General features: G+C 65.9%; 56 protein-coding genes (1 of these 56 only partly in view). 29 read left to right on the top strand and 27 right to left on the bottom strand.

What is annotated here, in order from left to right; genetic code table 11:
* The 8 genes from porA to ACYQ2W_RS02115 form a co-directional block, all read right to left on the bottom strand.
* Nucleotides 1-744 carry the 5' portion of a pyruvate ferredoxin oxidoreductase gene (gene porA, locus ACYQ2W_RS02150; RefSeq protein WP_459862941.1) on the bottom strand. Its footprint begins 432 nt before the window's first position, so only the first 744 of its 1,176 coding nucleotides appear in the window; it begins with the start codon at nt 742-744; its stop codon lies beyond the left edge, outside the window.
* Nucleotides 745-876: 132 nt separating this feature from the next.
* Nucleotides 877-1,437, bottom strand: coding sequence for a 2-oxoacid:acceptor oxidoreductase family protein (locus ACYQ2W_RS02145; RefSeq protein ID WP_459862940.1), 561 nt, complete (start codon nt 1,435-1,437; stop codon nt 877-879).
* A gap of 162 nt (nt 1,438-1,599) precedes the next feature.
* Nucleotides 1,600-2,085 carry a hypothetical protein gene (locus ACYQ2W_RS02140; protein ID WP_459862939.1) on the bottom strand — a complete coding sequence of 162 codons (486 nt, stop codon included), beginning with the start codon at nt 2,083-2,085 and terminating at the stop codon, nt 1,600-1,602.
* A gap of 236 nt (nt 2,086-2,321) precedes the next feature.
* A complete protein-coding gene (locus ACYQ2W_RS02135; protein WP_459862938.1) occupies nt 2,322-4,013 on the bottom strand; it encodes a VWA domain-containing protein in 1,692 nt (563 codons plus the stop codon).
* Between the two features lie 72 nt (nt 4,014-4,085).
* Nucleotides 4,086-4,724, bottom strand: a complete 639-nt coding sequence (locus ACYQ2W_RS02130; protein WP_459862936.1) for a hypothetical protein — start codon at nt 4,722-4,724, stop codon at nt 4,086-4,088.
* A gap of 65 nt (nt 4,725-4,789) precedes the next feature.
* Nucleotides 4,790-7,948 (bottom strand): PKD domain-containing protein, encoded by a 3,159-nt coding sequence (locus ACYQ2W_RS02125; RefSeq protein WP_459862934.1) that lies wholly within the window; start codon nt 7,946-7,948, stop codon nt 4,790-4,792.
* Between the two features lie 243 nt (nt 7,949-8,191).
* The gene (locus ACYQ2W_RS02120; RefSeq protein ID WP_459862933.1) at nt 8,192-9,247 is read right to left on the bottom strand and encodes a class I fructose-bisphosphate aldolase; all 1,056 of its coding nucleotides are present in this window, start codon (nt 9,245-9,247) and stop codon (nt 8,192-8,194) included.
* Between the two features lie 260 nt (nt 9,248-9,507).
* Nucleotides 9,508-9,684 (bottom strand): hypothetical protein, encoded by a 177-nt coding sequence (locus ACYQ2W_RS02115; protein ID WP_459862931.1) that lies wholly within the window; start codon nt 9,682-9,684, stop codon nt 9,508-9,510.
* Between the two features lie 212 nt (nt 9,685-9,896).
* Here ACYQ2W_RS02115 and rplU point away from each other — a divergent pair, with 212 nt between their 5' ends.
* The 4 genes from rplU (at nt 9,897) to hemH (ending at nt 12,934) form a co-directional block, all read left to right on the top strand.
* Nucleotides 9,897-10,208 (top strand): 50S ribosomal protein L21, encoded by a 312-nt coding sequence (gene rplU, locus ACYQ2W_RS02110; protein ID WP_459862930.1) that lies wholly within the window; start codon nt 9,897-9,899, stop codon nt 10,206-10,208.
* 19 nt (nt 10,209-10,227) lie between these two features.
* Nucleotides 10,228-10,485, top strand: coding sequence for a 50S ribosomal protein L27 (rpmA, locus tag ACYQ2W_RS02105; RefSeq protein WP_459862928.1), 258 nt, complete (start codon nt 10,228-10,230; stop codon nt 10,483-10,485).
* Nucleotides 10,486-10,678: 193 nt separating this feature from the next.
* A complete protein-coding gene (cgtA, locus tag ACYQ2W_RS02100; RefSeq protein ID WP_459862927.1) occupies nt 10,679-11,743 on the top strand; it encodes an Obg family GTPase CgtA in 1,065 nt (354 codons plus the stop codon).
* A 120-nt stretch (nt 11,744-11,863) separates the two neighbouring features.
* Nucleotides 11,864-12,934, top strand: coding sequence for a ferrochelatase (gene hemH / locus ACYQ2W_RS02095; protein WP_459862925.1), 1,071 nt, complete (start codon nt 11,864-11,866; stop codon nt 12,932-12,934).
* 99 nt (nt 12,935-13,033) lie between these two features.
* On the opposite strand, the gene dapC is transcribed toward hemH, so the two are convergent.
* From dapC to ACYQ2W_RS02070, 5 genes are all read right to left on the bottom strand, one after another.
* The gene (gene dapC / locus ACYQ2W_RS02090) at nt 13,034-14,296 is read right to left on the bottom strand and encodes a succinyldiaminopimelate transaminase (protein ID WP_459862924.1); all 1,263 of its coding nucleotides are present in this window, start codon (nt 14,294-14,296) and stop codon (nt 13,034-13,036) included.
* A complete protein-coding gene (locus ACYQ2W_RS02085; protein WP_459862922.1) occupies nt 14,265-15,365 on the bottom strand; it encodes a 3-deoxy-7-phosphoheptulonate synthase in 1,101 nt (366 codons plus the stop codon). The genes dapC and ACYQ2W_RS02085 overlap by 32 nt, the downstream gene beginning before the upstream one ends.
* Complete coding sequence (locus ACYQ2W_RS02080) at nt 15,365-17,014, bottom strand: GMC family oxidoreductase N-terminal domain-containing protein (protein WP_459862920.1); 1,650 nt, start codon at nt 17,012-17,014, stop codon at nt 15,365-15,367. Before ACYQ2W_RS02080 ends, ACYQ2W_RS02085 begins: the two co-directional genes overlap by 1 nt.
* 27 nt (nt 17,015-17,041) lie before the next feature.
* The gene (locus tag ACYQ2W_RS02075; RefSeq protein ID WP_459862918.1) at nt 17,042-18,268 is read right to left on the bottom strand and encodes a hypothetical protein; all 1,227 of its coding nucleotides are present in this window, start codon (nt 18,266-18,268) and stop codon (nt 17,042-17,044) included.
* A gap of 265 nt (nt 18,269-18,533) precedes the next feature.
* Nucleotides 18,534-19,403 (bottom strand): nuclear transport factor 2 family protein, encoded by an 870-nt coding sequence (locus ACYQ2W_RS02070; protein WP_459862916.1) that lies wholly within the window; start codon nt 19,401-19,403, stop codon nt 18,534-18,536.
* A 125-nt stretch (nt 19,404-19,528) separates the two neighbouring features.
* Here ACYQ2W_RS02070 and ACYQ2W_RS02065 point away from each other — a divergent pair, with 125 nt between their 5' ends.
* From ACYQ2W_RS02065 to accC, 4 genes are all read left to right on the top strand, one after another.
* Nucleotides 19,529-20,419: an AraC family transcriptional regulator gene (locus ACYQ2W_RS02065; protein WP_459862914.1), complete on the top strand. Its 891-nt coding sequence runs from the start codon at nt 19,529-19,531 to the stop codon at nt 20,417-20,419.
* Between the two features lie 240 nt (nt 20,420-20,659).
* Entirely contained in the window at nt 20,660-21,100 is a 441-nt protein-coding gene (gene aroQ / locus ACYQ2W_RS02060) for a type II 3-dehydroquinate dehydratase (RefSeq protein ID WP_459862912.1), read from the top strand.
* 13 nt (nt 21,101-21,113) lie between these two features.
* A complete protein-coding gene (accB, locus tag ACYQ2W_RS02055; protein WP_459862911.1) occupies nt 21,114-21,566 on the top strand; it encodes an acetyl-CoA carboxylase biotin carboxyl carrier protein in 453 nt (150 codons plus the stop codon).
* Nucleotides 21,567-21,580: 14 nt separating this feature from the next.
* The gene (gene accC / locus ACYQ2W_RS02050) at nt 21,581-22,921 is read left to right on the top strand and encodes an acetyl-CoA carboxylase biotin carboxylase subunit (protein ID WP_459862909.1); all 1,341 of its coding nucleotides are present in this window, start codon (nt 21,581-21,583) and stop codon (nt 22,919-22,921) included.
* Between the two features lie 185 nt (nt 22,922-23,106).
* Here the strand turns inward: accC and ACYQ2W_RS02045 are convergent, their stop codons facing one another.
* The 4 genes from ACYQ2W_RS02045 to ACYQ2W_RS02030 form a co-directional block, all read right to left on the bottom strand.
* The gene (locus ACYQ2W_RS02045; RefSeq protein ID WP_459862907.1) at nt 23,107-23,754 is read right to left on the bottom strand and encodes a carbonic anhydrase; all 648 of its coding nucleotides are present in this window, start codon (nt 23,752-23,754) and stop codon (nt 23,107-23,109) included.
* Nucleotides 23,755-23,838: 84 nt separating this feature from the next.
* Complete coding sequence (locus ACYQ2W_RS02040; protein WP_459862905.1) at nt 23,839-24,570, bottom strand: carbonic anhydrase; 732 nt, start codon at nt 24,568-24,570, stop codon at nt 23,839-23,841.
* A 63-nt stretch (nt 24,571-24,633) separates the two neighbouring features.
* Nucleotides 24,634-25,527: a lysophospholipid acyltransferase family protein gene (locus ACYQ2W_RS02035; protein WP_459862903.1), complete on the bottom strand. Its 894-nt coding sequence runs from the start codon at nt 25,525-25,527 to the stop codon at nt 24,634-24,636.
* The gene (locus ACYQ2W_RS02030) at nt 25,524-26,282 is read right to left on the bottom strand and encodes a tRNA 2-thiocytidine biosynthesis TtcA family protein (protein ID WP_459862902.1); all 759 of its coding nucleotides are present in this window, start codon (nt 26,280-26,282) and stop codon (nt 25,524-25,526) included. The genes ACYQ2W_RS02035 and ACYQ2W_RS02030 overlap by 4 nt, the downstream gene beginning before the upstream one ends.
* Before the next feature lie 292 nt (nt 26,283-26,574).
* Between ACYQ2W_RS02030 and ACYQ2W_RS02025 the strand changes: the two genes are divergently transcribed.
* From ACYQ2W_RS02025 to ACYQ2W_RS02010, 4 genes are all read left to right on the top strand, one after another.
* Nucleotides 26,575-26,997: a rhodanese-like domain-containing protein gene (locus ACYQ2W_RS02025; RefSeq protein WP_459862900.1), complete on the top strand. Its 423-nt coding sequence runs from the start codon at nt 26,575-26,577 to the stop codon at nt 26,995-26,997.
* 201 nt (nt 26,998-27,198) lie between these two features.
* Complete coding sequence (metH, locus tag ACYQ2W_RS02020; RefSeq protein ID WP_459862898.1) at nt 27,199-29,748, top strand: methionine synthase; 2,550 nt, start codon at nt 27,199-27,201, stop codon at nt 29,746-29,748.
* A 339-nt stretch (nt 29,749-30,087) separates the two neighbouring features.
* Nucleotides 30,088-30,549 carry a D-aminoacyl-tRNA deacylase gene (dtd, locus tag ACYQ2W_RS02015; RefSeq protein WP_459862896.1) on the top strand — a complete coding sequence of 154 codons (462 nt, stop codon included), beginning with the start codon at nt 30,088-30,090 and terminating at the stop codon, nt 30,547-30,549.
* A gap of 188 nt (nt 30,550-30,737) precedes the next feature.
* Nucleotides 30,738-31,430, top strand: coding sequence for a hypothetical protein (locus tag ACYQ2W_RS02010; RefSeq protein ID WP_459862894.1), 693 nt, complete (start codon nt 30,738-30,740; stop codon nt 31,428-31,430).
* Between the two features lie 183 nt (nt 31,431-31,613).
* Here the strand turns inward: ACYQ2W_RS02010 and ccoS are convergent, their stop codons facing one another.
* The 8 genes from ccoS to ccoN form a co-directional block, all read right to left on the bottom strand.
* On the bottom strand, nt 31,614-31,856 hold the full coding sequence (gene ccoS, locus ACYQ2W_RS02005; protein ID WP_459862893.1) for a cbb3-type cytochrome oxidase assembly protein CcoS: 243 nt from the start codon (nt 31,854-31,856) through the stop codon (nt 31,614-31,616).
* A gap of 169 nt (nt 31,857-32,025) precedes the next feature.
* Complete coding sequence (locus tag ACYQ2W_RS02000) at nt 32,026-34,458, bottom strand: heavy metal translocating P-type ATPase (RefSeq protein WP_459862891.1); 2,433 nt, start codon at nt 34,456-34,458, stop codon at nt 32,026-32,028.
* A 115-nt stretch (nt 34,459-34,573) separates the two neighbouring features.
* Complete coding sequence (locus ACYQ2W_RS01995; RefSeq protein ID WP_459862889.1) at nt 34,574-35,104, bottom strand: FixH family protein; 531 nt, start codon at nt 35,102-35,104, stop codon at nt 34,574-34,576.
* 284 nt (nt 35,105-35,388) lie between these two features.
* Nucleotides 35,389-36,810, bottom strand: a complete 1,422-nt coding sequence (gene ccoG / locus ACYQ2W_RS01990) for a cytochrome c oxidase accessory protein CcoG (RefSeq protein ID WP_459862887.1) — start codon at nt 36,808-36,810, stop codon at nt 35,389-35,391.
* 559 nt (nt 36,811-37,369) lie between these two features.
* Entirely contained in the window at nt 37,370-38,218 is an 849-nt protein-coding gene (gene ccoP, locus ACYQ2W_RS01985; protein WP_459862885.1) for a cytochrome-c oxidase, cbb3-type subunit III, read from the bottom strand.
* Nucleotides 38,208-38,420, bottom strand: coding sequence for a cbb3-type cytochrome c oxidase subunit 3 (locus ACYQ2W_RS01980; protein ID WP_459862883.1), 213 nt, complete (start codon nt 38,418-38,420; stop codon nt 38,208-38,210). Before ACYQ2W_RS01980 ends, ccoP begins: the two co-directional genes overlap by 11 nt.
* Nucleotides 38,413-39,123: a cytochrome-c oxidase, cbb3-type subunit II gene (gene ccoO, locus ACYQ2W_RS01975; RefSeq protein WP_459862881.1), complete on the bottom strand. Its 711-nt coding sequence runs from the start codon at nt 39,121-39,123 to the stop codon at nt 38,413-38,415. The genes ACYQ2W_RS01980 and ccoO overlap by 8 nt, the downstream gene beginning before the upstream one ends.
* Nucleotides 39,124-39,141: 18 nt before the next feature.
* Nucleotides 39,142-40,572 carry a cytochrome-c oxidase, cbb3-type subunit I gene (gene ccoN, locus ACYQ2W_RS01970; RefSeq protein WP_459862879.1) on the bottom strand — a complete coding sequence of 477 codons (1,431 nt, stop codon included), beginning with the start codon at nt 40,570-40,572 and terminating at the stop codon, nt 39,142-39,144.
* Nucleotides 40,573-41,032: 460 nt separating this feature from the next.
* Between ccoN and hisB the strand changes: the two genes are divergently transcribed.
* From hisB to ACYQ2W_RS01915, 11 genes are all read left to right on the top strand, one after another.
* Nucleotides 41,033-41,626, top strand: a complete 594-nt coding sequence (gene hisB / locus ACYQ2W_RS01965) for an imidazoleglycerol-phosphate dehydratase HisB (RefSeq protein WP_459862878.1) — start codon at nt 41,033-41,035, stop codon at nt 41,624-41,626.
* 33 nt (nt 41,627-41,659) lie between these two features.
* A complete protein-coding gene (hisH, locus tag ACYQ2W_RS01960; protein ID WP_459862876.1) occupies nt 41,660-42,307 on the top strand; it encodes an imidazole glycerol phosphate synthase subunit HisH in 648 nt (215 codons plus the stop codon).
* Nucleotides 42,308-42,367: 60 nt separating this feature from the next.
* Nucleotides 42,368-43,111, top strand: coding sequence for a 1-(5-phosphoribosyl)-5-[(5-phosphoribosylamino)methylideneamino]imidazole-4-carboxamide isomerase (gene hisA / locus ACYQ2W_RS01955; RefSeq protein ID WP_459862874.1), 744 nt, complete (start codon nt 42,368-42,370; stop codon nt 43,109-43,111).
* 168 nt (nt 43,112-43,279) lie between these two features.
* The gene (gene hisF, locus ACYQ2W_RS01950; RefSeq protein ID WP_459862872.1) at nt 43,280-44,053 is read left to right on the top strand and encodes an imidazole glycerol phosphate synthase subunit HisF; all 774 of its coding nucleotides are present in this window, start codon (nt 43,280-43,282) and stop codon (nt 44,051-44,053) included.
* Between the two features lie 105 nt (nt 44,054-44,158).
* Nucleotides 44,159-44,554 carry a phosphoribosyl-AMP cyclohydrolase gene (hisI, locus tag ACYQ2W_RS01945; RefSeq protein ID WP_459862870.1) on the top strand — a complete coding sequence of 132 codons (396 nt, stop codon included), beginning with the start codon at nt 44,159-44,161 and terminating at the stop codon, nt 44,552-44,554.
* A gap of 125 nt (nt 44,555-44,679) precedes the next feature.
* On the top strand, nt 44,680-45,003 hold the full coding sequence (locus ACYQ2W_RS01940) for a phosphoribosyl-ATP diphosphatase (RefSeq protein ID WP_459862868.1): 324 nt from the start codon (nt 44,680-44,682) through the stop codon (nt 45,001-45,003).
* Between the two features lie 52 nt (nt 45,004-45,055).
* The gene (gene tatA, locus ACYQ2W_RS01935) at nt 45,056-45,292 is read left to right on the top strand and encodes a Sec-independent protein translocase subunit TatA (RefSeq protein ID WP_459862866.1); all 237 of its coding nucleotides are present in this window, start codon (nt 45,056-45,058) and stop codon (nt 45,290-45,292) included.
* Nucleotides 45,293-45,323: 31 nt separating this feature from the next.
* A complete protein-coding gene (gene tatB, locus ACYQ2W_RS01930; RefSeq protein WP_459862864.1) occupies nt 45,324-45,707 on the top strand; it encodes a Sec-independent protein translocase protein TatB in 384 nt (127 codons plus the stop codon).
* Nucleotides 45,685-46,662: a twin-arginine translocase subunit TatC gene (gene tatC / locus ACYQ2W_RS01925; RefSeq protein WP_459862862.1), complete on the top strand. Its 978-nt coding sequence runs from the start codon at nt 45,685-45,687 to the stop codon at nt 46,660-46,662. The genes tatB and tatC overlap by 23 nt, the downstream gene beginning before the upstream one ends.
* Nucleotides 46,663-46,776: 114 nt before the next feature.
* Complete coding sequence (locus tag ACYQ2W_RS01920) at nt 46,777-47,139, top strand: nucleotide pyrophosphohydrolase (protein ID WP_459862860.1); 363 nt, start codon at nt 46,777-46,779, stop codon at nt 47,137-47,139.
* 2 nt (nt 47,140-47,141) lie between these two features.
* Complete coding sequence (locus ACYQ2W_RS01915) at nt 47,142-50,006, top strand: class I adenylate cyclase domain-containing protein (RefSeq protein WP_459862858.1); 2,865 nt, start codon at nt 47,142-47,144, stop codon at nt 50,004-50,006.
* A gap of 63 nt (nt 50,007-50,069) precedes the next feature.
* Here the strand turns inward: ACYQ2W_RS01915 and ACYQ2W_RS01910 are convergent, their stop codons facing one another.
* A complete protein-coding gene (locus ACYQ2W_RS01910; protein ID WP_459862856.1) occupies nt 50,070-50,390 on the bottom strand; it encodes a hypothetical protein in 321 nt (106 codons plus the stop codon).
* Between ACYQ2W_RS01910 and ACYQ2W_RS01905 the strand changes: the two genes are divergently transcribed.
* The 5 genes from ACYQ2W_RS01905 (at nt 50,389) to bioD (ending at nt 54,140) form a co-directional block, all read left to right on the top strand.
* Nucleotides 50,389-51,087, top strand: a complete 699-nt coding sequence (locus ACYQ2W_RS01905; protein ID WP_459862854.1) for an AraC family transcriptional regulator — start codon at nt 50,389-50,391, stop codon at nt 51,085-51,087. The genes ACYQ2W_RS01910 and ACYQ2W_RS01905 overlap by 2 nt on opposite strands.
* 200 nt (nt 51,088-51,287) lie before the next feature.
* Nucleotides 51,288-52,157 (top strand): malonyl-ACP O-methyltransferase BioC, encoded by an 870-nt coding sequence (gene bioC / locus ACYQ2W_RS01900; RefSeq protein ID WP_459862852.1) that lies wholly within the window; start codon nt 51,288-51,290, stop codon nt 52,155-52,157.
* A 116-nt stretch (nt 52,158-52,273) separates the two neighbouring features.
* Nucleotides 52,274-52,825 carry a hypothetical protein gene (locus ACYQ2W_RS01895; RefSeq protein WP_459862851.1) on the top strand — a complete coding sequence of 184 codons (552 nt, stop codon included), beginning with the start codon at nt 52,274-52,276 and terminating at the stop codon, nt 52,823-52,825.
* 86 nt (nt 52,826-52,911) lie between these two features.
* Nucleotides 52,912-53,460 (top strand): hypothetical protein, encoded by a 549-nt coding sequence (locus ACYQ2W_RS01890; RefSeq protein ID WP_459862849.1) that lies wholly within the window; start codon nt 52,912-52,914, stop codon nt 53,458-53,460.
* Between the two features lie 20 nt (nt 53,461-53,480).
* Nucleotides 53,481-54,140: a dethiobiotin synthase gene (gene bioD, locus ACYQ2W_RS01885; RefSeq protein WP_459862847.1), complete on the top strand. Its 660-nt coding sequence runs from the start codon at nt 53,481-53,483 to the stop codon at nt 54,138-54,140.
* On the opposite strand, the gene ACYQ2W_RS01880 is transcribed toward bioD, so the two are convergent.
* Nucleotides 54,125-55,438: a chloride channel protein gene (locus ACYQ2W_RS01880; protein WP_459862845.1), complete on the bottom strand. Its 1,314-nt coding sequence runs from the start codon at nt 55,436-55,438 to the stop codon at nt 54,125-54,127. The genes bioD and ACYQ2W_RS01880 overlap by 16 nt on opposite strands.
* 192 nt (nt 55,439-55,630) lie before the next feature.
* On the opposite strand from ACYQ2W_RS01880, the gene ACYQ2W_RS01875 reads away from it, so the two are divergent.
* Complete coding sequence (locus ACYQ2W_RS01875; RefSeq protein ID WP_459862843.1) at nt 55,631-56,560, top strand: exopolyphosphatase; 930 nt, start codon at nt 55,631-55,633, stop codon at nt 56,558-56,560.
* Nucleotides 56,561-56,694: the final 134 nt, after the last annotated feature.

Genomic DNA, 56,694 nt, shown 5'->3' with positions numbered 1-56,694 from the left:
GCCGCCGCAGGCCCGCCCGCTCTGCTCTGCCCACTCGCGGTCCACCGCTTCGATCACCGCCTGGGCACCCTCCAGGGCGGCGTGGTGGGAGTGGCGCGCCTCGGGGTAGAAGTCGGGGGAGACCAGGGTGCCGACGCTGATCGGCTTGGCCGGGTCGAGGGCGCGGGAGAAGACGTAGGGGGGGAGGAAGCCGTCGACCAGCTCCTGGTCGGGGATGTCGATGGGCTCCAGGGTGTGGGTGAGGGTGAAGCCGTCGACGCAGACCATCACCGGCAGCTCGGTCTGCTCGGCGATCCGGTAGGCCTGGATGGTGGTGTCCACCGCCTCCTGGTTGTCGGCGCAGTAGAGCTGGATCCAGCCGGCGTCGCGCACCGCCATGGAGTCCTGCTGGTCGTTCCAGATGGAGAGCGGGGCGCCCACTGCACGGTTGGCGCAGGTGAGTACCAGCGGTACCCGCAGACCGGCGATGTTGTAGAGCACCTCGGCCATCAGCAGGATTCCCTGGGAGGCGCTGGCGGTGTAGGAGCGAGCCCCGGCCATGGCGGCCCCGAGCACCACCGAAGCGGCGGAGAATTCGCTCTCCACGCTGACGAACTCGCACCGGAAGCGGCCGTCGGCCACCAGTTTGGAGATGTTCTCCACGATGTGGGTCTGCGGGGTGATCGGATAGGCGGCAACGACCGCGGGACGGCAGAGGGCGACGGCCTGGGCCAGCGCCTGGGAACCTTCGAGAGCTTTTTGCATCGGTAACCTCAGATTCGCGGTCAGTGTTGAGTGCTTAACGTTATGGTATTTAGTGGAGGAGTCGCGCTTCGCGCTCCTGCCAAAACACCGCGCCGCAGGCGCCATATTCACTCAACATCAAAACACTCAACACTAAACACTGGCGGTCCAGGCGCCGGCCTCGACCTTCTCCGCCGCCGCCTCCACCAACCGGGTGTTCTTCTCCAGCACCCCGCCCTTGAAGCGATGGGCCAGGGTCTTCACCAGCGCCTCCTGGGGCAGCAGGCCGGTGAGGTTGAGGAAGGCGGAGAGCAGCGCGGTGTTGGGCACCGGTCGACCGAGGATCTCCTTGGCCATGGCGCCGGCGGGCAGGGCGGTCATCTCGATGCCGAACTCCGCGGAGAGCTCCGCGGAGTCGCGGGTGGAGTTGACCAGGATGCGCCCACCCGCCTGGAGACCGTCGAGCACGCCGGGGACGTGGAGCAGCGCCTCATCCTGGATGATCAGGAAGCCGGGTTCCAACACCTGACAGCGACGGCGTACCGGCTGGTCGTCGATACGCACGAAGGCGACCACCGGGGCGCCGCGCCGCTCGGCGCCGAAGGCGGGAAAGGCCTGGCCATGACGGCCCACCTCGAAGGCGGCCATGGCGAGGAAATAGGCGGCCACCACGTTGCCCTGGCCGCCGCGGCCGTGGATACGAATCTCTATCATGGGAATTCCTACGCTCGTAATCCAGTTAAGGATGAATCATCCATCGTGAAGTGCAACCCTATACGGAGAATATTTCACTGGGAAGAAAGGGGTGAATGGTCGATTCACCGCCGGCTCCATATGCCCGGACCGCTTAGGGAAGATGTACTCCTTCCGCGTCCCTCATCTCTTTTCTTCGATCAACATGTCCCCGAAGGGGGTGCGTTGACGCCGATAGCCGGGGGGGATCTGATCGTCCGGGATGAAGTGGGGGTCGATCCGGTAGACCCCCTCGCTTACCTTTTCGGGAGGCGGCGGTGCGATCACTTTCGGCCTCTCCGCTCCCCCCTCCTCTTCTGCCCGGGGCTCGGCCGCTCGGGCAGCCGCGTCGCTCGGCAGGGAGAGGTGGGCATGGAGCTCCAACCGGTACTCCGTTCCGTCGCCGGAAACCAGCACCAGGGTCCGCCCCTCGATGGACCTCACCACCATGCCGCCTACCTGTCCCCCTTCGCCCACAACCAGTTGGCTGCCGCCGGTGGTGACGTAGGCGCTCTTTTTTCCGCCGAGCTGGGTAATCGCATCCAGACGTAAGTCTGCAGCGCCGGCGGGCGGCAGATGGCAGGCAAGCAGTGCGACGAGCGCTGCGCCGCATCCGCGAAACCGGGGCATGGTGACACTCCTGACAAAAAACATCTTTTCCGCCTCCCTGAGACCAAAAGAGGCGCGCCGGAGTTCACCGGCAACGCCTCCGATCAGGCTCTCCATCAACCGCCGGGCTCAGCAGGACCGGGCGGTGGGATCTCGCTCCCATCCTCTTCGCAACCGATCCATCCCGTCCGTCCCCGACCCGTCCAGCGTGTCGGGGACGGAGCACTCAGCCCGGCCATTGCGCGGCGAGTTGCCCCTCACAACTCAGGGTAGTTCCCCACCTCCAGGGCCGGGAAGCGGTGGGTCTGCTGGCCCTGATCAGTCACCTCGACCACGAACTCCGACTCCTGCGCCGTGCCGAAGAGGTCGCGGAAACTACCGGCGGGGAAGGAACCACGGGGGAAGGTGAAAGTGGTCTTGTACATCTGGTCACCGTTGCCGATATCCCCCTCGGCCGTCATCCCCATGGCGAAACTGCCACCGTTCTTCAGGGTAACGTTCTGCAATGCAGTGGCGCCCGCCCGCACGATCGCCTTCACGTCGAACTGCGAGTCGTCGTAGTCGAGCAGGGCGGGATCGAAACCGACCAGCAGCACCTGCGGCTTGAGTCGACTCGGGCCCCGGGTGGTGTAGGCGGAACCGCTGGAGGCACTGCTCGAGGCGGTCACATCGGGGTTGTTGCCGTACTCCAGGCTGGGGAAGCTGTGGGTCAGCTGGCCCTGGTCGGTGACGGTGATGTTGTACTCGCCGCTACCGCTGCCGAAGAGATTGGCCAGCTCGGTACCCGAGGCGAAGGAGCCGCGCGCGAAGGTGTAGGTCGCGCCGTACACGCCATCCCCGTTGGTGAGGCTGCCGCGCAGGGTCATGCCGTTGGCCAAACCGCCGGTGTTCTCGGAGAGGCTCACGGAACTGATCGGGGTGGCGCCCTGACGCACCACGGCGAGGATATCGAACGAGGTGTCGGTGATGTCCACCAGCATCGGATCAAAACCGGCCATCAGCACCTGCGGACGCAGCTTCACCCGGCGATCGGCCACCGGCGTGGTGGTGATTGCCGCCGGGCGGGTGACGGTGACGCTGGTGGTGCCGGTGACACCCTCGGTATCGGTCGCGGTCACCGCCAGGGTGTTGCTCCCTTCGGCCAGATCGAGCGAGGCACTGAAGGTACCGGAGACCACGTTGACCAGGGCGGCGCTCTCGCCGGTGGTCTCGTTGCGCACGGTCACCTCCTCGATTCCCACCACCCGGGCATCGCGGAACAGCGCAATCAGATCGGCCGGCGCAGAGGCGTTGAGGTAGACGCCGCCGCCGGCGGTGGCGATCTCCTGCATGTCGCTCTGGTAGGAGGAGCCGCTGCCCAGCCCCACCACGTTGACCACCGCATGGGCGGCGGCGCTGGTCGCGGCATCGACCGGCGAGGTGCCGGTGTCGTTCGCGCCATCGGTGAAGACGACGATGACGTGGGAGGCGTTGGCGCGGCCGTTGGCCGACAGCTCATCCGCCGCCTTGGCGATCCCCTCGCCGATGGCGGTATGTCCCCCCGGCGAGGCGTGGCTCAGGAGTGCCTGCTCGACGCTGCCGGAGACCGTGGCGACCTCGCCGAGGGAGACGTCGAGGCTCGCGGAGCTATGGAAGAAGACCATGCCGACGTGGACGTTGACCTGGGGGCCGAAGGAGTTCATCAACTGGCGAACCGCCTCGAAACGCTCCCGGGTCGGGTCGCTCACGAAGAGGCTGCCGGAATCGTCCAGCACCAGCATCAGGTCGATGCCCTGCCCACCGCCGACGGCGCTGGCGGTGCCCTGAACCAGGACGTGGTCGGCGTCCACCGTGGCACTGTCCAGCGGATCGTCGATCACCACGCTGGGCGCGGCCCAGGCACCAAGCGGAAGCGCCAGCGCGGCGACGGCCAGCAGACGCTTCGATAAGGAACGGATTTGATCAAACATGAACGTGACCCCCTTGTCTGTTATTCAATATCCGGCCTGAGGACTCTCCATCAATCCGGCCGCCATGGCAACTCATTCCGCACGGGCATCCGTCGATCCATCGATCGGTTGGGGCCGCGGCGACTCTCCCGGCGCGCCCGGCGAGGGGCTGGTTGCGACAGGAGGTGCCACGAAAGCACCGCTCCCCGCCACCATCTCCCTCGCCGAACTCATCCATTCTCCTCCCCCGCCGGGCAACTGCCCGCGGGCGACGACGATCACCTGCAACGGCACGCCGGACTGGCGGGTCTTCGCGGGAAGCCCGACTTCGACCGCCAAGTGGCGCTCGCCACCCGCTGCCACATCGAAGTCGGGAATCACCAGGAAACCGCGTTTCGGTTGACCCGCTTCGGCGGGGAGCGCCTCACGCGCACTGTCACGGAGCAGCCGAACGGCCACCGCGTCGAAATCGATTCGCCCGTTGACCCCCACCAGAACCACTCGCAGCTCGCCCGAACGCGACCCACTCGCATCACCACGAACCGCGACCCGGACCTCCACCCGAGCCCCACCGTCGTCCCGCCAGCGGGTTTCGGTGGTCAACCCCACCCCGACGCCGCCATCCGGCAACGGCTGCGCGCCGAACCCGCCGAAAGCGTGCGCCGCGGAGGCGAGGGAGAGCGCGGCGGCGGCCAGCGCGAGGAGGCGCAGAACACGGGGAATACACGTCATCGGGTTCGGGTCATCCGTTTGATCTGGAAGGGAGCGCCGGGCGGTCGCCAAAACAACCTGCTCCGCTACGGCAAGGCCGGGTAGTTGCCGAACTGGATGTCGGGGAAGCGATGGCTGGTCTGCTGGCTCTCATCCACCGCCTGGATCCCGTACTGTCCCGGCTGGTCTCCCCACACCGTGGACAATACCAGACCCTCGGGGAAGGCACCGCGCGGGTAGGTGAATATCAACCGATACAAGCGGTCGCCGTTGGACAATTCGCCCGCTTCGGTCATCGCCATGCGGAAGCTGCTCTCGTTCTGGGTGGCCGTCACCTGTTGAATCGGGACCGCACCGTCACGCACCACCGCCAGGACGTCGAACTGGGTATCGGCGATATCGAGGATGGAGGGGCTGAAACCGGCCATCACGACCTGCGGCACCAGACGCTTGGTGACGTTGTAGACCACCGGCTCCTCCGCCTGCGCGGCGTTGCTCGCCATCGCCGGGGCGTTGTGCACCTCCAGGTTGGGGAAGGCGTGGCTGCGCTGCTGCCCCTGGTCGGTGACCACCACGTTGAACTGGTCGGCCTCCGCGCCCCATGCAGTACCCATGACCTGGGTGCCGAATGCGTTGCGCGGGAAGGTGAGGGTTGCACGGTAGACCTCATCGCCGTTGGCCAACACCCCCGAGCGGAGCATCGCCATTTCGAACGTGCCGCCGGGGTGGCGCAAGCTGACCGTCTCGATCGGCAGGGCGCCGGGACGCACGATGGCCACGATGTCGAACTCGGTGTCGTCGAAGTCCACCTGGGAGGGACTCACGCCGGCGGCGATCACCTGGGGCCGCAGGCGGGCGGTGGTGTCGTAGCTCAGGGGGACCGGCGCCTCCACCACCACCGTCTGCTCGGCGCTGCCCTGGTATCCCGCATCGTCGGTCACGGTCAGGGTGATGGTGTATTCACCGGCCGTATCGAAGATCATGTCGGCGCTCTCGCCGCTGGCGCGCTGGCCATCGGAACTCGACCACTGGTAGTCGACGATCCTGCCGTCGGCAGCGCTGGAGCCGGAGGCGTCCAAGGCGACACTCAGCGGCACGGTACCGCTGTCGGGGGTCACCGTGAAGTGCGCTGCGGGCCCCGCCACCACCTCGATCTCACCGCTGGTGATGCGGGAATCGAACGCCAGCTCCACCTCATGCAGGTTCTCGGAGCAGGCGTTACCATTGACGTAGGCCGAGTTGCGCACCTCGACCTCCACCAGACCATCGGCGGCGTAGGCCGCCATGTCGGCCTGGGGAATGGTGAAGGTGGCGCTGCCGGAGCTCACGCAATCGCGGGTACCGTGGGTACCGACGCGCTCGCCGTCGACGAAGATTTCCGCATATTCGTAGCTCGCCCCGAACTCCCCCGACACCGCGACGGTAAGAGTCGCGTCTCCCTGCACCTCACCACTGGGGACGGTGAAGAGATGGCGGGTGACCCCACCGTTGGCCGTGGTGGAGAAATCCTCCGAGCTGGTCTGATCGAAGGTCGTGGTCTCGCCCGTCACGGCACTCGCGCTCAACCCCTGATCGTCGAGAACGGTCAGGTTGACCCGATAGGAGCCGGGCCGGTCGAAGGTCATCTCGGCCACCTGCCCGGTAGCGCTCTGCCCGTCGGAGGCGAGCCACCGATACTCGACGATCCGACCATCGGGGTCGCTGGAGGCGGAGGCATCCAACGTCACCGTCAACGGCGCGGCGCCGCTGGAGGGGGTCGCGGTGAAAGAGGGCTCCGGCGGCTGGGGCTGATCGGTAACCGTAATGGTGGAGCTGGAGGTGGCGGTAAGGCCATCGTCATCGGTCACCGTCAAGGTCACCAGGTACTCGCCGACGCTGTCGAAGGTGAAACGGGACGACTGGCCGGAGCCGCTCCTGCCGTCGCTCAGCGACCACTGGTAATCGACGATACTGCCGTCCGGGTCGCTGGAGGCGGCGGCGCTCAGCACCACCGTCAGGGGTACCGCCCCACCGTTCGGGGTGGCGGTGAACTCCGCGGTGGGCGGCCCTTGCACCGTCACCTGGCCGGTCGCGCCCTGGTTGTAACTCAACTCCACATCGTGGGTGTTGTCGTTGCAGAAGGCATACACGCTACTGCTGTTGCGCAGCTCCACCACCACCTCGCCGTCGGCGGCGTAACGCTGGAGATCGGCCATCGGGATGTCGATGGTGGCGTACTCCGGTTCGCTGCAACGCAGGGAGACGCTCTGCCGACCATAACTCTCCCCGTCGACGTAGATACTGGTGTAGGCGTAGCTGCTGTAGTAGTAGCCCGCCAGCCCGACCCGCAGGGAGCCATCGGAGAGCACCCCGTCACCGGGGACCTCGAACACATGGCGGGTGATCGCCCCGGTGGTGGAGAAGGTCTCGTGGCTGCTGGCGCTGACCGGAGTGACCGCGTTGACGGGGTCGCTGGTCGCGCTCAGGCCCTGGTCATCGACCACCGTCAGGGTGACGGTGTAGATGCCTGCGCTGGAGAAGGTGAGAGAGGCGTTCCGGCCGAAGGTAATCTGGCCGTCGGAACTGACCCAGCGGTAGTCGACGATGTTGCCGTCCTCATCGCTGGAGGCGCTGGCATCCAGGGAAACGGTCAGCGGTGCAAGCCCCTCGCCGGGCGACATCGTGAAGCGGGGAACCGGGTAGAAATCCTGGCTGACGTTGATGGTCTGCTCGGCGGTGGAGGTATTGCCGCTGTCGTCGGTCACCGTCAGCGTGACCACCTGGGCCCCCCCACCGGTGAACGTCATCGTGGCGGTCTGGCCGGCGGTGCTCTGGCCGTCGGAACTGGACCACTCGTAGCTGACGATACGGCCATCCGAGTCGCTGGAGGCGGTCGCATCGAGGGTCACCGTGAGCGGGGCGGCCCCGCTATCGGGGGTGGCGGTAAAACTCGCCACCGGGCGCGCCTGGACGCTGATTTGCGCGGATTCGGAGGTCGTGCTCTCACCCTGATCATCGGTGACGGTGAGCGTCACCGTGTAATCGCCGGCGGAAGAGAAGGTAAGCGACGCCTGCTGACCGGAGGCGCTCTGGCCGTCGGAGCTGCTCCACTGGTAGTCGACGATGCCGCCGTCCGCATCGCTGGCTGCACGCCCGTCGAGCGCCACCGTCAGCGGTGCGCTGCCGCTGGCCGGGGTTACGAGGAAGTCGGCGACCGGTGGCGCACCGAAGGCCGCCTTCGCGAGCAATGCCCCTGTGAGAATCACACACGCCCGAAGCACTCCTGCCAACCGACCGACCATGGGTGGACTCCTCATAGATCTTCACAATGAAGCGCGGCGACCGGCCGCGAACGCTCCCCGACCACGCACTTCGCCGCGCGGCGGGAGGTTGATTCTATCCCAGAACACCACCGCCACAAGCCCACCTCCGGCCAATCCGCCACAGCCTCCCCCGGATCGATGACCGGCGGCCGCCCTCGACCGACGGGTGGCCGCCATCGACCTGGATCAGGCGATGGTCACCTGATCGGATAGATAGACGTCCTGAATCGCGTTGAGCAGCGCCACCCCCTCGGCCATCGGCCGCTGGAACGCCTTGCGCCCGGAGATCAGCCCCATGCCGCCGGCCCGTTTGTTGATCACCGCGGTGCGCACTGCCTGCGCCAGGTCATCGGCCCCGCCGGAGGCGCCGCCGGAGTTGATCAGTCCGGCACGGCCCATGTAGCAGTTGGCCACCTGGTAGCGCACCAGATCGATCGGGTGCTCGGAGGTGAGTTCGCTGTAGACCTTGGGATGGGTCTTGCCGAACTTCACCACGTTGTAGCCGCCGTTGCCCTCGGCCTGCTTCTGCTTGACGATGTCCGCGCCGAGGGTCGCCGCCAGATGGTTGGCCTGACCGGTGAGGTCCGCGCTGGTGTGGTAGTCGACCCCGTCGACTTTGAAGGCGGAGTTGCGCAGGTAGGCCCACAGCACCGTGGCCATGCCCAGTTCGTGGGCGTGCTGGAACGCCTCGCTCACCTCCTGGATCTGGCGGCGCGACTCGGGCGAACCGAAGTAGATGGTCGCCCCCACCGCCACCGCGCCCATGTCGAAGGCCTGATCCACCGAGGCGAACAGGGTCTGGTCGTAGAAGTTGGGGTAGCTGAGGATCTCGTTGTGGTTGATCTTGACGATGAACGGGATCTTGTGGGCGTAACGCCGCGCCACCGACTGGAGCACGCCGAAGGTGGAGGCGACCGCGTTGCACCCCCCCTCGATGGCCAGCTCGCAGATCTTCGCCGGATCGAAATAGTCGGGATTGGGGGCGAAGGAGGCGCCGCCCGAGTGCTCCACCCCCTGGTCCACCGGCAGGATCGAGAGGTAGCCGCGACCTGCCATACGGCCGGTATTGAACAGCGTCTGCAGCGCGCGCAGCACCCCCGGCTTGAGGTCCTTATCCGCCACCACCCGGTCCACGTAATCGGGCCCCGGCAGGTGGAGGCGGGAACGGTCGATGGTCTTCGAGGTGTGGCCGAGCAGCCCTTCGGCCTCCTCGCCCAACAGGGCGGCGATGTCGGTGGTCATGGTCTCGCTCCTTTTAACGGTCGTGTTGCTGTTCGAATGTTCAAGCAGTATAGGCACTCGCCGGTGAACCGCCGGTGACAGCGGAGCCTCGGCGCCCGCGCCACGTAGGTTGGCGCTACCACGCCGACGTGAACGGAAGCACCGCGCTTTCGTCATCCGCCACGTTCACCGAGTGGGACCTCCCGACCCGAACGAATGTCGTGGCCGTACGCCCGCTGCATTCGTTCACGTCGGCGCGGTAGCGCCGACCGTTGCACCGCTCACTCGTAGGGCTCATAGCGCAACCAGCGGTAGCGCGCCTCGGCGGACTCCCCTCCGTAGACACCGCACCAGTCATCGAGTTCTTCACAGGCCCAGCCGTGCCCCCACCCCACCGTCAACGCGACACCGAGCCACCCCATACCGGTCCAAGTCGCCCGCTCTCTTCGCCCACTCATCTACGCCCCCTTCGGAAAAACCGGTTCAAAAATGGCGGTTGAAGGTGGAGTATGCCGCGCAGCCCCCCACGACACATTCATTTGCCCTGCGGGATCGAAACGCGCTATAGTGCGCGGCTCTTCGCCCGGCCAAGAGAAACGTTGACCGGGGGCGGCGGAGCCGTTAGAATCTCCGCCCTTTTCGAGGCAGGACTTTTTTGGAGTAGTCTCCCATGTATGCGGTAATTCGAACCGGCGGCAAGCAGTACCGAGTGAGCGAAGGCGACGTCATTCGCGTGGAAACCCTGGCCGCCGAGGCCGGCTCCAGCGTGGAGCTCGGCGACGTGCTGATGATCGCCGACGGCGACGAGATCAAGATCGGCACCCCGGTGCTCGAAGGCGCCAAGGTGACCGCGGACGTCACCGCCCACGGCCGCCACAAGAAGATCGAGGTCGTCAAGTTCCGTCGCCGCAAGCACTTCGATCGCCGCACCGGCCATCGTCAGAACTACACCGAACTGAAGATCACCGGCATCGCCGGCTGAAACCGAGAGGGCTTACACCATGGCACATAAAAAGGCAGGCGGCTCCACGCGCAACGGCCGCGATTCAGAGAGCAAGCGCCTCGGCGTGAAGATCTTCGGCGGCCAGAGCATCAACGCCGGCAGCATCATCGTCCGCCAGCGCGGCACCCGCTTCCACCCCGGCGTCAACGTCGGCTGCGGTCGCGACCACACCCTGTTCGCCAAGGCCGACGGCAAGGTGGTGTTCGAGATCAAGGGCCCGAACAACCGCAAGACCGTCAGCGTCGTCCCTGCCTAAGCGGGACGTCGCCTCGGCGCCGAAAAGCCCCGCCCTTGGCGGGGCTTTTTCGTTTTCTAAAGAAATGGACAGGATTAACAGGATTTTTCAGGATTAACAGGTTGTATTCGAGCCGTCTCCCTTCTGGCCTGTAAATCCTGAAAAATCCTGTTAATCCTGTCCATTCTTCTTACACCCCAACGGGCCCACCGCCATGAAATTCGTCGACGAAGCATCCATCCATGTGAAGGCCGGGGACGGCGGCAACGGCTGCGTCAGTTTCCGCCGTGAGAAGTACATCCCCAAGGGCGGACCCGACGGCGGCGACGGTGGCGACGGCGGCAGCGTCTACCTGATCGCCGACTCCCACCTCAACACCCTGGTGGACTTTCGGCACGTGCGCCGCTATCAGGCGCAGCGCGGCGAGAACGGCATGGGCAAGGAGCGCACCGGCAAGGGCGGCAGCGACCTGGAGATCCCGGTGCCGGTGGGCACCGTGGCGATCGACATCGACACCGAGGAGACCCTCGGCGACCTGGTGGCGGCGGGCCAGCGGCTGCTGGTGGCGCAGGGCGGTTTCCACGGCCTCGGCAACACCCGCTTCAAGAGTTCGGTCAACCGCACCCCGCGCCAGTCCACCTCCGGCACCCCCGGCGAGGCGCGCGACCTGCGCCTCGAACTGAAGTTGCTCGCCGACGTCGGCCTGCTCGGGCTGCCCAACGCCGGCAAGTCGACCCTCATCCGCGCGGTCTCCGCGGCGCGGCCGAAGGTGGCCGACTACCCCTTCACCACGCTGATCCCCAATCTCGGCGTGGTGAGCATCGAGGAGCACCGCAGCTTCGTCATGGCCGACATCCCCGGCCTGATCGAGGGCGCCTCCGAGGGGGCCGGGCTCGGCGTGCGCTTCCTCAAGCACCTCTCACGCACCGGACTGCTGCTGCACGTCATCGACATCGCCCCCATCGACGGCTCCGACCCAGTGACGGAAGCGCACAAGATCGTCAATGAGCTGGCCGCCCACAGCGAAGAGCTGGCCGACAAGGAGCGCTGGCTGGTGCTCAACAAGACCGACCTGCTACCCGACGAGGAGGCCGCCGCGCGCTGCACCGAGATCGTCGAGCGGCTGGCGTGGGAGGGCCCCGCCTTCCGCATCTCCGCCGCCCTCGACCAGGGGACCCGCGAACTCTCCTACAAGATCATGGAGCACCTGGAGGCGCTGCGCGGTTTCGAGGAGGAGGCCGAGCAGGCCGACCAGCCCTACGATCCAACGCAGGGCTGACGGCACCTGTAGGGCGTGCCGCGCGCGCCTTGCCGAACGAAGCCACCGTTCAACAACGCCGACACGCCGCGGGACAGACGGCAGATCCTTTTGACATGGCGCGCACGGCGCGCCCTATAGGTGCCCCTCGCGCTCATCAATGGAGCCACCTACAATCCGCTGATGGACCGCTTCAAGAACCCCTACGCCCACGGGAGCAACGACACCCTCGGGGTGCTCGCGATCAACCTGGGCACCCCCGACGCCCCCACCCCCTCCGCACTGCGCCGCTACCTCGGCGAGTTCCTGTGGGACCCGCGGGTGGTGGAGATGGCGCGCCTGCCGTGGTGGCTGATCCTCCACGGAATCATCCTGCGCACGCGCCCCAAACGCTCCGCCCGGCTCTATGAAAAGGTGTGGCAGGCGGACGGCTCACCGCTGCTGGCAATCGCCCGCGGCCAAACCCGCAAACTGGAATCCGAACTGGCCCGGCGCCTGGAGCGCCCGACCAAGATTGCCCTCGGCATGCGCTACGGCAACCCCTCCATCGCAGCCGCCCTGACCGAATTGGCCGCGGCCGGCTGCACCCGCATCGTCGCGCTGCCCCTCTACCCCCAGTACTCCGCCACCACCACCGCCAGCAGTTTCGACGCCCTGTTCGACGAGCTGAAGGGGTGGCGCCGCCAGCCGGAGCTGCGCCTGATCGCCGGCTACCACGACCACCCCGGCCACCTCGACGCCCTCGCCGCCTCGGTGCGCGACCATTGGACGGCCCACGGACGCGGCGACCGGCTGCTCTTCTCCTTCCACGGCATCCCGTTGCGCTACGCCCGGGCCGGCGACCCCTACCCCGAGCAGTGCCGACGCACCGCCGCGGAGGTCGCCACGCGGCTGGAGCTGAGCGACGAGGAGTGGGCGATCGCCTTCCAGTCCCGCCTCGGCAAGGAGGAGTGGCTGCGCCCCTACACCGACGAGACCCTGGCGACGTGGCCGTCCCAGGGGATCCGACGGGTTCAGGTACTCTGCCCCGGCTTCTCCGCCGACTGCCTGGAGACCCTGGAGGAGATCGCCGGGGAGAACCGCGAGACCTTCCTGGCGGCGGGCGGTGACGACTACCACTACATCCCCGCCCTCAACGACCGCGACGACCATATCGCCGCGCTGGCGGGGTTGGTGATGCGGCATGCCGCGGGGTGGGGTGAGCAGGTGTGAACGGTGTGGAGCAGCGCGCCGAGTCCGCAGCCGACCGGAACGAAATGTGGGCAGGTCGCCCGTCAATGAAGTATTAACGGATGACCAGACAGGGAGCGGCTAATGGGTGACCTCGGCGCTGTGCATATTCCCTGAAGGTAGACCTCCGACATAGGCCACGAAACGCTGCGCCGCTTCACGCACCTCGGACTCGCTGCCGACCAATGCCACCCGAATGCGGTTCCGGCCGGGGTTGATGCCGTGAACCTCGCGCGCCAGAAAACTACCCGGCAGCACCACGACACCCTGCTCGCGGTATAGGCCACGGGCAAAATCACGGTCGTCGACCGGCGTCTGCAACCAACAATAGAAACCGGCGTCAGGTAGGCAAACGGGTAGCAGCGGGTTCAGCTGCTCTGAAAATGCGCTGAATTTGGCAGCGTAGCGTGCGCGGTTATCGGCGACATGCGTGCGGTCCCCCCACAGACTCTGCGAAATTCGCTGTACCAGACCGCTCATGGCCGACCCGTGATAGGTGCGATAGCGCAGGAACTGCGCAATCAGCCCGGCGTCACCGGCCGCGAAGCCCGAGCGCAGCCCCGGTACATTGGAGCGCTTGGACAATGAGCCGAATACCACCAGGCGGCTGAAGTCCGCACGTCCCGACAGTTGCGCCGCCTGCAGAGCGCCGAGTGGCGGCGTACGCTCGTCGATATAGATATCGCTGTAGCACTCGTCCGCGGCAATGATGAAATCGTAGCGATCGGCCAATGCGAACAGTGTTTGCCACTCAGCCAGCGTGGTAACCGCCCCGGTCGGATTCGCCGGCGAACAGACAAATACCAGTTGAGTGCGTTGCCAGACCGCAGGAGGTACCGATTGCCAATCGGAACGGAATTGACCATCCTCGAGCGCATTGACGAAATAGGGCTGCACGCCGGCCAGCAAGGCAGCGCCTTCATAGATCTGGTAAAAAGGATTCTGGCAGACCACCAGGTCGGAACTGCGCGAGCCATCGATTACCGCCTGGGCAAAGGCGAACAGCGCTTCCCGGCTACCCAAGGTGGGAAGTACTTGGCTGAGCGGGTCGACCGGTGCCAGTTCGAAGCGCCACTGTAGCCAATCGGCGATGGCCTGGCGCAACGTGAGCGTACCGGCGGTCGTCGGATACGTGGCCACTTCCGCCCCTCCTTCGGCCAGCAGGTCGGCGACGGATGCCGGCGGCGCATGTCGGGGTTCACCGACGGACAGGTCGATCAAGGCACGGCCTGGCGGCGTTTGCAGGTCGGCAAACAACGCTTTCAGTTTTTCGAATGGATACGGTTGCAGCACCTGCAGGCGTGGATTGCGTTCAGGCGCTGGCGCGTTGTTGTAGCTGGGCATCTTTGAGTTTCTCGGCAATCGAATGCAGACAACGGTGCGTCTCTTCCCAACCGAGGCAGGCATCGGTGATCGATACGCCGTAGCGTAGTTTCGTTGGCGGCTCTACCAGGGGTTGACTGCCTTCCCGGATGTTGCTTTCAAGCATGATCCCCTTGATCGAGGTGTTGCCGGCAAGAATCTGGGCAACCACGGCATCCGCCACCATCGGCTGATGTTTGGGGTCGCGCCGGGAATTCACATGGCTACAGTCGATCATGATGCGCGGCTGCATCCCAAGGTTGCGCAAGGCCTTTTCTGCCCGCGCCACATACTCCGCCGTATAGTTGGGACGTCCGCCCCCGCCACGCAGCACCAGGTGCGCATCGCGATTTCCCCGGGTCTGCACCAGAGACACCCGCCCCTCCTGATCGATACCGAGAAAGCTATGCGGTTGGGCCGCGGATAGCATGGCATGCACCGCGACATCGATGCCGCCATCGGTGCCATTCTTGAAGCCTACCGGCGAGGAGAGGCCGCTGGCCATCTCGCGATGCGTCTGCGATTCGGTGGTCCGCGCCCCGATGGCCGTCCAGGACACCAGATCGTGCAGATATTGCGGGGCGATCGGATCCAGCGACTCGGTTGCCGCCGGCATCTTCAGCTCGGCAAGGCCCAACAGCAGATGGCGGGCCAGCGCCAACCCCTCCGCCATGCGAAAGCTGCCGTCGAGACGAGGGTCGTTGATCAGCCCCTTCCACCCGATAGAGGTACGCGGCTTTTCGAAGTACACACGCATGACGATGAACAGCTGATCCGCCAGTTCCTCGGCCACGCGTTTCAACCGTTTGGCATAATCGAGAGCCGCGAGCGGGTCATGAACCGAACAGGGCCCCACCACCACCAGGAGACGTGGATCGTTACCGAACAGGATGTCACGGATGACCGCTCGCGCTTTGGCGACAAACCGCTCACCGGCGGGCGAGATGCCCACCCGCTGCTTGAGGTCGGTCGGCGGTTCCAGGGTATCCATGGACACCACGTGGCGTGTCAGCCCGGCGGCGCCGGGCGACATTTCGAATATCTCTGCCATCAGCTGAAATCCCGTGCCAGAATCTGCTCGATATTGCGTTCGGCCATGGCCGCAATCGTCAGGGCCGGATTGGTACAGCCGGTGTGCCCGGGCATCAGCGCGCCGTCCATCACGTACAAGCCCGGATAGTTGCACACGGTACCGATATTGTCCGTCGCCCGATCCAGAACCACTCCACCCAGCGGGTGTGCCGTTACCCCGCCCTCGACCGGTGCGGAACCGGCCGCACCGCGGCCGCGCCGTTGGCTGGACCCTTCCCGCATTTCAACATGGCCGTGGCGCACGGCGCGCACATCTCTGCGGCTCATGCCCCAGGCCAAGGCCAGCCGCTCGTAGGTGTCCTGGCCGGCGGCGATGACATTCTCCGTAGCCGGCGCTCCAGCGGGCCAGTAGAGCAGCACATCGTCGGCTGCCGGGTCATAGGTGAAACGGCCCAAAGCCGGCGGCGTGGACATGCCGATCGAGGCGACCAGCCCCTGCTCACCCTCGGTTGACCAGTCGGCATACGACTCGACGCTAACCGGGGCCAGCGCATTGGCGTGATCCTCGATGGCCACCGTTACCGGCCCACCGCGGTTGGGTTTGATCCGGCTACGCAGTCCGCTGATCTGGCTGAACATATCGCCGTTGTTGCCCCAGTTCTGCCCCACCTCGGCATTCAACTCCGGCAGATCGCCGCGCCCTCTGGCGCGCACCAGTAAGCGGCTGGTCGCCACCGACCCCGCCGCGAGGAACAGTCTGCGCACCACATAGGTGCGCCGGCGCAAGACACCACCATTGCTGTCGAGTTCATCCGCACTCACCACATAGCGGCCGTCCGGCCCTGTCGCGATGCTCGTTACATTTTGCTGAGTTTGCAGATCCAGATGGCCGGTACGTTCCGCACGGTGCAGATAGTTGGTATCCAGCGAGCGCTTGGCGCCACTGTTGTTGCCGTACCAGAACTCACCCGCGATCACCGACTCGACCCGTTGCCCGCGCAATTCCTTATGCACGATATCCCAGGACAGGCCGAGATCCAGCAGACGGCTGGTCAAGCCGGCGCGCTGCCCCAGTTGCAGCCAGGTGCGCGCAGCCGCGTAGTCTCGTCGCGCCAGTATCGATCGTGGCATGGGACTCGGACGGATCAGCGAGCGCACCCGTGGATAGTAGACCTCATCCATCGGCCCATAATCGAGACTATCGCCGAAGGTCTGTGCAAACATCTGTGGTGTTGGCTGGTACAGGGCGCCGGCATACACCAGGGAGCCACCGCCGACACCCGCGCCGGCCAGGGATGCGATGCCGTCGCCGATAGTCAGATCCAATATGCCGATATAGCGATCGATCGGCTTGGGCTCCCCGAGAATGGCCGAATCGCTTAACCAAGCCGAGCGACCGTCCGGATTCTGTAGCGATGAGAAGGTGTTCTGCTCGGCCGTCACCGGCCAACGGCGACCGCGCTCCAACATGACGGTCGTGACCCCCTGCTCAGCCAACCGCAATGCGGTCACCGCCCCACCGAACCCCGAGCCGATCACCATCACGTCGACCGGTTCACTGTCGGCAGCCAATGCACTGAGCACCGCCGGGCTGCGACAAAGCGCCAGCCCCCCGACTCCCAGCCCCAGGGCCTTGATGAAGTTTCTGCGTGAGATTTCCTTTTTCATGGCTGTCACTCCTGCCTCCCGGGCTTGCTACAAAACGACCGTGCGGTGGCTATCGACCAGGCGTCTGATCTTGGTGTCGATCGCATGCGAGTAATCGACCTCGCCGGTCATCAGACTCGCCATGCACTCACCGAGCACGCGACATTCGGCCTCACGGAAACCCAGGCGGGTGATCTCACTGACACCGACACGTACGAAACCGTCCACGTTGATGTGATGACGCTGCAGACGATCGCGCAAGCGGATACTTTGCTTTACCGGGTAGTCGGTTATCACCTGATGGCAATAGGTGAGTTCCGGGAAGTTCTGCGCATTCAGACCGTGCGCCGGCACCCCCCTTTCCAGGAAGACCCGGGCGATGACCCGCGCATTGCGCACGACCTGCTCGGCATACTCGTACCAGCGGGTCTCTTCGAGAACGATGCCGGTGGAGGCGATGCGCGCCAAGTGGGGATTGCAGATCATCGTCGGGCCGTTGAGCGGTGCCAGATTCGCCAACTGCTCGACCCGCTTGTGCAGCTCCTCGTCGTTGCTCAGGATGATGCCGCCTTGCGGCCCCGGAAAGGTCTTGTGGGTGGAGCCGAGCAGAATATCCGCACCTTCGCGTAGCGGGTCCTGATACTGGCCACCGGCGATCAACCCCAAGGTATGCGAGCCGTCATACGCCACCACGCCACCGTAGCCGTGGACCACTTCCGCGACCTCCGTGACCGGCATGGGGTAGGTGACGATCGATGACCCTAGAACCACCAGCGGCGGCTTCTGCTCCTCCAGCAGGGCCAGGGTGCGCGGAAGATCGATTTGCCAGTCTTTCTCGGAGAACGGCAGTGGCAGCGAGCGGCGTTCGAAGGTCTCGTAGTTCAGGGGATAGCCGCCGCCCGGGAAGAACGGTGGAATCCGTCCGACCGCCTCGCCACTACGGGTAAGGGCAAAGATCACCGCCAGCAGCGCCACATTGCCGGAAATCGGCGCTATGTTTGCGTATTCAGCGGAAAACACGCGTTTTGCCAGCTCACCGACGGTGAAGATGATCTCCTGTGCCGGTTCGGTACCTGCGTAAAATGACGCCGCATAGCGGGCCTGGATATCCGAACCGAGCGGCCCTCGAGCACGTTCACTCAAGCGGTTCTCGCTGACGATCAGATTGAGACTGTCGAGGCGCTCCCGCGAATGCTTTTCCAACAGATTTTCGATCGAACCGAAGGCCTCACCGACCTGATAACTGTCATGTAGATTCTCTGCCACACTCTGCATTACAACGACTCCCTTGCCGTGTCGGAACAAGGACCGGGCCGAGAACGCCCGGCATCATTCCGTGATTTATCACTTGACCTTGATCATTACTTCGTCGGCGGGACCGGGCCCGTCGTCGCCGTGCAGGAAACCACCCCGCAGGCGACGAGGCGCCGATAGGCGCCATCACCCGGAGGACCTCCTACCGTTCCGGATCCCACGAAACGATGACGAGGATTTGTTGCCTGGTGGTCCGCCCGGTTCGTTGCGGACCCTTGCGCTGCGCTCAATACTTGCCGTTGCCGTTTTTCCACTCGGCACGCGGCGGGATCGTCTGCAAAGTATCCCAATGCTCCGCGATCTTGCCGTTCTGCACACGGAACAGGTCGTAAAAGGAGGTGTGAGTACCGCCAAAGTCTCCCTCGCTGGCCACCAATACGAAGTTGCCTTCACCCAACACCTTGTGGACCTTGGTGTACTTCATATCGATGCCTTGTTTGGCAAGAGCCTTCAGCGCCGCATCCAGACCGGAGAGGCCATCGCCGATCTGCGGGTTGTGTTGTATGTAATGATCGCCGTCGAAATAGTTGGGCAGCTTGTCCAAATGCCCATGCACCAGAACGTCCTCCACGAAGTTCTTGACCAGCGCCTTGTTGGCGGCCGTATCGCCCCGATCGTCGACAACTTGCTGGCCGTCGAGCATGGTGTGTCCGCTGGGATTGGGGTCGGTGGGCTTGTCCTGAAGATTGTCCCAGTGCTCGACAATGCGCCCGTCCTCGAAGCGAAAAATGTCGAATCCGACCTTGGGGCCGAAGAAGTTGTAGTCGGTTTGCGCAAAAACGTAGGGGCCGTCCTCGAACACCCTGACGGTGTTTGCCTTTGCCGACCCCTCGGGCAGTTGTTGCAACACCTTGCCGAATCCAGCCAGACCGTCGCCGACTGCGAGATTGTGCTGGATGTAGCGATCGGGGTTGATGTAGGCCACCGGGGCGGCGTCTCCGGTTTCGATGCTCTTCAGCAGATCGACGACTTTCTGTTTGTTGGTTGACACGGTTTTCTCCTGTCTGGTTTGCGACGCTTGGGCAGCCAAAGGCGATGCGCTCAACACGGCGGACGCGAGCAAGACCGCGCCACATTTCTGCAAATAGTTCGACATTGTCTGTGTTCCTTTCGTCTATCTTTCAGCGCGTTGCTTGTGGTCGGTGCAGGCAAAATATATAGTTGGTCGCCCCCCCTCTCTAGGTGGTTTTACGACTAAAAACTGGATAAAAAGGACAAGGCATGTCCCCCCGGCATGGAAAACACAAATCCGCTGCCATTCCGCGGGCGGTTTACAGCCCACGGGGTGCCTACTCACTCGACCTGGAGGTCTTATCGGTCGACCACCTGCGTAGACGCACCAGTGGCGAACAGTTGCCGAGCCTGGAGCGGATCGAATTCAACCTGTTGCTGTATGTCACCCGGGGCCACTGTTCGCATGCCATCGATTTCGAATCCGAGGAGTGCGCCCCCGGTTCTCTGATGTTGATTCAGTCCGGACAGACCCACCGCTTCGACAGCAGCCCCGGATGGGACGGATGGATGGTGCTCTATCGACCGGAATTCCTTTACCCGTTGGAGGCGATGGCGCTGCTGTCGGGCATGGAGCAGCTGCCTTCTCACCTGACGTTGAGCCCCGATGATCGACGAGCGGTGGCCGAATCCATCGAACGCATGTACCTCGATACCCGCAAGCAAGCGGACGACACGCTCCTGCACACCTTGCTGCGCAACCAGCTGTGCGCGTTGCTCACACGAGTACAGCTGATCCACTCGCGCCAGGAGGCGAAGTCCCCGATTTCCTCGACGTCGCTACAGCGCTTCAAGCGCTTCAAGCGCGCTGTCGATCAACACCATCAGCAACTACACCGCGTGCACGAGTACGCGCAGCTGCTGGGGTGCTCGGAGAAGACTTTGAACCGCGATACGCATGAGGTCCTCGGTATCGGCGCCAAGGCTTTCATCACACGCCGGGTGCTGCTCGAAGCCAAACGCCTGCTGATCCATACCAGCCAACCGATTTCCAGCATCGGTCACTCGCTCGGCTTCGACGAGGTGACCAATTTCTTCAAACTGTTCAAACGCGAAACCGGCCGTTCTCCCGGCGAGTTCCGGCGCGTCGGGCCCAGCTGACCGCCGTGCCCTGTTCAACGCCCACCTCGGTTCCACAAAGCCACATACCTAGAAAAACGCCCGGTGGAGGCGTGGCCCGCAACGGGCGCGCCTCCACCGGGCGTTTTTCTAGGTAGAAGTTCGAAGATCGCGGCGAGTTCCCCGCCCAATCTGGACACAAACGACCACCTCGGGCACAATTCGCAGCCTACCCCGGCGCCCTCGCCGACCCCGCTCCCGCAGACACGCAACGACACCCCCGTGCCCAAGATTCTCGTCCTCAACGGCCCCAACCTCAACCTGCTCGGCAGCCGCGAGCCGACGCACTATGGGCATACCGGCCTCGACGAAATCGACGCCCGCCTCGTCGCGCTCGCCGAAGAGCGGGGACACCGCCTGGAGAGCCTGCAGAGCAACGCCGAACATGTGCTGATCGAGCGCATCCACGCTGCCCGCGACGACGGCACCGCCTTCATTCTTATCAACCCGGCCGCCTTCACCCACACCAGCGTCGCCCTGCGCGACGCCCTCAGCGCGGTAGCGATCCCGTTCATCGAGATCCACCTCTCCAACGTCCACGCGCGGGAGCCGTTCCGCCGTCACTCCTATTTCTCCGACATCGCCCAGGGGGTCGTCAGCGGCCTCGGCGCGATCGGTTACGAGCTGGCCCTGCGGGCCGCGCTCGAACGACTGAACCACTAACGGGTAAACCAACATGGATATTCGCAAAATCAAGAAGCTCATCGAGCTGCTCGAAGAGTCCGGTGTCGCCGAGATCGAAATCAAGGAGGGCGAGGAGTCGGTGCGAATCAGCCGCGCCACCGCCCCGATGTCCTTCGCCGCCCCGATGATGGCCGCGCCGGTCGCCGCACCCGCCCCGGCAGCGGCTTCCGCTGCGGCGCCTGCGGCCGCCGAGGCCCCCGCCGAAACCACCGGCCACCCGGTGAAGTCGCCGATGGTCGGCACCTTCTACCGCGCCTCCTCGCCCACCGCCAAGGCCTTCGTCGAGGAGGGCCGCTCGGTCAACGTCGGCGACACCCTGTGCATCATCGAGGCGATGAAGATGATGAACCAGATCGAGGCGGACAAGGCCGGCACCATCAAGAAGATCCTGGTGGAGAACGGCCAGCCGGTGGAGTACGAACAACCGCTCTTCATCATCGAATAAGGACGGTCGCCCCCATGCTGGAAAAAGTCGTCATCGCCAACCGCGGCGAAATCGCCCTGCGCATCCTGCGCGCCTGCCGCGAACTGGGCATCAAGACCGTCGCCGTCCACTCCACCGCCGATCGCGATCTGAAGCATGTGCGACTGGCCGACGAGCACGTCTGCATCGGCCCCAACCCCTCTGCCGACAGCTACCTCAACGTCCCGGCGCTGATCTCGGCGGCCGAGGTGACCGATGCCACCGGCATCCACCCCGGCTACGGCTTCCTCTCGGAGAACGCCGATTTCGCCGAGCGGGCCGAGCAGAGCGGCTTCACCTTCATCGGCCCGCGCCCCGAGACCATCCGCATGATGGGCGACAAGGTCTCGGCGATCCGCGCCATGAAAGAGGCGGGAGTACCCTGCGTTCCCGGCTCCGACGGCCCGCTCGGCCCCGACGACGCCGAGAACCTGCGCATCGCCAACCGCATCGGTTACCCGGTGATCATCAAGGCCTCCGGCGGCGGCGGCGGCCGCGGCATGCGCGTGGTCCACGGCGACGCCGCGCTGATCGGCGCCATCTCGCTGACCAAGAGCGAGGCGGGCGCCGCCTTCGGCAACGACGAGGTGTACATGGAGAAGTACCTGGAGAACCCGCGCCACGTGGAGTTCCAGGTGCTTGCCGACACCCACGGCAACGCCATCCACCTGGGCGAGCGCGACTGCTCGATGCAGCGCCGCCACCAGAAGGTGGTGGAGGAGGCCCCGGCCCCCGGCATCAGCGTCAAGCTACGCAACGAGATCGGCGAGCGTTGCGCCGAGGCGTGCCGCAAGATCGGCTATCGCGGCGCCGGCACCTTCGAGTTCCTCTACGAGAACGGCGAGTTCTACTTCATCGAGATGAACACCCGCGTCCAGGTGGAGCACCCGGTCACCGAGATGGTCACCGGGGTGGACATCGTCAAGGAGCAGTTGCGCATCGCCGCGGGGATGGAGCTCTCCTACAAGCAGAAGGATATCCACCTCACCGGCCACGCGGTGGAGTGCCGGATCAACGCCGAGGATCCCACCAACTTCATGCCCTCGCCCGGCACCATCACCCAGTTCCACCCGCCGGGCGGCCCCGGAGTGCGCTGGGACAGCCACATCTACAACGGCTACCGGGTGCCCCCCTACTACGACTCGATGATCGGCAAGCTGATCACCCACGGCGAGGACCGCGCAGCGGCCCTGGCGCGGATGAACGGCGCGCTGCAGGAGCTGGTGATCGACGGCATCAAGGTCAACGTGCCGCTGCAACTCGACATCGTCAACGACGCCGCCTTCCAGCAGGGGGGGACCAACATCCACTACCTGGAGAAGAAGCTGGGACTCTGATCTCGCCACCTCACCGGACGAAAAAGGCGATGTCCGAGTTAGCGACCTGCACCTCGATTCCCTGTAGGAGCGGCCCCGAGGCCGCGATCGGGACGGAGTGCGGCACTTCGATTTGATAGGCGGCAGAAGCAGACGCGGCGCCATCGCGGCCTTTTCGTTTCGAGTCCCGCCAAACGCTCGACGGGCTACTCCGCCTCGGCGACTCCGTCTACCCCGTCGAAGAACTCCACCACGCCGGTCTCCAGGGAGTACTCGGCACCGACGATCATCAACCCGTCCTTCTCCACCAATCGCTCCAACAACGCCGAGCCGTGGCGCAAGTGGTTGGCGGCGGTGCGCACGTTGGCGCGCACCGCGCGGGCGACCAGCGCCTCGCGGTCGTGACGCAGATCGGTCTCCAGCAGCCCCTCCACTGACGGGCGGATACGGTCGACGATGGAGCGGATGTTGTGGGAGTGGTGGGGCTGCGGTTCGATCAGCTGATCGATCGTGGCACAGATGGCGCCGCAGTGGGAGTGGCCCATCACCACCACTAGCCGGGTGCCGAACTGCTCGGCGGCGAACTCGACGCTGCCCACCTGGGAGGGCGCGACGATGTTGCCCGCCACCCGGATGACGAAGAGCTCGCCCAGCCCCTGGTCGAAGACGATCTCCGCCGGCACCCGCGAGTCGGAGCAGCCGAGGATGATCGCCATCGGCTGCTGACCATCTTCCCCACCGCCGCGACGGGAGTGGCTCGCCATCGCCTCAAGGCTGCGCACGTTGGAGACGAACCGCTGGTTCCCCTCCCGCAACCGCCGCAACGCTTCCGCTGCACTCGCTGGACCGCTCATCCCACCCCCTTTGTCGCAAACCGTTCCACACATGACGGGTCGAACCTCCGCCCCGGGGTCCGCGACCCCGGGGCTGCGTTTACGCTAATCGAGGATGGTGCGGGCGTTGATCGGCTGCACCGGGCGGTTGTTGGGGTGATGCATCACATGCTGGAAGGCCTCGATCTGTGCCTTCGAGGCGGTAGCCGTGTGCTTCATCACCAGCCAGGTGACCCCCTCGCTGCACGGCGGCGTGGTCAGCGAGCCGTTGTAGCGGAAGTAGTCGCGATCGGCGGGCAGCAGGCCGTTGACGTCGATGGTGGAGGCCGGCGCGGCCGAGCCTCGGTGATCGGGCATCGCCGCCCACGCCTTGGCCAGCTCGGCATTCGCCTCGCCCTCTTCGAACATCACCCCGATCACCGCCAGGTTGCCGTCGGCGTCGGCGTGGACCAGATGCATCTCCATCGGGAAGGAGTCGCCGGCGATGAGGTTCTCGCTGGGCGAGTGGAAGTGAAACTGCTTGAGCTCATAGGGCCGCCCGTTGACCTGGAGGGTGCTGCCGGGGGCGTAGTCGACCTTGATGGTGTGGCCGTTGTTGACCACCCGGGTGCCACCGGCCTGGTAGTGGAGGGCCAGCGGCGGCAGCTCCGCCTGGATGAAGCCGCCGAGGTCCACCGGCGACTGGTTGCGGCCGGTCCCGCAGAGGTGATAGTCGGGGCTCAGCTGGCCCCAGTGCTCGGGGCCCTCCTCACCGCTGTAGCCCCACGGGGCACCGCCGGAGGCGGCGGCGCTGCCGGCAACGATCATCAGCATTGAGGCGAGAAGGCATTTTTTCATCGGGTCACTCTCCAAGATTTAGGTTCGAGGCGGGAAAGGCCCGCCGGGAGCGGGCTCAGGCGATTATACCCGGCGGCTCCCCTCCGGGCGCTGCTTGAAGCGGCGATAGCCCCACTGGTACTGCTCCGGCAGGCGGCGCACCATCCGCTCCACCTCCCGGTTGAGGGCGGCGGCGCCCGCCTCCGGGTCTTCGTCGGCGAGGTCGTCGGGGCAGCGGATGAAGTGGAGGCGGTAGCCCCTTCCCCTCGGCAGCCGCTCGGCGTAGCCGATGAAGAGCGCAGCGCCGTTGCGCCGGGCGAGGCGGTTGACCAGCACCATGGTGTAGGCGGGGATGCCGAAGAAGGGGGCGAACACCCCATTGCCCTCCCCCGGCTCCTGGTCGGGGAGGATACCGACCATTTCGCCGCGCTTCAGCCCCTGCATCAGGGCACGCACGCCGGCGGCGTCGGTCTTCGCCAGACGGGTGCCGGTGCGCGCGCGCCCGTCGCGGATCAGCGGCTCCAGGGCGGCCATCCGCGGCGGGCGGTAGAGGGTGGTCATGGGCCAGTGGCGAGCGCAGTAGAGGCCGCCGATCTCCCACGAGCCGAGGTGCGGGGTGAGCATCACCACGCCCCGCCCCTCGGCCATCGCCTCCTCCACCGCCTCGCGGTTTTCCACCTGGACGGCCAACGCCATCAACCGCTCGGCGGACCAGTGCCACATCGGCCCCAGCTCACTGAAGGTCTTGCCGCTCTCGGCCATCGCCCGGCGCAGCAGGCGGCGGCGCTCGGCGGGTGCGAGCTCCGGCAGACAGCGCTCGATGTTGGTTCGCGCGACACCTCCCATACGGGTGGGGAGTATCAGCATCATTCGGCCGATCGCCGCCCCGAGCGCGTGGTTGAGCGCCAGCGGCAGGGCGGCGAGCAGCCGCAGGAGCCCCAGCAGCAGCCGCTCCCGCAGCCGCCTACCGCCCCTCACGGCGGGATCCCCCCTTCGGTCAGCAGCGGCCGCATGGCGGTCAGCAGGCTACGGAACAGGGTCTTGTTGGCGCGCTCCTCGGCGGCCAGGAGCCCCTTCATGTGGGCGCGCTGGGTCGGCATGGTGAAGCAGGCGGGGCAGTTGTCCTTGATGATCGGCAGCTCCGCCGCGCGAGCGAAGTCGGCGGTCTGCCGCTCGCGGACGTAGACCAGCGGGCGGATGATCCGCAGGTCGCCGGCGTCGTTCAGGTAGTGCGCCTTCATGGTGCGCAGTTGGCCTCCGTGGAAGGCGGACATCAGGAACGACTCGGCCAGGTCGTCCAGGTGCTGGCCGAGGGCGAGCACGTTGTAGCCCTCGCGGCGCATGGCGGAGTAGATGGTGCCGCGTTTCATGCGGGCGCACCAGGCACAGTAGGAGTCCTTGGTCATGTGCTCCCTGGCCAGATCCATGATCGGATGCTCCTCGAAGAGGTAGGGCACCCCGCGATCGGCCACGTAGGGCTTCAGCCGGGACGGATCGAACCCCTCCACCTCCGGATCGACGGTGACCACACCGAGGCCGAAACGGATTGGGGCGTGGGCCTGGAGGTGGAGCAGCACATGAAGCAGCGTCAGGGAGTCCTTGCCGCCGGAGAGGCCGAGCAGCACCCGGTCCCCTTCGCGGATCATGTCGAAATCGGCGATCGCCCGGCCCACCTGGCGGAGGATCGATTTGGGCGGGCGGGTGTAGTCGGTCTTGGGGCGGGGGACGGTCATGACCGGGAAAGGTACTCAATTTGGGTAAAAGGCGAAAGGTCAAAGGATAAAGGAAGTAGCGGCCGTGCCAACCCAATGCATTGTTTTCCAAACAATACAATATCGAAGACCGGAGCGACGCCGAACGGAGACCCTTTAACCTTTAACCTTTAACCTTTAACCTTTAACCGTTGACCGTTGACCGTTGACCGTTGACCTTTGACCCGGTTCGCCCGCCTCCGCGCGCCCGTTACACAGCAAATCCCGGCCTGGGTTATAATTTCGCTCTTTTCCCCACCGGGAGACGACCCCCATGGAGCGCTCCGCACCCGCCGAGCTGCGCGGCCTCACCCCCCGCGAGGCCCACGAGCTGCTGCACCGCGACCCCCACGCGGTGATGATCGACATCCGCTCGACCATGGAGTTCCTGTTCGTCGGCCACCCGGTGGGGGCGGTGCATATCGCCTGGATCGACGAGCCGAGCTGGGACGTCAACCCCGACTTCGTCACCGAGGTGCGCGAGGCGCTCGCCGGCGACGAGGGGCGCAACCGCCCCATCGTGCTGATCTGCCGCAGCGGCAACCGCACGCTACAGGCGGGCGCAGCGCTGATCGAGGCGGGGTTCACCAACGTCCACCATGTGGCCGATGGCTTCGAAGGGGAACTGGACGACCAACACCACCGCAACACCCTCAACGGCTGGCGCTGCGAGGGGCTGCCGTGGGAACAGTGCTGATCTCCGAGAGGAAAGAGGAAAGGTGAAAGATAAACGCAAGAGGGGGCGATCCGCGGTTTACGCCGTGGAAATGGATGGTCGAGGACATTCGGCCTCTCACTTTCACTCCTGCCTTCGTGATTCCTACCCTCACATGTACGCAAACCGCGCTCCCGCCCTTTCCTGCTTTTCTCTTTTACCTTTTATCTTGGATCTTCGACCATGAAACCGAGCTTCATCGAACGACTTCGTGAACGGGTGCTGTTGTGCGACGGCGGCACCGGGACCCTGGTACAGGCCGCCGACCTGGATCTCGAGCGCGACTACAGGGGGCTGGAAAACTGCACCGAGGTGCTGATCGAGAGCCGCCCGGACTTCGTCGAGAGCGTCCATCGTGCCTACTTCGAGGCGGGCGCCGACGTGGTGGAGACCAACACCTTCGGCGCCAACCAGGTGGTGCTCACCGAGTTCGGGCTGACCGAGAAGACCTATCTGCTCAACAAGCTCGGCGCGGAGATCGCCCGCCGGGTGGCCGATGAGTTCGACACCGCCGAGTGGCCGCGCTACGTGCTCGGTTCCATGGGCCCCGGCACCAAGCTGCCGAGCCTCGGCCACATCGACTACGACACCCTGGAGGCCTCCTACGCCGAGCAGGCCCGCGGGCTGATCGACGGCGGGGTCGATGGCTTCCTGCTGGAGACCCACCAGGACCTGCTGACCATGAAGGCCGGGATCAACGGCGCGCGCGTCGCCATGGGCGAACGCGATGTCCACCTGCCGATCTTCGCCCAGGTGACCATCGAGACCACCGGCACCATGCTGGTCGGCTCCGACATGCAGGCGGCGATCACCGCCCTGGCGGCGATGGAGGTGGACGGCATCGGCATGAACTGCGCCACCGGCCCGGCGGAGATGTCGGAGCACCTGCAGACCCTGGCCGAGCACTGGCCGGGGATGATCTCGATCATGCCCAACGCCGGCCTGCCGATGCTGGTGGACGGCCAGACCGAGTACCCGCTGCTGCCCGCGGAGCTGGCCGACTGGCACTACCGCTTCGTCGAAGAGGACGGCGCCAATCTGATCGGCGGCTGCTGCGGCACCACGCCGGGGCACATCGCCGCGGTGCGCGAGATGCTCGACGAGCGCGACCACAAGGGCCCGGTGCCGCGCGAGGTGGAGCTCACCCCGGCGGTCTCCTCGCTTTACTCGGCGATGGCGCTGCGCCAGGAGAACGCGGTGTTCGCCATCGGCGAGCGCTCCAACGCCAACGGCTCGAAGCTGTTCCGCGAACGGCTGGCCGAGGAGGACTGGGATGCGCTGACCAACATCGGTCGCGCCCAGGTGAAGGACGGCTCCCACGCGCTGGACGTCTGCGTCGCCTACGTCGGGCGCGACGAGTCGCGCGACATGCAGGCGCTGATCGAACGCTATCGCGCCAACATCACCGTGCCGCTGGTGATCGACTCCACCGAGCCGCCGGTGATCGAGGCGGCGCTGAAGATGCTCGGCGGCAAGTCGATCATCAACTCGATCAACTTCGAAGACGGCGAGGAGCGCGCCGCGCAGGTGCTCACCATGGCGAAGAAGTACGGCGCCGCGGTGGTGGCACTGACCATCGACGAGGACGGCATGGCCAAGGAGGTGGACGACAAGCTGAAGATCGCCCACCGCCTCTACCACTTCGCGGTGCTCCAGCACGGCCTGCCGGCCCACGACCTGATCTTCGATCCGCTCACCTTCACCATCTGCACCGGCGTCGAGGATGACCGCGACCACGGCCTGAAGACCCTGGAGGCGATCGAGCGGATCGCCAAGGAGCTACCCGACTGCCAGATCGCGCTGGGGCTCTCCAACATCTCCTTCGGCCTCAAGCCGGCGGCGCGCCACGTGCTCAATTCGGTATTCCTCCACCACGCGATGGCGCGCGGCATGCAGGGGGCGATCATCCACATCAGCAAGATCATGCCACTGCACAAGATCGATGAGGAGCACCGCCAAGCCGCCGAGGACCTGATCTTCAACGAGTGGCGCGGTGGGCGCGACCCGCTGCTCCACTTCGTCGACCTGTTCAAGGACGTGGAGCTGGCGAAGGAGGAGAAGAAGGCCCCGGCGACCATCGAGGAGGCGCTCAAGCAGCGCATCATCGACGGCGACAAGCAGGGGCTCGACGCCGACCTCGCGCGGGCCATGGAGAAGTACCCGCCGCTGGAGATCATCAACACCCTGCTGCTCGACGGCATGAAGGTGGTGGGCGAGCTGTTCGGCTCCGGCCAGATGCAGCTCCCCTTCGTGCTCCAGTCCGCCGAGACCATGAAGGCGGCGGTGGCCTTCCTCGAACCGCACATGGAGAAGGCCGACGGTCGGCAGAAGGGCACCCTGGTACTGGCCACGGTGAAGGGCGACGTCCACGACATCGGCAAAAACCTGGTGGACATCATCCTCACCAACAACGGCTACAAGGTGGTGAACCTCGGCATCAAACAGCCGGTCCATACCATCATGGAGGCGGCGCGCGAGCACACCGCCGACGCGGTGGGGATGTCCGGCCTGCTGGTCAAGTCCACGGTGATCATGAAGGACAATCTGGAGGAAATGCGGCGCGAGGGGTTCGACGTGCCGGTGCTGCTCGGCGGGGCCGCGCTCACCCGGGGCTACGTGGAGAAGGATTGCGCCGAAGCCTACGGCGTCGCCGACGCGGTCCACTACGCCAAGGATGCCTTTTCCGGCCTGCGGCTGATGGACCGGATCATGGAGACGAAGGCCGCCGTCTGAACGACGGGCAAAAAAAACCCGGCGGGTGAGGCCGGGATTCATCTGCCCGAGGGCAGTGAAGGCGATTGTATTGGGTGCCTCCTGGCGACCTTTGGTGGTCTCTCAGACATCCTCCATCCCTGTTGGTTTGTTATCTCCTCCGCCGGACCCCGCATTCCATCGCGAGATTCCGGGCGTATCCAAGGTACGGCTTAATGGTGGCACGAAAGCAGAATTTTCGCTGTAGGAAGATAGACGAAAATTGCGTAGGAAATTTCTGATGATTTTCTTGAGAATTTCGCCATGGGGTTTTAGGAATAGCACCCGGATGCCGTACGATATTTCGCGCAGAAGAACGCGATGATCGGGCTGTTGCAACGGGTCAGCGAGGCCCGCGTCGAGGTGGCCGGGGAGACCGTTGGCCGGATTGGCCACGGCCTTCTGGTGCTGATCGGCGTCGAGCGTGGCGATGGCGAGACACAGGCGGAACGGCTGCTGGAGCGGCTGCTCGGCTACCGGGTGTTCGCCGACGCGGAAGGCCGGATGAACCTCAGCCTGCGCGACGTCGAGGGTGGACTTCTGCTGGTGCCCCAATTCACCCTGGCGGCGGATACCCGCAAGGGGATGCGCCCCAGCTTCACCACGGCGGCGGCGCCCGCGGAAGGGGAGAAGCTGTTTCGCTACTTGGCGGATCGCGCCCATCACGGCCACCCGACGGTCGCCGAGGGGCGCTTCGGCGCCGACATGCAGGTATCGTTGATCAACGACGGACCGGTCACCTTTCAACTGCGGGTCGCCCCGGCAGGGCCCGCGAAAGAATAACTTCCTGTTTTGGAACGCCGATCCGTTCCGCCCGGCGCCGGACGGGCGTCTCGACACCCCAAAACAGGAAGTTATTCTTTCGCGGGCCCCAACGGTCAGCGACAGAAAGCCATCCTCCCTACCCCACCCGGCGCCGACCACCGACCCGGCCGGCGCCGCAACAATGAACGCGCAAACGAGGACAACCCGTGGACCGTAAAGCCATTTTGATCGTGCTCTCGGTGGTGATGATTCTGCTCGGGGTGGGGATGATCCTGCCCAGCGGCGAGACGGTGCGCAAGGTGCGCGCACTGCCCTGGGAGATCGAACTGCTGCCCGATGGCGGCAGCCGGGTCTTCAACCTCACCCTCGACGAGAGCACCCTGGCCGATGCCGAGCGAACCCTCGATGACGAGGCCGACATCCAGCTCTTCGTCCGCGACGGTGACAAGCCTTCGCTCGAGGGCTACTTCAACGACGTCTGGCTGAGCGGGCTGAAGGCGCGGATAGTGCTCACCCTCAGCATGGACGAGGCCTCGCTCCGCGGCCTCTACAAGGGCGGCATCCGCATCTCCAAGTCGAGCAGCGGCAGCTCCCAGGTGCAGCTCTCCGGGGAGCAGGGAGCGCTGGCCCGCCTCGCCCCGATCTCCTCGATCACCTATCTACCGAAGGCCACACTGGAGGAGAAGCAGCTGGTCGGCCTGTTCGGCGAGCCGCAACGGCGGATCGACGCCGACCGCAACGGCACCCTCCACCTGCTCTACCCGAGCAAGGGGCTCGACATCGCCCTCGACAAAAAGGGCAAGGCGGTCATGCAGTATGTCGCGCCCCGCGACTTCGAACGGCTGATCACGCCGCTTTATGCCGCGTCCTCACGAGACAAAGAAGGAGGAAAGGAATAAAGGAATCCAACACGAAGGCGCGCTTCGCGCGGCAAGTATGTGAGCCGCTCGCTGAAATCCGGGTAGGGCGTGCCGACGACCGGAGGCGCACCAGCCGGAAAGGGCGGTGCGCCTCGTGCAACGGCACACCCTACGCTCGCACCCACCTTCCCGCGGACTTTCACCAGCATTAGGCGGAGACGCCTATCGCTGCTCCGCGCGCTCCTTGCCGTCGTCGTCGGACGACGCCTCCGCGGTATCGGCGACCTCCGTGGCTTCCGTGGAGGGCCGGGCGCCGGGCGGGTGATCGTCGTCGTCCATCAGGATGCGGTGGGCCGCGCCCTCCAGATCGTCGAACTGGCCGCTGCGGGCGGCGAGGATGAAGACCACGACCATGCCGAGCCCCATCAGGATCATGCCGGGAATAAGCCCGTAAATCACATCCATTGGCGGATTACCACGCTGCTTCGTTGGGCGGAGTTCGCGACCCCACCGTCCGCTGGTTCACGAACGACGGTAATCCGCCAAGATTTGGAATAGGGTGGGACAAGTCGTTAGACATCCTCCCTGCCCTTCGTTCCCCTGCATGCCCCTCATGGTGGTGGAATCCCACCACTCACGAACGTGAGAAGATCCGGCGAATGCGGGCGGCGTTGGCGATCACCAGCAGGGAGCTGACCGGCATCGAGACCGCCGCCACCAGCGGGGTGACGAAGGCGGCCATCGCCAGCGGCACCATGATCAGGTTGTAGGTGATCGAGATGGCGATGTTCTGGCGCACCGTACGCAGGGTGCGCCGCGACAGCTCGGTGGCCAGCTCCACCTTGTGCAGCTCGCTGGACATCAGCACGATATCGGCGCTCTCGATGGAGACGTCGGTACCCGAGCCAAGGGCGATGCCGACGTCGGCGCGCACCAGGGCCGGGGCGTCGTTGATGCCGTCCCCCACCATCACCACCCGCTGACCGGCCCGCTGCAGATCCCCGATCACCCGATCCTTCTCCTCGGGACGCACCTCGGCGATCACCTCCATCCCGCCCAGCCGCTCCGCCACCGCCTCGGCCACCGGGCGCCGGTCACCGGAGAGCAGGGTCAAGCGCATTCCCTTCTCCCGCAGGGAGGCCACCAATCGTGCGGCATCGGCGCGCAGCTCGTCGCTGATCCCCAACAACAGCACCTCGCGCCCAGCCACCGCGCAGTGCACCGCGGTCACCATCTGCGCCGCCCACTCCGCCTCCTGCGCGTCGAAGCGGTCGTCACGCTCCACACCCAACTCATCCATCCACGCTGCGGAACCTACCGCCACCTCGATACCGTCCACCCTACCGCTGGCACCCGATCCGGGCTTGGCACGGAAACCGTCGACGCCCCCTCGCCCCTTGAAGCCCCGCTCTTCCGCGCCGGCGACGATCGCCTTCGCCAACGGATGCTCGGAGTAGCGCTCCAATGCCGCGATCGCATTCCAATACTCCGCTTTTTCGCCGCCGGCGAAAAAGCGGAGGCGCGCCGCGCCTTCGGTGAGGGTACCCGTCTTGTCGAACACCACATGATCGATGGAGGAGAGGGTCTCCAGCACCTCGCCGTTCTTCACCAACACGCCGTTGCGTGCCCCCGCCCCCGATGCCACCGCAATCGCCATCGGCGTGGCCAGACCGAAGGCGCAGGGACAGGTCACCACCAACACCGCAACCGCCGCCATCAGCGCATGCTCGAAACCGCTGCCCAGCCAATAGAGAAAGGTCACCGTCGCCAGGCCCAGGGTGGCAGCGACGAACCACGGTACGATGCGGTCGGTGACGCACTGGATCGGCGCCTTGGACGCCTGCGCCTCCTCCACCAGGGCGATGATCCGCCCCAGGGCGGTCTCACCGAGGAGCTTCTCGGCGCGCACGGTGAGCGCACCGTCACCGTTGACGGTGCCGGCGGTCACCTCGTCGCCCGGCGCCTTGCACACCGGCAGGGATTCACCGGAGAGCATCGACTCGTCCACCTGACTCTCACCGGCCACCACCACCCCGTCCACCGGCACCTTCTCTCCCGGCTTCACCCGCACCTGCTCGCCGGCACTCACCGCGCGGATCGGCACCACCTGCTCCTCGCCGTCGCGGATCACCGTGGCCACCCGCGGCTGGAGGTCCATCAGGCGCTGGGTGGAAGCGACGGCGTGGCGCTTGGAGATCGCCTCCAGATAACGCCCGACCAGGATCACGAACAGAAAATTGACCACCGTATCCCAGTAGACCTCGCCCACTGCCGCCTGGGTGATGGTGATGTAGGCGGAGTAGAGATAGGTGGCGGTGGCACCGATGGCGATGGGCAGGTCCATCCCCAGGTGTCGGGTCTTCAGGTTGGTCCACGCCCCCTTGAGGAAGGGCCAGCCGGAGTAGAGCAGGGTTGGGGTGGCCAGACCGAAGCCGACCCAGTGGAACAGCGCCCGGTACTCCCCCTGGTCGGCGCCCGCATAGAGGGCGATGGAGATCCACAGCAGGTTCATCATGGTGAACCCGGCGAACGCCATGCGGAAGAGCAGCGCCCGGTTCTGGCGATTGAGGCGTCCCTCGGCCACCTCCGGATCGTAGGGGACCGCCGCGTAGCCGATGGCGGCGAGCTTCTTCAGCACGTCGGAGAGGTGGATCAGACGGTTGTCCCAGCGCAGGTGGAGCCGCTTTCCGGAGAGGTTCACCTCCGCGCGCACCACCCCGTCGGTGCGACCGAGGGTCGTCTCGATCAGCCAGACGCAGGCGGCACAGTGGATCCCCTCCACCAGCAGGTGGATCTCGCGCAGCTCGCCCAGCTCGCGGACGAACTCCCCCTGCACCTCGTCCAAGTCATAGAGGGCGGTCTCCTTCGGAGGCTCGGGGGGCGGAGCGAGGAGCTGACCGTCGGGGGTACGCTGATAGAACCCCTCCAGCCCCATCTGATAGATCGCCTCGCACACCGACTGGCAGCCGAAGCAGCAGAAGGCGCGCTCGGCACCGCCCACTTCGGCACGAAAGGTCTCATCGGAGGGAAGCGGTTGCCCGCAGTGGAAGCAGCAGTTCTGGGACACGATCCGTCCCTTATGGCGAGGGGTGAGGAAAAGGGCGCCCGCCGGTCACGGCCACGGCACCTTCAAGCAAAGCAGTCCACACAAAAATTTTCGGAGCGCGATCGCGCTCCGAATCTCAGTCGTGGACCTTGGTCCGTTCGGGGATTTCGTAGTCATGCCCCTGCGCCGACATCTGCACCACCAGGTCCCAGATCCCCTTCAGCGGAAAATCGACGTCGGCGCGGAAGCGGCCCGGACCCTCCTCGACGAAGGCGACCTTGAAATCCGCCCGCTGGTCGGCCGGACGATAGGCGAACAGGGTGACCGAATCGGCCTTCAGCGGCTGACCGGCGGCATCGACGGCGACCAGGCGATAGGTGCTCGTCTTGCCCAGGGTGGGACGGGCCGGCTTGTCCAGCGAAACGTCCCAGCCGAGGGAGGCGACCAGTTGACGCTTGGCGATGGTCTGGTGGTAGTTCTCACCCTTGTCGTAGTACTGCTCGTTGACCAGGCCGGGAGAGGTGACGAAGGCCTGACTCACCATGAAGGCGTTGATGGAGAAGACCAGCGCGACCATGGCGATCCAGCCGAGCACCCACGGATTGCGCCACGCGCGCTTGCTCGACTGGGAGATCCCGAAGGGGCCCTTGGCGGTCTGATCGCTCATCGTCGACTCCTGAAAAGGCGGCTGGGCACCGCGAAAAGGAAGGGGGCCATTTTAGCCCAAGCGGCGGGAGGAGGGTATTGCCGCGCCGTGGGCCTAGAGGCTGTCGGACTTAGGATGAATCGGCCGCGGAAGCGGGATAGCGGCCCTGCCCTTTTCCGGAAATTCTCGTCAAATAGCTCGCTATTCTCCTCAAATTTCCGAAAAACCGGGACCACTCTCCCACTCCCGCAGCTCGATCCTCCTAAGTCCGACAGCCTCCTAGACCACGGCGCGGGGCACCGACATCAGCGCCGGGGGGCGGCGAAGGAGCTCTCGTAGTCGGCCTTCATCGCCGGGTCCTCCTTGGAGTCGACATGGAAGGTGAGCGGCGTCATCTCCTCATCGAGATTCTCCTGCGGCACCCGCACGAAGACGGTGAACGGATTGACCCGGCCGTTCTCGGCAACGAAGCCTCCCTCCTCGGCACCGATCAGCTTCAGCCCCTTCGGCCCCTCCGCGGTGAGGTGAAGGTGGAGATCCCTGTCGGTCTTGTTCATCACCTTGATGGTGTATTTGTTCTGGATGGTGCCGTCACTCATCTGCACGAACATCGGCTGACGCTCACGCAGCACCTTCATGTCGATGGTCGACATGGTGGTCAGGCCGTAGACGATGCCGATGATGGCGATGGTCAGGATCGTCAGGTAGACGATGACCCGCGGACGCCGGAACATCGCCACCACCGGCTTGCCGTCGATCTCATCGAGGGAGGCGTAGCGGACCAACCCATGTGGCAGACCGATCTTGTCCATCACCTGATCGCAGGCGTCGATGCACAGCCCACAGGTGATGCATCCCTCCTGCTGACCGTGACGAATATCGACGCCGGTGGGGCAGACCGCGAGGCACTGGCCGCAATCGACGCAGTCACCCAGGCCCGACTCGTTGCGATCCTCCCCCTTGCGCATCCGCCCGCGGGGCTCCCCGCGGCGGTAGTCGTAGGTGGGAACCAGGGTCTCGGCGTCCACCATCACCGCCTGGATACGGGCATAGGGGCAGAGCCAGAAGCAGGCCTGTTCGCGCAGAGTGCCGGCGAGGAACCAGGTACCGGCAGTGAACAGCCCGAGCACGATCCATGCGGTAGAGGGGGCCTGCAGGGTGAAATAGTCGTGCCACAACTGGAAGGCGTCGGTGAACCAGGCGGCGAAGGAGAGACCGGTCAGCGCGGAGATCACCAGCCAGGCACCGTTCTTGGCCAGTTTGATGCGGATCTTGCCGAAACTCCACGGCGCGTCATCAAGCTTGCGCCGCTGGGCGGGATTGCCCTCGAGTTTCTCCTCGATCCAGGTGAAGACATCGGTCCAAACGGTCTGAAAGCAGAAATATCCGCAGTAGACCCGCCCTGCCATGGTGGTCACCACTGCAAGCAGGATGGCAAAAAAGAGCAGCACCAGGGAGAGCATCCAGAAATCCTGCGGATAGACCGACAGGCCGAAGATATGGAACTGGCGATTGGGAATGTCGAAGAGCACCGCCTGTCGATCCCCCCAACGCAGGTACGGGCCGAGGAAGAAGATCAACCACACCGTGGCGCTGATCCACTTGATGTTGCGCCATGTGCCGGGCACCCGCTTGGCGTGGATCGTCTTGCCTCCGGTGTTGACGTGATGGATATAGTCCTCGTAGAGCTCGTCAAGGCCGGTCTGCTGACTCTTCTCATCACTCACGGCGGAATCTCCTGTGTTGCGACGTGGGGCGCCCGAGGGCATCGACAATGAAATCGCACCGACCGGGGCGGGCGGGGCGACAGACGCCGGGGAGCGGAGTGCTCCACGACTCACCCGGGGCGAGCATCTGAAACGAATCAATTATTAGAACACACTAATAATCAAATTGCACTCATGATTGGTACAAATACTTACAAATCGCAAACTTCGCAACAGTGACTTAGTTACCCCCAACGTCACCCAGTGCAGGCATCTCCCCCCCCATCGCAGGCCCGGCGATCACAGCAACGAAACAAAAAAAGGGGAGGTGTTTCCACCTCCCCCTTTTCACCGACGCCCCAAGGGGGTCAGTCCTTGCGGTTCTGCGCATCTTTGTCCATCAACCCCTTCACCTTGAACCAGAGGAAGGCGACGATGACGACGGAGATGACCACGGTGATCGCGGAGCCGATAGCCACCGCGTCAGAAGTACCAAAACCCATTTTCTTTCCCCTCTACTAGGTTTTCGATGGGTCGGCCGGGGGCATGAGCCCCCGGGCCGTTCCGCGACTCGGTGTGCTTACTGCCCACCACCGAAGTTGTGGACGTAGACCGCCAGCTTCTTGATCTCGGTGTCGGTCAACTTGCCCTTGAAAGAGGGCATCTCGGCCTGACGGGTCTCCGGGTAACGGCTGTCGTTCACACCGTACTTGATGGTGTGGATGACGGAGGCACGCTGATCCGCGGCCTGGAAACGCCACACGGAGTCGGTCAGGTTGGCCGAACCGAGGATCTTCATGCCCTTGCCGTCGGGACCGTGGCAGCCAACACAGGCCTTGGTCATGTACAGCGGGTTGGAGGTCGGCTTGCCGGCCATGATCGAATCGGCCATCGACTCGATCTCGGCGTCGGTCATCTGCGAGCCGCCCATCGCCGGCATGTTGCCCTTGCGGCCGCCGGTGACGGTGGTCTGGATGGTGGCCAGATCGCCGCCGTAGAGCCAGTCGTCGTCGAGCAGGGTGGGGAAGCCGGGGGTACCCTGGCCCTGGGAGCCGTGGCACGCCGCGCACTTGTCACCGAACAGCACCTTCCCGGAACGGGCGATGTATTCGGAGATCTCCGGGTCCGCCTTCATCTGCTCCGCGGTCATCCCCGCCAGCTTCTCCTCGTACGGGGCGCGGGCGGCGTCCACTTCGGCCACCGCGGCCTTGTACTCACCGATCGCGGTCCAACCCGTCAAACCCTTGGTGTGGGTCGTGACGAGCGGGATCGTCGGATAGATCAGGGCGTAGACCACACAGAACATCCAGCTCGCGTGGAAGGCCAGCATCCACCACTTGGGCGGCGGATTGGTCAGCTCACACAGGTTGTCGTCCCAGACATGCCCGGTAATGTTTGCACCCGGGTACGGATTTTTCTCATCGGCCATTTTGTTTCTCCGCATCGATCTGGTCCTCCTCCATCGGGATGTGACGCTGGGCTTCCAGCTTGTCCCGATTTTTCGGATGGAGGGCGTAGATATAGAGGACTACCATCAGGAGGAAGACCACAACGGTGAGGATCGTGCCGATCCAGTCGTTGTGCGTCATTGCCTCCCAATCGGTATGGAAGTACTCCAGCAGACTACTCACGGTAGTCGGTACCTTCCTCGAACTTGACCATGGTGCCAAGGACCTGGAGGTACGCCACCACGGCGTCCATCTCGGTCTTACCGGCAATGGCCGCCGAAGCGCCCTCGATGTCCGCGTCGGTGTACGGGACACCCAGCAGACGCATCGCACCCATGGCGGTCTTCACATGCTCGGCGTCGATCTGCCCGTCAACCAGCCAGGGGTAGTTGGGCATCACGGACTCCGGCACCACGCTGCGCGGAGCGGTCAGGTGCTTGATGTGCCATTCGTTGGAGTACTTGCCGCCGACGCGGGCGAGATCCGGGCCGGTACGCTTGGAACCCCACTGGAAGGGGTGGTCGTACATCGACTCGGAGGCCAGCGAGTAGTGACCGTAGCGCTCCTTTTCGTCACGGAACGGACGCACCATCTGGGAGTGGCACAGGTAGCACCCCTCGCGCAGATAGACGTCGCGGCCCACCAGCTCAAGCGGAGTGTAGGGACGGACGCCGTCACCGGCCTTCCAGTCGTTGAGCGTCTTGTCGCCCCGGTCCCACAGGATCTCCTTGTGCTGGTTGTGCTCCATGGTGCCGTCCAGGTAGAACAGCGGCACGATTTCGACGATGCCGCCTACCGAGACGACCACCGCGAGCATCAGGACCAGGCTCCAGACGCTGCGCTCCATCGTATCCTGGAGCTTGGTCGAGTAGATTTGATCAGCCATTGGTTCTGTACTCCTTCGTTAAGCGGCGGCGGTCTTGGCCTTGGCCAAGCTGCCCTCGGAGGCGGACTTGCTGACGGTCATGACCACGTTGTAGAGCATGGTCACCGCACCCAGCAGGTAGATGGCACCGCCGGCGGCGCGCATCACGTAGTAGGGGTGCATCGCCTCGACCGATTCGGCGAAGGTGAAGGCCAGGGTGCCGTACTCGTCGTAGGCGCGCCACATCAGGCCCTGCATGATGCCGGAGACCCACATCGCGGTGATGTAGACCACGGCGCCGATGGTAGCCATCCAGAAGTGCAGGTTGACCAGCTTCACGGAGTACATCTCGGTGTGCCACAGGCGGGTCACCATGTGGTACAGCGCGCCGCAGCCGACCATCGCCACCCAGCCCAGGGCACCGGAGTGCACGTGGCCGATCGTCCAGTCGGTGTAGTGGGAGAGCGCGTTGACGGTCTTCAGCGACATGACCGGACCCTCGAAGGTGGACATGGCGTAGAAGGCCAGGGAGACGATCAGGAAGCGCAGGGTGTAGTCGGTACGCAGCTTATCCCACGCGCCGGAAAGGGTCATCATGCCGTTCACCGCGCCACCCCAGGAGGGGATGATCATGGCCAGCGAGACGGCGGCACCCAGGGAGCCGGTCCAGTCGGGAAGGGCGGTGTACTGCAGGTGGTGCGCACCCAGCCAGACGTAACCGAACATCAGCGCCCAGAAGTGGATCACCGAGAGGCGGTAGGAGAAGACCGGACGACCGGCCTGCTTCGGCACGAAGTAGTACATGATGCCGAGGAAGCCCGCGGTCAGGTAGAAGCCCACCGCATTGTGGCCCCACCACCACTGCACCATCGCGTCCTGCACACCCGAGAAGATCGAGTAGGAGTCGAACAGCGAGACCGGGATGGCCAGGCTGTTGACGACGTGCAGGTAGGTGATCATTACCATCATGCCGATGAAGAACCAGTTGGACACGTAGATGTGGCTGGTCTTGCGGATGGAGATGGTCATCACGAAGTTGAAGAAGTAGGAGAGCCAGACCACCGCGATGAGGATGTCGATGGGCCACTCCAGCTCGGCGTACTCCTTACCGGAGGTCATGCCCAGGGGCAGGGTCACCACGGCGGAGACGATGATCAGGTTCCACCCCCAGAAGGTGAACCACGCCAGCTTGTCGCTCCAGAGACGAACGCCGCAGGTGCGCTGCACGGAGTAGAAAGCGGTGGCCATCAGGGTACAGCCGCCGAAGGCGAAGATCACCGCATTGGTGTGCAGCGGACGCAGGCGACCAAAGGTCAACCACGCCTGATCCATGTTGAGGACGGGGAAGGCCAGCTCGGAGGCGATAAACACGCCGACCAGGAGACCCACCACCAGATACACGACGGCCATAACGGTAAACCATCGCACCACGTCAAAGTTGTATGTTTGTTCTGCTTGCGTCGCTTCCACGAGCACTCTCCTCTAGTGAAGTACGGCAAACGTCCGACCACCCCATGGATTCCACGGGTCCTCGAGCCATAGGCCCTTTGCCGCCCCAAGCGGGGGGACAGCACGCTGGCTGCCTTCGGCGGATACACTGCGAGCCACCGGTTTTTGTTCCCTGTGACCCTTACCCTCCCTTCCCTGTCGGCGGCTCTCCGTGGCGCCGTTCGGTCTCCAGTGTTCACGATCCCAACCCGCCGCAGCGCCGTGATATCACGTAACGAAGCGGGGGATTTCACGCAGCGTCGTACCTTACCAAAAGGGCGACAAATGTCAAAAAGTATTTGCCCGACGAAACGTGCTAACCCCCTTATTTTTCTTTAGTAATTTCCTCGGTTAAGGCGTCGGGGTGGTTCCCTCGGAAGGCGCTTGAAGGTATCCTTGGCGATTCCATTCCGGATCGGCCTTCACGGGAAGCAACGGCACCATGGGCGAACGTAGCGCAACCATCCGGCGCGAGACGCTGGAAACCCGCATCCAGGTCACCGTCGACCTCGACGGCGACGGCCGTTCGACGCTGGCCAGCGGCGTGCCCTTCCTCGACCACATGCTGGACCAGATCGCCCGCCACGGCCTGATCGATCTGGAGGTGGAGGCGCAGGGCGACCTGGAGGTCGATGCCCATCATACGGTGGAGGACCTCGGCATCACCCTCGGTCAGGCGATCGCCCGAGCAGTCGGCGACAAAAAGGGCATCCGCCGCTACGGCCACGCCTACGTCCCCCTCGACGAGGCGCTCTCCCGGGTGGTGATCGACCTCTCCGGCCGCCCCGGCCTGGAGTTTCACGCCACCTTCCCCACGGAAAAGATCGGCACCTTCGATACGGAGCTGTTCCACGAATTCTTCCAGGGGTTCGTCAACCACGCCCGGGTGACCCTGCACCTGGACTGCCTGCGCGGCAGCAACAGCCACCACATCGCCGAAACCCTGTTCAAGGCCTTCGGCCGGGCGCTGCGCATGGCGCTGGAGACCGACCCGCGGATGGAGGGTATACTGCCGTCCACCAAGGGCAGCCTCTGACGTCCCACCCCATTCCGATTACGAACCTCCGCCATGCAAACCATCGCCGTCATCGACTATGGCATGAGCAACCTGCGCTCGGTCACCAAGGCCCTGGAGCACGTCGCCGATGGCGACCGGGTGATCGTCAGCGACCGCGCCGAGGCGATCCTCGCCGCCGACCGCGTGCTCTTCCCCGGCCAGGGTGCGGCCCGCGACTGCATGCACGAGCTGCGTCACCATGAACTCCCCGAGGTGGTGCGCGAGGCGGCGGCGAGCAAGCCCTTTCTCGGCATCTGCATGGGCATGCAGGTGCTGCTCGACCACAGCGAGGAGGGGGGTGGCACCGATCTGCTGGGGATCATTCCAGGCACGGTGAGGCGTTTCGCCGCCGGGATGACCGACCCCGATCACGGCGAGCGCCTGAAGATCCCGCAGATGGGCTGGAACCAGGTCCATCAGGAGACGACCCACCCGCTGTGGCGGGGCATCGCCGCAGAGAGCCGCTTCTATTTCGTGCATAGTTATTATGTAGAGCCGACCGACCCGTCGGTGGTCACCGGCTCCACCGTCTACGGCCAGCGCTACTGCTCGGTGCTCGCCCACGACAATCTGTTTGCCGCCCAGTTCCACCCCGAAAAGAGCCAGCACGCCGGCATTGCGTTGCTCGCCAACTTCGTTCGTTGGGACGGCCAGAGCTGATCCCACGCGAATTGCCGGACACCCCATCAACCACTTTTAAGGAACGACCAAGGTCCCGTCATGCTGCTGATCCCCGCCATCGATCTTAAGGACGGCAAGTGCGTACGCCTGCGCCAGGGGCGCATGGAAGACGACACCGTCTTCTCCGACGACCCGGTTGCCATGGCCGACCGCTGGGTGGAGGCGGGCGCCCGCCGGCTCCACCTGGTCGATCTCAACGGCGCCTTCGCCGGCCGCCCGGTGAACATCGACGTGGTCCGCGCCATCGCCGAAAGGCACCCCGACCTGCCGATCCAGGTGGGTGGCGGCATCCGCGACGAGGAGACCGTGCAGACCTACCTGGAGGCCGGCGTCCAGTACGTGATCATCGGCACCAAGGCGGTCACCGCGCCCCACTTCGTCAAGGACCTCTGCCTCGAATTCCCCGGCCACGTCATCGTCGGCCTCGACGCGAAGGACGGCAAGGTGGCGGTCGACGGCTGGTCGAAACTCTCCAAGCACGACGTCATCGACATGGCGCAGCACTTCCAGGACGACGGCGTCGAGGCGATCGTCTACACCGACATCGCCCGCGACGGCATGATGAGCGGGGTCAACGTCGAGGCCACCGCGCGGCTTGCCCGAGAGATCACCATCCCGGTGATCGCCTCCGGCGGCATCACCAACCTCGACGACATCCGCGCGCTGGCCGGAGTCTCCCACGAGGGGATCACCGGCGCGATCACCGGCCGGGCCATCTACGAGGGCAGCCTCGACTTCGCCGAGGGTCAACGCCTCGCCGACGAGCTGGCCGGAAAAGATTAGCCACGGAGACACGGAGAACACGGAGAGTCGAATCGTCTCCAGATTCCGACCTCTGTAGAGCGGCCACCAGCCCCATCCAACCGAACATAGAGGAATCAGCCACGACAGCACATCGACGGCATACCTGATCTCCGTGCCCTCCGTGCCTCCGTGGCTTTTTTACAATACATGGGACTAGCCAAACGCATCATTCCCTGCCTCGACGTGGACAACGGGCGGGTGGTCAAGGGGGTCAAGTTCGTCGAGATCCGCGACGCCGGCGATCCGGTGGAGGCGGCCCAGCGCTACGACGAGCAGGGTGCCGACGAACTCACCTTCCTCGACATCACCGCCTCCTCCGACGACCGCGAGACCATCGTCCATGTGGTCGAGGAGGTGGCCTCCACGGTGTTCATCCCGCTCACCGTCGGTGGCGGCATCCGCAAGGTCGAGGACGTGCGCCGGCTGCTCAACGCCGGCGCCGACAAGGTGGCGATCAACACCGCGGCGGTGTTCAACCCCGAGTTCGTCGGCGAGGCGGCCGCCCGCTTCGGCTCCCAGTGCATCGTCGTCGCCATCGACGCCAAGCAGGTGAGCGGTCCCGGCGAGCCGCTCAAGTGGGAGATCTTCACCCACGGCGGACGCAAGGGCACCGGTATCGACGCGGTGGAGTGGGCGAAGAGGATGACCGACCTGGGGGCCGGCGAGATCCTGCTCACCAGCATGGACCGCGACGGCACCAAGTCCGGCTTCGACCTCCCGCTCACCCGCACCATCAGCGACGCGGTGGAGGTACCGGTGATCGCCTCCGGCGGGGTCGGCAACCTCGACCACCTGGTGGAGGGGGTCAGCGAGGGCCACGCCGACGCGGTACTCGCCGCCTCCATCTTCCACTTCGGCGAATACACCATCGAGCAGGCCAAACGCCGCATGGCGGAGGCCGGTATTGAGGTTCGGTTGTAAAACGCGGAGAACGCAGAGACGCGGAGAACGCAGAGAAGAGTTTTCGAACTCTTTGCGTTCTCCGCGTCTCTGCGTCCTCTGCGTCTTTATCCAGGGCGTAGAACGATGAACTGGCTGGACGAGATCAGGTGGACCGAGGACGGGCTGGTGCCGGTGATCGCGCAGGACGCGGCCAGCGGCAAGGTGCTGATGTTCGCCTGGATGAACCGCGAGTCGCTGGCGCTCACCGTCGAGGAGGGCCGTGCGGTCTACTGGTCACGCTCCCGCGGCAGACTGTGGCGCAAGGGCGAGGAGTCGGGTCACGTACAGCAGGTGCACGAGCTGCGCCTCGACTGCGACGGCGACGTGATCCTGATGAAGATCGAACAGATCGGCGGCATCAGCTGTCATACCGGGCGGGAGTCGTGCTTCTACCGGCGCCTCGATGAAGGCCAATGGACCGAAACCGACCCGGTCCTCAAAGACCCCAAAGCGATCTACGGGCAAGCCAAACCAGGATGAGATCCGCCACGGAGCCACGGAGGGCACGGAGCATCACCGCGGACCGCTCCGTGCCCTCCGTGGCTCCGTGGCATTCCCCTAGAAACCCCGGGCTCTTCCCGAAAACAGACAGAGGGGCGCAAAGCGTGAATCGTGATATTCTGGCGGGCCTCGCCAAGGTGCTGGAGGAGCGCAAGTCGGCCGACCCCGACAGCTCCTACGTGGCCAGGCTCTACCACAAGGGCCCCGACGCGATCCTGAAAAAGATCGGCGAAGAGGCCACCGAGACGGTGATGGCGGCCAAGGACGGCGATCCCGACAAGATCGTCTACGAGACCGCCGACCTCTGGTTCCACTCGATGGTGATGCTCGCCCACTACGGCCTCGGCCCCGACCGGGTGCTCGCCGAACTGGATCGGCGCTTCGGCCTCTCCGGGCTGGAGGAGAAGGCGAGCCGCGGCGACGGCTGAAGGCCGACGACGGAATTCAACCTGTTACACACAGTTTTCGGAGTATCTAGCAATGGGTGTTGGCGGTATCGGTATCTGGCAGCTTCTGATCATCCTGGCCATCGTACTGGTGATCTTCGGGGCCAAGCGGCTGCGCAACGTCGGCGCCGACCTGGGTGCCGCGGTGAAGGGCTTCAAGGGCGCCATGCGCGAAGGCGATGCCGAACAGGGCGCGCAGAAGCTGGAGAGCAAGGAGGGCACCACCATCGAAGGTGAGGCGACCAAGGAGAAGGAAAAGGAGAAGGCCTGAGCGCCGCCTCCCCCTGTCACGGCGCTGATCGATGTTCGATATCGGCTTCTTCGAACTGGTGGTGATCGGCGTGGTCACCCTGCTGGTGGTCGGCCCCGAGCGGCTGCCCGGTCTCGCCCGCACCGCCGGGCGGTGGGTCGGCCGTGCCCGGCGCATGGCCGCCAACCTGAAGGCCGAGGTGGACCGGGAGATCGCCGCCGAGGAGCTGAAGCGCCACCTCGCCAAGCAAGCCGGCATCGACTCGGTGCACGAGATCATCGAACAGACCCAACAGACCGGCGCAGAGATCGACCGCTCGCTCAACGACACCGCAGCCACCGCCGCGGAGTCCCTCGATCTCTCCCCAACGGCCACCAAGACCACTCCCGAAGCCCCCCACTCCAGCGGCGACCATGAGCCCAAACACCCCGCCTGAAGCACCCCACGACGACGCCTCCGTCGAGGAGGAGATGCCGTTCCTCTCGCATCTGGTGGAGTTGCGCGACCGGCTGATGCGGGCGGTGCTCGGCGTGCTGGCGGCCTTCCTCCTTCTCTTCCCCTTTTCCAACGATCTCTACACCCTGCTGGCCGCGCCGCTGATGCGCCACCTGCCGGCCAACGCCTCGATGGTGGCGATCGACGTCGCCAGCCCCTTCTTCACCCCGTTCAAGCTGGCGATGGTGGCGGCGGTGTTCCTCGCCATGCCCTACATCCTCCACCAGATGTGGGCCTTCATCGCCCCCGGCCTCTATCGCCACGAGAAACGTTTCGCCATCCCACTGCTGGTCTCCAGCGTGGTCCTCTTCTACAGCGGCGCCACCTTCGCCTACTTCGTGGTCTTCCCGCTGATCTTCGCCTTCCTCACCGGCAGCGCCCCCGAAGGGGTCTCGGTGATGACCGACATCGCCCGCTACCTCGACTTCGTCCTCACCCTGTTTTTCGCCTTCGGCTTCGCCTTCGAGGTGCCGATCGCCACCTTCCTGCTGTGCAAGGTGGGACTCACCACTCCTGACAGCCTGCGCAGCAAGCGCCCCTACATCATCGTCGGCGCCTTCGTCATCGGCATGCTGCTGACCCCACCGGACGCCATCTCCCAGACCCTGCTGGCGATACCGATGTGGATGCTGTTCGAGCTGGGACTGTTCTTCTCCGCACGCTTCGCCGTCCCCGCCGCTAAAGACGGGACCGACGGCGACCCCGGCGAAGAGGAGCTGGAGTACGAGCTCCAACAGGCGGAGGCCGCCGAGGAGGCGCTGGACGAGCCCGATCCGGCCGCCGCGCGGGTACGCCCGGAGGACGAAACCGCTTGGCAGAATGAGCTGGACGAGCTGGGCGACGAGGGCACCCCGAGGCCCCCAGAGCCCGACGCAGGGAAACCGACCGCTGGCTGAGCAACGGCGCCCGCCGAAGCGCCCCAACGTGGCAAACGGCCCCGTTCCCTGCATAATTCGTTGGATACGTTCGACGGCCGCGAGCCGTCTTCAAAAGAACAAGAGGACGAGGCCGTGGCCGGAAACGACTCGTTGGAAGGACTGCGCGAGCGCTTGGCACAGTTCGCCGCCGAACGGGCGTGGGAGCCCTTCCACACCCCCAAGAATCTCTCCATGGCGCTGATCGCCGAGGCCGCCGAGCTGGTGGAACACTTCCAGTGGCTGACCCCGGAGCAGAGCGCCGCCCTGCCGGCGGACAAGCTCGAAGAGGTGGCCATGGAACTGGCCGACATCCAGATCTACCTGATCCGCATCGCCGACAGGCTGGGCGTCGACCTGATCGACAGCGCCCGGCGCAAGATCGCGATCAACGAGACCCGCTATCCCGCCGAGCGGGTCCGCGGCGACGCCCGCCGCGCCGACGAATACGACCACTGACGATGGACCCGGCCAGCGTCAAACGTCGCTTCCTGCTGCTCAACGAGGCGCGCCTCGCCCGCGTCCGCGAAGAGCTGGGCACCACCCGCGAGGGGCTGGTGGACCTGCTGCCGCTGCTCTTCCACCAGAACGACCCGTTCCTGCCCGGCTTCCTCCAGGAGAGCGATGCGGAACCGGCCGCCGGTTTTCCCGACTTCCAGCCCGGACGGGTCGCCACCGAGGCCGCCAAACGGCTGGTGAAGGCCGCCGGCGGTCCCGAGTATCGCCCCGGCGCCCGCCGCAGCTATGATCTCCACGCCGCCTTCGTCGTCGGCAACTACGGCCTGCTCGCCCGCGCCGACACCCCTCGCTTCGACCTCTGGCTGATCGCCGCCGACGGCCTCGACAGCGGCCCGCGCGACGCCCTGCTGGAGAAGAGCCGGGCCGTGGTGACCTGGTACGAGGAGCAGGAGATCGAGCTCACCGTGCGGCTGATCGACCCCGCCGCGCTGCGCGCCGGCCGCCGCGGCCACTCCGCCGGCCAGCGCCAGGGGCGGCGCTGGCCGCGGCTCGACCTCGACACCCTCTACACCCAGGGACTGTGGCTCGGCGGACGCAAACCGCTGTGGTGGTTCCTGCCGCCGGACTACAGCGGCGACGCCGGGCAGCGGATCGCCGAGCTGAGCGCCGAAGACCCGCTGGCCGAGCACGAGCTGGTGGATCTCGGCCCGGTCCAGCCGATCACCGCCGAGGAGCTCTTCGGCGCCGCCACCGAGTGGATGTTCAGCGGCATCGACCGCCCCTACCGGATGCTCCCGCGGATCCTCCTGGCCGAGGCCTACGCGGAGGCCGCCGCCGGCTTCCGGCTCCTCTCCGAGCGCCTCAAGGAGGCGGTCTACCGCGGCGAGACCGCCGTCTCCCGCCTCGACCCCCTGATCCTCACCTACCATCTCGCCGCCCGCCACCTCTCCGGTGAAGAGCGGGGCGACCGCCTCGACGCCCTGCGCCGCGCCCTCTACATCCAGTCCGGCGTGCGGCTGAGCGGAAAGGGACGCGCGGCCAACAACGGGCAGGAGGGCGACGAGGATTGGCGCCGCGAGCTGATTCTCGAGCTGAGTGGTCGGTGGGACTGGGAGGCGGCCCGTTTCACCGACCTCGACGAGCGTGACGAATGGCGGCTGGAGCGGGTGGTGGACGAACGCCAGTTCCTGGTCGGCGTCCTCAGCCAATGCTTTCGCGCCCTCTCCGCCTTCGGCCGGACCCAAGGCGAGGGCGTGAAGGAAGCGCTCGCCCGTTTCGGCCTGCTGCGCCAGAAGCTCTACGCCGCCTTCGAGCGCAAGGGGGGCAAGGTCGAACTGCTCAACTTCGACCCCGACGCCCAGATCGCCGAATCCCACCTGCTGTTCAACCAGCCGGTGGGCGCCGACACCCACGGCGTCAATCCCTTCGCCGCCGCCCCGGCGCTGGCCAACCTCAACAGCAACGCGACGACCAGCGGCTACACCCTCCACCGCGGCGACATCAAACACCTCGACCCGGCCCCCCTGAAACGCGCCGCCGGCTTCATCGAGCTACTCGCCTGGGTCCACTTCAACCGCCTCTACAACCCGCGCACCCTGTTCGCCCTCAACCCCCCCGAGGGGCTGGTGGAGCAGCGCGAGCTGCGCAGCCTGATCGAGGGCTTCCAGGAGCTCGCCCCCAACGGCAAGCTCCCCGATGCCGACGCCGAGGCCTTCTCCCGCCCGGCCACCGTGGAGCGCGCCGCGCTGTTCATCAACACCGGCCGGATCGACCCGCTGACCCGCCGCACCCGCAAGGGGATCCACCTGAGCAGCGACGCCATCGACGTCTTCAGCTACGGCTCGCGCAACGAGACCCTGGCCGAGACCTTCGACCTAGTGGTCGCCACCAACCGCCGCGAGGTGCTTACCTTCCGCTACCAGGGGGACGAGGCGCTGGCCGAGTGCCTGCGCGACTACCTCTCCTGGTTCCCCGAGGGAAGCCCCAAACCGCCGCAGATCCGCGTCCACTGCTACTCCTCGGAGCGCGGCCCGCTGTTCGCCCGCCGCTTCGAAGAGCTCTTCCAACACCTCTCCGACGCCCTCTACGACGCCCCGGAACCGCGCTACATCTTCCGCTTCCAGCGCACCTTCCACCTCCTGCGCTTCATCGACGGCCGCGCCCAGTACCAGTCCGCCGACAACTACGAGGGGGTGCTCGCGCTGCTCGCCGCCCCCGCCGCCCGCTTCTCCCGCACCACCGGCAACCCGTGGGCGCTGATCGGCACCCCGCTGCCCCACCTGCTCAAGCTCAACCGCGAGGGGACGGTGCAGTTCTTCTTCCACGCCCTAGGCGCCCAGGCCGACGTCTACCTGCTCGACGAACGGGGCTCACTGTTCCACCAGCTGATGGCCTTCGACAACGATCAGGCGCTGCTCAGCCACTTCCACCGCTTCTTCGAGGCGGTGCTGCCACGACGCGGCATCGACGGCGGCAACGAACTGGTGGAGTACTACCGCATCACCAAGGGCAAGGAGGGGCGCTACGGCCTCTCCCCGGAGGCGGTGGACAACGGCGGCGGGCGCCGCTATTTCCAGGTGCAGGTGATCGCCGAGGCGCTGGAGGACAAGCGCAGCCAGCTCACCATCTACTGCAACGACGAGGAGTTCTCCTCGCTGGAGCACGGCGACCGGCTGTTCAACGTGGTCGCCGCCAACATCCTCAGCCGGCGCAAGAGCGGCGAGCGCTACCCGATCTACATCACCGACATCGACATCACCCGCCTGCTCGGCCGCGCCACCGGCGACGGCGGGGTGCAGACCATCCACTTCCTCACCTACAAGAAGCGCATCGAAGACCGCCTCAACGAGGCGCTGCGCAACCTCTGAGCCCCCTCCCCCACCACGGTCCCGGGATCCCGCCGTCGGCAGTCGCCCCACCCGCAAGACACCTCACCACCACCCCAGCAACCGCCACCACAGGTAGTCCAGCGGGATCAGCAACAGCCAGGAGGCGACACTCAGCGCCACGCCCAGGCGAATCGCCCGCCCCAGCCGCTCCCCGGACAACGCCAGGGCCAGCACCAGCGGCGGCGACTGATAGGGGAAGAGCGGCGCGGAAAAGCCCACCACCTGAGTCATCAGCACCGACTCCAGCGGCGCGCCGGTGAGATCCGCCAACCGCTCGGCCAGCGGCGTCAGCACCGCCGGCACCCCGGGCAGGGTGGGCCGGCAGGTGGCGCTGGCGGCGGGGCGGCGGATACGCCCCCACATGCACCGTCGCGCCCAGCTGATCCACGCCGCCGACGGGCCGCTGCGGGTGATCACCGCCGAGGGGAGCTGGAGCGTCCCCGCCGATCAGGCGGTGTGGGTCCCCGCCGGACTGGAGCACGCGGTGATCGCGCGCACGCCCCTCACCGTCCACGCGGTATTCGTCGACCCCGCGGCCGCCGCGTCGCTGCCCCGACAATGCCGGGTGCTCAACCTCACGGCGCTGGCTCGCGCGCTGATCCCGCGCCTCGCCGGGATCGGCGAGGCGTTTCCCCGGGAGGGACCGGAGCAGCGGCTCGGCGCGGTACTCCTCGACGAGCTGGCCCGGCTCGCCCCGGCACCGCTGCACCTGCCGCTGGCCCGCGACCCGCGGGTACGGCGGGTGATCGACCGGCTGATCGAGGATCCGGCCGATCCGCGCGGCCTGGAGGCGTGGGCCGCCGAGGCGGGGGCCTCCGCGCGCACCCTGGCACGCGCCTTCCGGCGCGAAACCGGCCTCGCCTTCGGCCAGTGGCGCACCCGCCTGCGGCTGATCGAAGGGGTGGAGCGGCTGCAGCGGGGCCACGCGGTGACCCGCGTCGCCCTCGACCTGGGCTATCGCTCGCCGAGCGCCTTCGTCGCGATGTTCCACCGCGAGCTGGGCTTTCCGCCGAGCCGCCTGCGCCGCGTTGATGGCCGGCCCCCGCCGTCGTCCCCGTAGATCGTCGCTACCGCGGCGACGCGAACGGAAGCTGCGGGGGTGGGGTTACGAGGGCTTCGCCGAGCGTCGTGTTCCGTTCGGTAACGTTCAATGCGAAATTTTCGGCCGCTGCCCCCGTTTACGTCGCCGCGGCAGCGGCGGCCCACGAAGAACGGCACCGTCCAGCACACCCGGGCCCTTCCGGTTAGAATAACGCCCCCATGAGCGAACCCCACCACATCGACAAGACCCTGGTCCGCGCCGCCTTCTCCCGCGCCGCGCCCACCTACGACCGCGCCGCGGTGCTGCAGAAGGAGGTGGCCAGCCGGCTGGTCGAACGGCTCGACTTCGTCAAGCTCTCCCCCCAGCGGATCTACGACCTGGGCTGCGGCACCGGCCGGGTGTCGGCCGCGCTGCGCGAGCGCTATCCGGCAGCCGAGGTGGTCGCCCTCGACTTCGCCCTGCCGATGCTCCAGGCGGCCCAACGGCGCTCGCCGGGGCTCGCCGCGGTCTGCGGCGACCTGGAGGCGCTGCCGCTGGCCGGCCACTCCGCGGAGCTGATCCTCTCCAACCTCACCCTGCAGTGGTGCCTCGACCTGGAGGGGAGCCTGCGCGGGCTGTTGCGGGTGGCGCGCCCCGGCGGCCTGCTGATGTTCACCACCTTCGGCCCCGATACCCTGCGCGAACTGCGCGCCGCCTGGGCACAGGTGGACGGCCGCTCCCACGTCAACGCCTTCACCGACCTGCACGACGTCGGCGACGCCCTGATGCGCGCCGGCTGGGCCGAGCCGGTGGTCGACCAGCAGACCTTCACCCTCACCTACGACGAGGTGAGCGGGCTGATGCGCGACCTCAAGGAGATGGGCGCCCACAACGTCACCGCCGGCCGCGCCCACGGTCTCACCGGCCGGGCACGGCTGCGGGCGATGGCCGATGCCTATGAACGATTCCGCAGCGATGGGCGGCTGCCGGCGACCTATGAGGTGGTCTACGGCCACGCCTGGGCCACCGACGGCGCCTCGGCGGCCCGGCCGGACGAGCCGGCCACCTATCCCCTCGATCGACTCCGGCGCGCCATCCGCACCGGTTAGGTGTGGATTTCCCGCCACTTTCCGGGTATGTATTCATGGCGAGATAGGGCTTGCCGCCCCGTCGGAGATGCCTCGTTTCGCCTCCAACCCACTATCCAAACAAGGAACCCGATCCAATGACCGCGTTTGCCGCCCGACTCATCGCCGTGCTGATGCTTGCCCAGTTCGCCCTCCTCCCGTCCGTCCAGGCCGGCGAGGCCGCTGGCCCCGGCGTAACCCAACTGTTCTCGGAGATCATCGCCCAGGCGCCGACCCCCAGTGACCGCCGCGCCGCCGCGTGCCAGCCGTTCTCGGCCACCATCCCGGGCGCCTACGGCGGCACCGCCTCCACCTCCGGCGAACTCTGCGTCAACACCGAGACCCAATATCTGGAGATGTCCTCGCTGCTCGCCTACGCCAGCTACTCGTCGGTCGCCGGGGTGACGATCGACGGCAGCGTCGCGGTGGTCATCGCCATCCAGGGCGAGACCCAACTGGCCATCGCCTTCCACGGCGGCCCGTTGACCTACACCATCGGCGGCGAAACCCACACCGTCTCGTTCGATTCCGTCGCCGTGGGATATGACATGAGCAGCGGCTCGCTGCAGGCGACCCAGGTCACCGGCACCATCACCGTCGACGGCGTCGCGATTCCCATGGAACTCGCCCTCGCTCCGTACCTGCTGTAGTCACGGCACCCCGGAAAGGCCCACGCCCCGAACAAGGGGCGCGGGCCCCGCCTCGGCGGCTCTCAGCCCCCCTTTTAGGAGGAACCATGAAACGCCTCTCCGCCCCGCTCCCCGCGCTGCTGCTGGCCATCCTTTCACTGCTCGTCGCGCCCACCGCCGGCGCGCTGGACCTGACACCGGTCCTCTCCGACCTCATCGGCCAGGCATCGGCGGGCAACCCCCAGCGCCGCATCTCCGCCTGCACCCCCTACACCCGCGACATCCCCGGCGCCCAGGGCGGCACCGCCACCCTCGCCGGCCAGGGCTGCTTCACCGGCACCACGAGCGTTACGGTCAGCGGCACCATCACCTACTCCAGCTATGGCCTCTCCCCCGGCGTCACCGTCAACGGCACCGCCAACGGCACGATACAGCTCTCCGGCGACCTCACCGCCGGCAGCTTCTCCAGCGTCACCGTGGCGATGACCGACGGCCCGGTCACCTACACCATCTACGGCGGGACCTACACCGTCACCTACGACAACTTCACCATCGAATACAGCGACGCCCTCACCCCGGTCTCGGCCAGCGGGGGCGTCACCATCAACGGCGTCTACTATCCCGCCACCCTCGAGCTGGCCGGGTACGTCATCTGAGCCCGACGGGGCCATCCGGCTTGGGGCGTGGCCTCTTCGTCACCGGCACCGACACCGGCGTCGGCAAGAGCCGCATCGCCGTCGCGCTGATCGAACGGCTACGCGGTGACGGCCGACCGGTGGCCGGTTTCAAGCCGGTGGCCGCCGGCTGCGAACGCACCGCCGCCGGCCTGCGCAACGACGACGCCCTCGCCCTGCAGGGCGCCGGCGCCCCCCTCCTCCCCTACGAGCGGATCAATCCCTACGCCTTCGCCCCCGCCATCGCCCCTCACCTGGCGGCCGCGGCGGCCGGGGTGGAGATGACCGTGGCGGAACTGCTGGAGCACTATCGCGCGCTGGAGGCCGAGGTCGGACGAGTGGTGGTCGAGGGCGCGGGGGGCTGGCTGGTGCCCCTCAACCGGCATGAAAACCTGGCCGATCTGGCCGTCGCCCTCGACCTGCCGGTAGTGCTGGTGGTGGCGATCCGCCTCGGCTGCCTCAACCACGCACTGCTCACCGTCGAGGCGATCCGCGCCCGCGGCCTGCCGCTGCACGGCTGGATCGCCAACCTCGTCGACGGCGAGACCCCCTGCCACCGGGAGAACGTCCAGACCCTCGCAGAGCGCCTCGACGCACGCCTTCTCGGCACCGTGCCGCACCTGGGCCCGGGGCGGTCGGCGGCGCCCTACCTGACGGTCTGATCCGAATCCTTCGCCGCCGGCAGGTTGGCCAGGAAGGTCTCCATCAGCGCGTGGTAGATCGGGGTATGGGCGATGTGGCGGGAGATGCCGCTGGCGATCAGCGAGGCACCGAGCAGCGGCAGGAAGATCGCCTGGTCGTCGGTCATCTCCATCAGGATCACCGCGGCGGTGATCGGCGTCTGCATCACCCCGGAGAAGTAGCCCGCCATGCCGAGCAGGGCCACCGCCGGGAAGGCGATGTGCGGAAACCACCCGGCGAGCGCCCCGCCCAACCCGGCCCCCACCGAGAGCGAGGGCGCGAACAGCCCGCCGGGGATGCCGCTCCAATAGGAGACCAGGGTCGCCAGCCCCTTCTCCAACGCATACAGCAGGCCACCGCCACCCTCGCCGGCAAGCAGCGCCTTCGCCTCGCCATAGCCGGTGCCGTAGACCGCCCCGCCGGAGAGGTAGCCGAGGGTCGCCATCGCCAGCCCGAGCAGCAGTGCGACGGTCAGCGGCCGGCTCCGCTGCCACGGCGCCGCCCGCCGCACCCCGTAGATCAGCGCCGCGGTGAATCCGCCGCCGAGCACCCCACCGACGACGCCGGCGGCCAGCGCCGGGGTCAGCAGATCGATCGGGGCGACGTTGGTGATCACCCGGCCGAAGTAGTCGTAGTTGCCAAGCAGCCCGACGCTGACCACGCCGGCCACCAGAATCGCCAGCAGCACCGTGCCGCTGACCTTCTGCTCGTAGGTGCGCGAAAGCTCCTCGATGGCGAAGACCAGTCCGGCCAGCGGGGTGTTGAAGGCCGCCGCCACCCCCGCCGCGCCGCCGGCCACCACCAGCCCGCGGGAGAGGTCGTGGTGGGGGAAGTGGGCGACCTTGCGCAGCGAGTTCATGATCGCCGCACCGATGTGCACGGTGGGTCCCTCGCGGCCGATGGAGGCTCCGGAGGCAAGGCCGAGCAGCACCATCAACCCCTTGCCGACGGCGATGCGGAAGGTGAGCAGGGTATCGCGCAGGGCGGCGTGTTTCGGATCGAGGGCGGCCATGGTCTGCGGGATGCCGCTCCCCTGGGCCCCCTGGAAGAAGGCGCGGGTGAGCCACACGGCCAGAGCGAAACCGAGCGGGGTGAGGAGGAAGGTGAGCAGCGGGTGGTCGTGGACCACGCCGCGGAACCAGCCGTCGGCCAACTCCGCCCCGTCGGCCAGCATCACCGCCGCCAGCCCCACCACCACCGCGCCCCCCCAGAAGGCGAGGCGGGTGCGCCAGGCGCGGGCGGAGAGGAGCTGGCGGCCGGAATGACGAAACTTTCTCATACGATTTTTCGCGGGGGGAATGGGCGGCGTATCAGTATAACCCGAGGAAACAGGGGGTTCGGGCGGCGGTTGCCCGGTGAAGAGGCGAAAAACCGTATTTATTGTGGAAAGGGCGGGTGTGGTCTCTATTTGGAGGAGTCAGTATCATTCGCCGACAATTCCCGGAAGCCGATTTTTTTGGAGGAGCCGCCCATGTCCGATTCCAAGTTCCGCTTGGTCACCCGATCCGATTTCGACGGCCTGGTCTGCGCGGTGCTGCTCAAGCACCTCGACCTGCTCGACGACATCACCTTCGTCCACCCCAAGGACATGCAGGACGGCAAGATCGACATCTCCGCCCGCGATATCACCACCAACCTGCCCTACGTCGACGGGGTCCACCTCGCCTTCGACCACCATCTTTCGGAAACGATCCGCAACGAACGGCACGACAACCACATCATCGACCCCGAGGCCCCCTCGGCGGCGCGGGTGGTGTGGCGCCACTACGGCGGCCACGAGGCCTTCCCGGTGGAGTGGGACGAGATGATGGAGGCGGTGGACAAGGGCGACGCCGCCCAGTTCACCAAGGAGGAGGTGCTGGAGGCCAAGGGGTGGGTGCTGCTCAACTTCCTGATGGATGCGCGCACCGGGCTGGGCCGCTTCCGCGAGTTCCGCATCTCCAACTACGCGCTGATGATGGATCTGATCGACTACTGCAAGAACCACGGCATCGACGAGATCCTGCAACTGCCCGACGTCAAGGAGCGGGTGGAGCTCTACTTCGAGCAGGAGGAGAAGTTCAAGGAGCAGGTGAGCCGCTGCGCCACCGTCCACGGCAACCTGGTGGTGCTCGACCTGCGCAACGAAGAGAACATCTGGGCGGGCAACCGCTTCATGATTTACGCCCTCTACCCACAGTGCAACATCTCGATCCACGTGCTGTGGGGGCTGAAGCAGCAGAACACCGTGTTCGCCACCGGCAAGTCGATCTTCGACCGCAGCTCGCAGACCAACGTCGGCGAGCTGATGCTCCAGTACGGTGGCGGCGGCCACCAGGCGGCCGGCACCTGCCAGGTGGAGAACGAGCGGGCCGAGGCGGTGTTGCAGGAACTGATCGCCAAGATCAACGCCGACGGGTGAAACGCTAGCGCGTTTTACCCGAAATGTTGCACGCGACCCCCTGTAGGAGCGGCCCTTAGGCCGCGATGACGCCGGTTCCGCCTACCCCCGCCAGTCGACCTATGGCTCACCACTTCGAACCATCGCGGCCTAGG

The organism is Endothiovibrio diazotrophicus, from assembly GCF_054657215.1.
This window is presented reverse-complemented; position numbering and strand designations above follow the sequence as displayed.

Bases quoted from the DNA above. Each gene is read 5' to 3' on its own strand.
- accB (WP_459862911.1), top strand. From the start codon at position 21,114: ATGGATATTCGCAAAATCAAGAAGCTCATCGAGCTGCTCGAAGAGTCC.
- ACYQ2W_RS01880 (WP_459862845.1), bottom strand. From the start codon at position 55,438: ATGAGAAAGTTTCGTCATTCCGGCCGCCAGCTCCTCTCCGCCCGCGCC.
- ACYQ2W_RS02040 (WP_459862905.1), bottom strand. From the start codon at position 24,570: ATGAAAAAATGCCTTCTCGCCTCAATGCTGATGATCGTTGCCGGCAGC.
- hisA (WP_459862874.1), top strand. From the start codon at position 42,368: ATGCTGCTGATCCCCGCCATCGATCTTAAGGACGGCAAGTGCGTACGC.
- rplU (WP_459862930.1), top strand. From the start codon at position 9,897: ATGTATGCGGTAATTCGAACCGGCGGCAAGCAGTACCGAGTGAGCGAA.
- ACYQ2W_RS02085 (WP_459862922.1), bottom strand. From the start codon at position 15,365: ATGGCAGAGATATTCGAAATGTCGCCCGGCGCCGCCGGGCTGACACGC.
- ACYQ2W_RS02145 (WP_459862940.1), bottom strand. From the start codon at position 1,437: ATGATAGAGATTCGTATCCACGGCCGCGGCGGCCAGGGCAACGTGGTG.
- bioC (WP_459862852.1), top strand. From the start codon at position 51,288: ATGAGCGAACCCCACCACATCGACAAGACCCTGGTCCGCGCCGCCTTC.
- tatC (WP_459862862.1), top strand. From the start codon at position 45,685: ATGAGCCCAAACACCCCGCCTGAAGCACCCCACGACGACGCCTCCGTC.
- ACYQ2W_RS01995 (WP_459862889.1), bottom strand. From the start codon at position 35,104: ATGAGCGATCAGACCGCCAAGGGCCCCTTCGGGATCTCCCAGTCGAGC.
- metH (WP_459862898.1), top strand. From the start codon at position 27,199: ATGAAACCGAGCTTCATCGAACGACTTCGTGAACGGGTGCTGTTGTGC.
- hisI (WP_459862870.1), top strand. From the start codon at position 44,159: ATGAACTGGCTGGACGAGATCAGGTGGACCGAGGACGGGCTGGTGCCG.
- ccoP (WP_459862885.1), bottom strand. From the start codon at position 38,218: ATGGCCGATGAGAAAAATCCGTACCCGGGTGCAAACATTACCGGGCAT.
- ACYQ2W_RS02025 (WP_459862900.1), top strand. From the start codon at position 26,575: ATGGAGCGCTCCGCACCCGCCGAGCTGCGCGGCCTCACCCCCCGCGAG.
- accC (WP_459862909.1), top strand. From the start codon at position 21,581: ATGCTGGAAAAAGTCGTCATCGCCAACCGCGGCGAAATCGCCCTGCGC.
- ACYQ2W_RS01910 (WP_459862856.1), bottom strand. From the start codon at position 50,390: ATGTGGGGGCGTATCCGCCGCCCCGCCGCCAGCGCCACCTGCCGGCCC.
- ACYQ2W_RS02030 (WP_459862902.1), bottom strand. From the start codon at position 26,282: ATGACCGTCCCCCGCCCCAAGACCGACTACACCCGCCCGCCCAAATCG.
- hisH (WP_459862876.1), top strand. From the start codon at position 41,660: ATGCAAACCATCGCCGTCATCGACTATGGCATGAGCAACCTGCGCTCG.
- ACYQ2W_RS02045 (WP_459862907.1), bottom strand. From the start codon at position 23,754: ATGAGCGGTCCAGCGAGTGCAGCGGAAGCGTTGCGGCGGTTGCGGGAG.
- ACYQ2W_RS02065 (WP_459862914.1), top strand. From the start codon at position 19,529: ATGTCCCCCCGGCATGGAAAACACAAATCCGCTGCCATTCCGCGGGCG.
- ACYQ2W_RS02075 (WP_459862918.1), bottom strand. From the start codon at position 18,268: ATGCAGAGTGTGGCAGAGAATCTACATGACAGTTATCAGGTCGGTGAG.
- ACYQ2W_RS02135 (WP_459862938.1), bottom strand. From the start codon at position 4,013: ATGTTTGATCAAATCCGTTCCTTATCGAAGCGTCTGCTGGCCGTCGCC.
- ACYQ2W_RS02140 (WP_459862939.1), bottom strand. From the start codon at position 2,085: ATGCCCCGGTTTCGCGGATGCGGCGCAGCGCTCGTCGCACTGCTTGCC.
- dapC (WP_459862924.1), bottom strand. From the start codon at position 14,296: ATGCCCAGCTACAACAACGCGCCAGCGCCTGAACGCAATCCACGCCTG.
- ACYQ2W_RS02080 (WP_459862920.1), bottom strand. From the start codon at position 17,014: ATGAAAAAGGAAATCTCACGCAGAAACTTCATCAAGGCCCTGGGGCTG.
- cgtA (WP_459862927.1), top strand. From the start codon at position 10,679: ATGAAATTCGTCGACGAAGCATCCATCCATGTGAAGGCCGGGGACGGC.
- ccoO (WP_459862881.1), bottom strand. From the start codon at position 39,123: ATGGCTGATCAAATCTACTCGACCAAGCTCCAGGATACGATGGAGCGC.
- ACYQ2W_RS01875 (WP_459862843.1), top strand. From the start codon at position 55,631: ATGTCCGATTCCAAGTTCCGCTTGGTCACCCGATCCGATTTCGACGGC.
- ACYQ2W_RS02130 (WP_459862936.1), bottom strand. From the start codon at position 4,724: ATGACGTGTATTCCCCGTGTTCTGCGCCTCCTCGCGCTGGCCGCCGCC.
- tatA (WP_459862866.1), top strand. From the start codon at position 45,056: ATGGGTGTTGGCGGTATCGGTATCTGGCAGCTTCTGATCATCCTGGCC.
- hisB (WP_459862878.1), top strand. From the start codon at position 41,033: ATGGGCGAACGTAGCGCAACCATCCGGCGCGAGACGCTGGAAACCCGC.
- ACYQ2W_RS02115 (WP_459862931.1), bottom strand. From the start codon at position 9,684: ATGAGTGGGCGAAGAGAGCGGGCGACTTGGACCGGTATGGGGTGGCTC.
- hisF (WP_459862872.1), top strand. From the start codon at position 43,280: ATGGGACTAGCCAAACGCATCATTCCCTGCCTCGACGTGGACAACGGG.
- dtd (WP_459862896.1), top strand. From the start codon at position 30,088: ATGATCGGGCTGTTGCAACGGGTCAGCGAGGCCCGCGTCGAGGTGGCC.
- ACYQ2W_RS01905 (WP_459862854.1), top strand. From the start codon at position 50,389: ATGCACCGTCGCGCCCAGCTGATCCACGCCGCCGACGGGCCGCTGCGG.
- ACYQ2W_RS01915 (WP_459862858.1), top strand. From the start codon at position 47,142: ATGGACCCGGCCAGCGTCAAACGTCGCTTCCTGCTGCTCAACGAGGCG.
- ACYQ2W_RS02120 (WP_459862933.1), bottom strand. From the start codon at position 9,247: ATGACCACCGACATCGCCGCCCTGTTGGGCGAGGAGGCCGAAGGGCTG.
- rpmA (WP_459862928.1), top strand. From the start codon at position 10,228: ATGGCACATAAAAAGGCAGGCGGCTCCACGCGCAACGGCCGCGATTCA.
- ACYQ2W_RS01890 (WP_459862849.1), top strand. From the start codon at position 52,912: ATGAAACGCCTCTCCGCCCCGCTCCCCGCGCTGCTGCTGGCCATCCTT.
- ACYQ2W_RS01895 (WP_459862851.1), top strand. From the start codon at position 52,274: ATGACCGCGTTTGCCGCCCGACTCATCGCCGTGCTGATGCTTGCCCAG.
- ccoS (WP_459862893.1), bottom strand. From the start codon at position 31,856: ATGGATGTGATTTACGGGCTTATTCCCGGCATGATCCTGATGGGGCTC.
- tatB (WP_459862864.1), top strand. From the start codon at position 45,324: ATGTTCGATATCGGCTTCTTCGAACTGGTGGTGATCGGCGTGGTCACC.
- ACYQ2W_RS02070 (WP_459862916.1), bottom strand. From the start codon at position 19,403: ATGTCGAACTATTTGCAGAAATGTGGCGCGGTCTTGCTCGCGTCCGCC.